General features: G+C 51.4%; 35 protein-coding genes. 23 read left to right on the forward strand and 12 right to left on the reverse strand.

All coding sequences use genetic code 11. The annotated features are described in order from the left end of the window. Positions 1 to 119: 119 nt before the first annotated feature. Positions 120 to 383, reverse strand: coding sequence for a hypothetical protein (locus ABCO64_RS09570; RefSeq protein WP_253457349.1), 264 nt, complete (start codon positions 381 to 383; stop codon positions 120 to 122). 288 nt (positions 384 to 671) lie between these two features. Here ABCO64_RS09570 and ABCO64_RS09575 point away from each other — a divergent pair, with 288 nt between their 5' ends. Beyond that, positions 672 to 1,157, forward strand: coding sequence for a GNAT family N-acetyltransferase (locus ABCO64_RS09575; protein WP_253457345.1), 486 nt, complete (start codon positions 672 to 674; stop codon positions 1,155 to 1,157). Further along, positions 1,141 to 2,061, forward strand: a complete 921-nt coding sequence (locus ABCO64_RS09580; RefSeq protein WP_253457342.1) for a DUF2156 domain-containing protein — start codon at positions 1,141 to 1,143, stop codon at positions 2,059 to 2,061. The genes ABCO64_RS09575 and ABCO64_RS09580 overlap by 17 nt, the downstream gene beginning before the upstream one ends. Before the next feature lie 140 nt (positions 2,062 to 2,201). On the opposite strand, the gene ABCO64_RS09585 is transcribed toward ABCO64_RS09580, so the two are convergent. The 5 genes from ABCO64_RS09585 to ABCO64_RS09605 all read right to left on the reverse strand — a co-directional run bounded on the left by ABCO64_RS09585 (position 2,202) and on the right by ABCO64_RS09605 (position 8,299). Further along, positions 2,202 to 3,326, reverse strand: a complete 1,125-nt coding sequence (locus tag ABCO64_RS09585; protein ID WP_253457338.1) for a hypothetical protein — start codon at positions 3,324 to 3,326, stop codon at positions 2,202 to 2,204. Positions 3,327 to 3,652: 326 nt separating this feature from the next. After that, positions 3,653 to 4,606 (reverse strand): methyltransferase domain-containing protein, encoded by a 954-nt coding sequence (locus tag ABCO64_RS09590; protein ID WP_253457333.1) that lies wholly within the window; start codon positions 4,604 to 4,606, stop codon positions 3,653 to 3,655. A 197-nt stretch (positions 4,607 to 4,803) separates the two neighbouring features. Then, entirely contained in the window at positions 4,804 to 5,937 is a 1,134-nt protein-coding gene (gene dnaJ, locus ABCO64_RS09595; protein WP_253457330.1) for a molecular chaperone DnaJ, read from the reverse strand. 5 nt (positions 5,938 to 5,942) lie between these two features. Next, complete coding sequence (dnaK, locus tag ABCO64_RS09600) at positions 5,943 to 7,772, reverse strand: molecular chaperone DnaK (protein ID WP_253457327.1); 1,830 nt, start codon at positions 7,770 to 7,772, stop codon at positions 5,943 to 5,945. A 14-nt stretch (positions 7,773 to 7,786) separates the two neighbouring features. Next, complete coding sequence (locus ABCO64_RS09605; RefSeq protein WP_253457325.1) at positions 7,787 to 8,299, reverse strand: nucleotide exchange factor GrpE; 513 nt, start codon at positions 8,297 to 8,299, stop codon at positions 7,787 to 7,789. A 364-nt stretch (positions 8,300 to 8,663) separates the two neighbouring features. Between ABCO64_RS09605 and purH the strand changes: the two genes are divergently transcribed. The 3 genes from purH (at position 8,664) to ABCO64_RS09620 (ending at position 12,298) form a co-directional block, all read left to right on the forward strand. Next, a complete protein-coding gene (purH, locus tag ABCO64_RS09610) occupies positions 8,664 to 10,148 on the forward strand; it encodes a bifunctional phosphoribosylaminoimidazolecarboxamide formyltransferase/IMP cyclohydrolase (protein WP_253457322.1) in 1,485 nt (494 codons plus the stop codon). A gap of 312 nt (positions 10,149 to 10,460) precedes the next feature. Continuing rightward, the gene (locus ABCO64_RS09615; RefSeq protein WP_253457319.1) at positions 10,461 to 11,105 is read left to right on the forward strand and encodes a DUF4013 domain-containing protein; all 645 of its coding nucleotides are present in this window, start codon (positions 10,461 to 10,463) and stop codon (positions 11,103 to 11,105) included. Positions 11,106 to 11,452: 347 nt separating this feature from the next. Further along, on the forward strand, positions 11,453 to 12,298 hold the full coding sequence (locus ABCO64_RS09620; protein ID WP_253457316.1) for a tetratricopeptide repeat protein: 846 nt from the start codon (positions 11,453 to 11,455) through the stop codon (positions 12,296 to 12,298). Positions 12,299 to 12,361: 63 nt separating this feature from the next. Here the strand turns inward: ABCO64_RS09620 and ABCO64_RS09625 are convergent, their stop codons facing one another. After that, complete coding sequence (locus ABCO64_RS09625) at positions 12,362 to 13,150, reverse strand: class I SAM-dependent methyltransferase (protein ID WP_253457313.1); 789 nt, start codon at positions 13,148 to 13,150, stop codon at positions 12,362 to 12,364. Between the two features lie 261 nt (positions 13,151 to 13,411). Here ABCO64_RS09625 and ABCO64_RS09630 point away from each other — a divergent pair, with 261 nt between their 5' ends. From ABCO64_RS09630 to ABCO64_RS09655, 6 genes are all read left to right on the forward strand, one after another. Next, entirely contained in the window at positions 13,412 to 14,893 is a 1,482-nt protein-coding gene (locus tag ABCO64_RS09630) for a 2-isopropylmalate synthase (RefSeq protein ID WP_292616486.1), read from the forward strand. Position 14,894: 1 nt separating this feature from the next. Then, positions 14,895 to 16,568, forward strand: a complete 1,674-nt coding sequence (ilvB, locus tag ABCO64_RS09635) for a biosynthetic-type acetolactate synthase large subunit (RefSeq protein ID WP_253457308.1) — start codon at positions 14,895 to 14,897, stop codon at positions 16,566 to 16,568. Then, positions 16,565 to 17,065, forward strand: a complete 501-nt coding sequence (gene ilvN / locus ABCO64_RS09640) for an acetolactate synthase small subunit (RefSeq protein WP_253457304.1) — start codon at positions 16,565 to 16,567, stop codon at positions 17,063 to 17,065. The genes ilvB and ilvN overlap by 4 nt, the downstream gene beginning before the upstream one ends. Positions 17,066 to 17,330: 265 nt before the next feature. Beyond that, complete coding sequence (locus tag ABCO64_RS09645) at positions 17,331 to 18,851, forward strand: sodium:solute symporter family protein (RefSeq protein ID WP_253457302.1); 1,521 nt, start codon at positions 17,331 to 17,333, stop codon at positions 18,849 to 18,851. Positions 18,852 to 19,018: 167 nt separating this feature from the next. Next, positions 19,019 to 20,836 carry a HAMP domain-containing sensor histidine kinase gene (locus ABCO64_RS09650; protein ID WP_343089333.1) on the forward strand — a complete coding sequence of 606 codons (1,818 nt, stop codon included), beginning with the start codon at positions 19,019 to 19,021 and terminating at the stop codon, positions 20,834 to 20,836. A gap of 139 nt (positions 20,837 to 20,975) precedes the next feature. Beyond that, positions 20,976 to 22,847, forward strand: a complete 1,872-nt coding sequence (locus ABCO64_RS09655; RefSeq protein WP_343089334.1) for a sensor histidine kinase — start codon at positions 20,976 to 20,978, stop codon at positions 22,845 to 22,847. On the opposite strand, the gene ABCO64_RS09660 is transcribed toward ABCO64_RS09655, so the two are convergent. Further along, complete coding sequence (locus ABCO64_RS09660; protein ID WP_253457293.1) at positions 22,844 to 24,268, reverse strand: aldehyde dehydrogenase family protein; 1,425 nt, start codon at positions 24,266 to 24,268, stop codon at positions 22,844 to 22,846. The two genes, ABCO64_RS09655 and ABCO64_RS09660, sit on opposite strands and share 4 nt — an antisense overlap. A gap of 291 nt (positions 24,269 to 24,559) precedes the next feature. Here ABCO64_RS09660 and ABCO64_RS09665 point away from each other — a divergent pair, with 291 nt between their 5' ends. From ABCO64_RS09665 to ABCO64_RS09685, 5 genes are all read left to right on the forward strand, one after another. Next, a complete protein-coding gene (locus tag ABCO64_RS09665; protein ID WP_253457290.1) occupies positions 24,560 to 24,910 on the forward strand; it encodes a DUF3796 domain-containing protein in 351 nt (116 codons plus the stop codon). A gap of 2 nt (positions 24,911 to 24,912) precedes the next feature. After that, entirely contained in the window at positions 24,913 to 25,119 is a 207-nt protein-coding gene (locus ABCO64_RS09670; protein ID WP_256472469.1) for a helix-turn-helix transcriptional regulator, read from the forward strand. Between the two features lie 69 nt (positions 25,120 to 25,188). Next, complete coding sequence (locus ABCO64_RS09675) at positions 25,189 to 26,733, forward strand: MBL fold metallo-hydrolase (RefSeq protein ID WP_253457287.1); 1,545 nt, start codon at positions 25,189 to 25,191, stop codon at positions 26,731 to 26,733. A 32-nt stretch (positions 26,734 to 26,765) separates the two neighbouring features. Further along, on the forward strand, positions 26,766 to 26,975 hold the full coding sequence (locus ABCO64_RS09680; protein WP_253457284.1) for a DUF5683 domain-containing protein: 210 nt from the start codon (positions 26,766 to 26,768) through the stop codon (positions 26,973 to 26,975). Between the two features lies 1 nt (position 26,976). Further along, positions 26,977 to 27,300, forward strand: coding sequence for a DUF3784 domain-containing protein (locus ABCO64_RS09685; RefSeq protein ID WP_253457282.1), 324 nt, complete (start codon positions 26,977 to 26,979; stop codon positions 27,298 to 27,300). Positions 27,301 to 27,302: 2 nt separating this feature from the next. Here the strand turns inward: ABCO64_RS09685 and ABCO64_RS09690 are convergent, their stop codons facing one another. Continuing rightward, positions 27,303 to 28,967: an AMP-binding protein gene (locus ABCO64_RS09690; RefSeq protein WP_253457279.1), complete on the reverse strand. Its 1,665-nt coding sequence runs from the start codon at positions 28,965 to 28,967 to the stop codon at positions 27,303 to 27,305. 47 nt (positions 28,968 to 29,014) lie between these two features. Beyond that, on the reverse strand, positions 29,015 to 30,409 hold the full coding sequence (gene ftsA, locus ABCO64_RS09695; protein WP_425463701.1) for a coenzyme F390 synthetase: 1,395 nt from the start codon (positions 30,407 to 30,409) through the stop codon (positions 29,015 to 29,017). Between the two features lie 108 nt (positions 30,410 to 30,517). On the opposite strand from ftsA, the gene mutS reads away from it, so the two are divergent. From mutS to ABCO64_RS09720, 5 genes are read left to right on the forward strand one after another with little or no spacing between them, the layout of a single operon-like run. After that, entirely contained in the window at positions 30,518 to 33,151 is a 2,634-nt protein-coding gene (mutS, locus tag ABCO64_RS09700) for a DNA mismatch repair protein MutS (RefSeq protein ID WP_253457276.1), read from the forward strand. Then, the gene (mutL, locus tag ABCO64_RS09705) at positions 33,144 to 34,910 is read left to right on the forward strand and encodes a DNA mismatch repair endonuclease MutL (RefSeq protein ID WP_253457273.1); all 1,767 of its coding nucleotides are present in this window, start codon (positions 33,144 to 33,146) and stop codon (positions 34,908 to 34,910) included. Before mutS ends, mutL begins: the two co-directional genes overlap by 8 nt. 52 nt (positions 34,911 to 34,962) lie before the next feature. Then, on the forward strand, positions 34,963 to 36,276 hold the full coding sequence (locus tag ABCO64_RS09710) for a protoporphyrinogen/coproporphyrinogen oxidase (protein ID WP_253457270.1): 1,314 nt from the start codon (positions 34,963 to 34,965) through the stop codon (positions 36,274 to 36,276). Then, positions 36,273 to 37,253 (forward strand): glycosyltransferase family 4 protein, encoded by a 981-nt coding sequence (locus tag ABCO64_RS09715; protein ID WP_253457267.1) that lies wholly within the window; start codon positions 36,273 to 36,275, stop codon positions 37,251 to 37,253. Before ABCO64_RS09710 ends, ABCO64_RS09715 begins: the two co-directional genes overlap by 4 nt. Continuing rightward, positions 37,250 to 37,948 (forward strand): glycosyltransferase family 2 protein, encoded by a 699-nt coding sequence (locus ABCO64_RS09720; RefSeq protein WP_253457264.1) that lies wholly within the window; start codon positions 37,250 to 37,252, stop codon positions 37,946 to 37,948. Before ABCO64_RS09715 ends, ABCO64_RS09720 begins: the two co-directional genes overlap by 4 nt. Here ABCO64_RS09720 and ABCO64_RS09725 read toward each other — a convergent pair. Further along, entirely contained in the window at positions 37,890 to 38,981 is a 1,092-nt protein-coding gene (locus ABCO64_RS09725) for a radical SAM protein (protein ID WP_253457262.1), read from the reverse strand. The two genes, ABCO64_RS09720 and ABCO64_RS09725, sit on opposite strands and share 59 nt — an antisense overlap. Positions 38,982 to 39,113: 132 nt before the next feature. Here ABCO64_RS09725 and ABCO64_RS09730 point away from each other — a divergent pair, with 132 nt between their 5' ends. Beyond that, on the forward strand, positions 39,114 to 40,190 hold the full coding sequence (locus tag ABCO64_RS09730; RefSeq protein WP_253457260.1) for a GHMP family kinase ATP-binding protein: 1,077 nt from the start codon (positions 39,114 to 39,116) through the stop codon (positions 40,188 to 40,190). A gap of 166 nt (positions 40,191 to 40,356) precedes the next feature. Here ABCO64_RS09730 and ABCO64_RS09735 read toward each other — a convergent pair whose 3' ends face one another. After that, a complete protein-coding gene (locus ABCO64_RS09735) occupies positions 40,357 to 41,976 on the reverse strand; it encodes a putative manganese-dependent inorganic diphosphatase (protein ID WP_253457258.1) in 1,620 nt (539 codons plus the stop codon). A 163-nt stretch (positions 41,977 to 42,139) separates the two neighbouring features. On the opposite strand from ABCO64_RS09735, the gene ABCO64_RS09740 reads away from it, so the two are divergent. Next, entirely contained in the window at positions 42,140 to 43,189 is a 1,050-nt protein-coding gene (locus ABCO64_RS09740; RefSeq protein WP_253457256.1) for a P-loop NTPase family protein, read from the forward strand. Positions 43,190 to 43,279: the final 90 nt, after the last annotated feature.

Consider the following 43,279-nt stretch of genomic DNA (forward strand, 5'->3'; position numbering starts at 1 on the left):
CCGGAAACCTCCGGGATATCATCACCGCGTTGCAGGACAATACTATACGCACGCCCGGGATATATAGGTTGTTGAAGCACCGGATACATCCCCGAAAAACCCTCCAAATCATATGGACATCATATGGATTCTTCGAGGGTTTTCTCCTGGTGGATGAGGGGAATGTATCCTTCTGTGGTCAAAAACCATACTGCAGCATGCTGCACACCCGGTCTCTGTGGGAATTGTAAAACCCTGCATCGCCTCATATAAGCGGCTGCTATGGGTTTTTTGGTGGAAAATGCGGCAAATTTACCGCCCTTTTCCTCCAGGGCAATCCCTTGCGACTCTAATAGATTATCACACCTCTCTAATAAATTCTTCTTTTTGATCAGCTCCGGCATGCAGATATCTCTCGTGCCGCGCCTTATTTCAGGGTTTCATGCAGGCCATATCATGGTGGCGCTCCCATTGATAGCGCCCCCTCTGCCATGACGCGCAGGCTGGTACTCAAACAGATGCCAGGTATGCTGAATCTCACCTGGATGAGTGCCAGATACAAAAAGAGAACAGGACTGCAACCATCATCCATCACCCATCATCCGGAAGAAGAATCATACATTATTTCGTGCAGGAGCATTCTATGCATGTGCAGGTGACAGTATAGAAACTGAGGTTTGGGGGTATGCCTGGTGAATAATGAAAAAGAGAGAGAGCAAGAGAGAGGACAGAAGGGGCGCTTCCAGCAGATATCTCTCTGTATCGTCCAGGAGTGGGATCCGGATGAGATCATTTCCCTCTATCAGGAAGGCGGCTGGTGGGACGACTCCTGGGATCGGTCAAAGATACCGGCAATGATCCGGGGAAGCCACCGGTTTATTGTTGCCGTGGATGAAATCACCGGTTCGGCTGTTGGAATGGGCAGGACAATATCTGATGGTGTATCTGATGCATACATCCAGGATGTGGTGGTCCGGAAAGAGTACAGGCGGTGCTATATCGGGGTGCAGATTATCCGGCTTCTGACCAGAATCTGCGAGGAGGAGGGGATACTATGGATAGGTCTCATATCTGAGCCTGGAACCCTGCATTTTTACAAAAAGATAGGCTTCCAACCGATGGAGCAATATATACCAATGATCTACAAGAAAGAGGACGACAATGCTCTCTCTCAATGACTTCCAACCGGTTTCACCTGAAAACAAGGATCTCATTGAACAGTACCTGAGATCATATCCCCAGGAGCATAGCGATAATACCATCATAAACATGCTCTGCTGGAACCACTATGCGCATTACCACTATGCTATTGCAGATGATGCGCTTGTCATTATGACCATAGTGGGGGGTGAGCGGACATTCAGGCTTCCAATTGGAGAGCAGAACGACTCGCTTCTCAGAAATCTCATAGCTCTCGCCGCAAAAGAGGGCGGGTCCATCCCGCTTCAGATACTTGATTCGGCAGGGTATGCGTGGCTCTTGCGCCTGTATCCGCACCTCCCGGTCATTGACGATCGGGATTTTGCAGATTATGTCTACCTTGCCTCGGATCTTGCCGATCTCAAGGGAAGGCAGTACCTGACGATCCGGGGAGAGATCAACAGGTTCAGGCGCTTACGGGACTATACAGTAGCTGAGATGTCAGGAGAATCAATGGATGAGATCCGCGAATTCCTGGAGAAATGGTGTGAGTGGAAGCATTGTGACGAGACGCCCATACTTGCTTATGAACGGGATGCTGTCTTTTATGCGATCGATCACTTCTCCCTGATCAATGCCTCCGGCATGGTCGTCAAAACCGAGGAGGGGATCGGGGCAATAGCAATCTATGGGGAACTCAATCCGGAGACGCTTGTCATCCATTTTGAGAAAGGCCTTCCCGGTTTTGAAGGCATCTACAAGGTGATCAATATGGAGACTGCAGCTGCCTGCCAATCGCGCTATACGTATATCAACAGGGAGTCTGATATGGGGGTGCCCGGTCTGCGTGAGGCAAAAACCCGGTACCATCCGCATCATATGGCGCCTGTCCGGTATGTACGGAAACAGGATCTGGATGATCTGGTTTTGAAAGGATTGTGATGATACACAACGGATACAATCATTTTCCTCCGTCTGTTTCCGTTCCATCTCCTTCCAATCCAAACTCTCTCTCTCTCTCCTGTTCCTTCCTCTGCAGCTCCCTTTCTCCTGCGTCTCCTGACGTATCTGCTTATCCCGACTTATCTGCATATCCCAAGGATTGAATGCATCGACTCAGCTGAAATGGATGGCTTTGCAGATTCGAGCCAGAGGTAAAATCCAACCCTGCCCGGAGTTATACGCTCATACTTGAACCCTCCCGACTTCTCAGGCACCATCTTATAGTAGACCCGCTTCTTCCTCGGCTTGAGATAAATAACCGGCGAGATTTCGGGGAGATCCATTGCAAGGACGGCTTTTGAGTAATCTCTGGCAAGATCGTGATACCCGAGGATGTCGCTTTTCACCCTGAGACCATATCTTGAGATCAACTCCTTCTGGGCTCCCTCGTGGAGTGCACCGAAGATGACCTTTTTGACGAGTGGCGAAACCTGGGGATCTGATCGTATCTCGTTTTGTGACGCACCTTTGTTTGCTGCAATGAGGAGGCGGGCAAGGGTTGAATCATGAAACTGCTTGTAATCAAATGGGCGGGTGCGGAGTGAGAGGGCGCTGATCAGCTTTGGATTATTTACTGCCGCCCTCGGAAGTGAAGCCAGGCGGAGCGGACGGAGCGAGGATTTGAGCTCTTCGCAGGAGAATGTTCCGACATAGGCATTCTCATCCTGTTTACAGAGCCGCCTGACAACCTGGGTGTTTTTGATGTCGACTGCTGAAAAGAGTGCAAAATCAACAGTCTCCTGCCTGAAAAGGTATCCGAAGAGTTTCTTTTTATACTGAATCTCAGCTTCCAGATCTTTTAGATCAGCCGGGGAGGTGACAATCTCTGCAAATGAAATTTTATTGTTTTTATCTATGAGCAGGAGATCAACCTCTGCCAGATCCTGCCCATTCCCTCTCACCCGGATATCTCCTTTCTCGGCATAATAAATACCATTCTGGCCGAGAGCTATCCGGATGGGGCGTCTGGGTGCATCAGCACCTTTCTTGACTATCTTTTTCAATGCGGGAGTTGAGGACGCTGTCTCAAGAAGCAGCTCATAGATGAGAGCCTCATACCAGTACCCCTCGACGGTTCGCATCTCCATGATATCATCTGAGAAGAGTTTGATGTTATCACCCTTCTTCAGGTGACGCAGCGCCCTGATCGCAAGTGCCCTGTTTGGTTCAAACGAAGCACAATTTGTTCTCAACCAGTCTAACACTGCCTCTCTCCCTCCTTTCTGGATTGGATCAATCCCGGGGGATAAATACGCCTCCTGTGCGCACCTGCCGGTAATACACCCGGAAACTCCGGTTTACGGGTACGAGTACCCTCTTTGTGCTCCCGGATTCTCCGGGGTAGCAGACAATTTGCTATCATATCTTCTGCCTGTTTATGGTTTAGTGGGCCCTGTTGCAGCACCTGATCCCGGCTGCGTCTGATCCGGTGTTTGCCAAAACCCCTTGTCACGTTTTCGTATCTGATTCACGCCTGTTTTTTTTCCCTTCCAGGCTATCCGGCTTCATTAAGGCTTTTCTCTTCACCATCTTATCCCAGAACGACGATCGATCGGGTCAGGCTTTTGTGGACACGCTGGGAGAATGAGTGAACTATCTCGAAAAATTCCTCTGCTATCGGAGAAATAGTTCTGTGGGTGACGAGCACCGCCCTCCTCCCGGGTTTGAGTATCCGCCGTATCTCTCTGAGTGATTCCGCATAAAGCCGGTCAAGGCTTGCCGCTTTGATTGAGGTTGACTGGCCATAGGGGAGATCCGCTGCAACCGCATCAACTGATCCATCTGCGAGAGGGAGTTGACAGGTATCTGCACGGAGACAGGCGACATGGGGCAGGTTTTCCCGGGTGCCATCAATCATCGCGGGATCAATATCAGATCCCACAACGCGTGCTCCAACCAGCTGACCTTCAAGGAGTATGCCTCCTGTCCCGCAGAAGGGATCATACAGAATCTCTTTCGGCTGTACGTGGGTGAGATTTACCATTGCACGTGCCATGAGGGGCATCATCACTCCCGGATGGAAGAACTTCCGCCGCATTGGATTCCGGTATGCATAGGATCCCCGGTTGATATGGTGAATGACCCTGCCAAGGTAGCAGGTATCATTTGAAAATATAGCCCTGAATTCTTCACCTGGTGCTTTCAGCGATACATCGCCGTTGATATAATCTCCCATTATCCGTTCGATGACTGGTCGGGATTCCGGTAGTATCGCAGGATGAATTCTTTTAATCCGGCATGCAAAGGGCTTCTCTGCAGTCAGGGAGAGGTCGCGGAGAAGGCTGGTTATCTCGTCCATCTCTGCCGGGCAGGACCCGAGGTACTCCATAACAACATGCGTCTGTGCAAGCCTGATAGTATCTCCGGGAACCTGGCAGTCTGCAATGGCAACCTGTGGAGCCGTTGCACAAACCCTGCCGACACACCCGATCTCAGCAGCCGGGAGATCCGGGTGTTCGCCGGAGAGCTCAAAGAGCAGTTTCATCCATATATCTGTTGGTTATGGCAGAAGAAATACCTGTGCAATGGATTCACCAGCTTTGTTCTGCAAAAACCACCCTGCCGGGATGGGGAGATGTCATTATGCATTCTTGCATGGAGTAGTACGGGAATCGTATATTCTGGCAAAATAAAAAAGAAGGTGATATCTTGCCTGGTATTGCTTGGGAAAGAAAGCGGCGTTTACCTGCCCATCACTTTTTCAAAGAAACCTTTCTTCCCGGTTGAAGCTTCAGCCCCGGATCCGTCTCTCTCTTCAAGCTCACGGATCTTCTCATACAGCTCCATGACCTCAGAACCTGGATCCTTTGGAGTGACGATGATGACCCGTACCAACAGATCGCCCGGACGACCCCGGCGACGTATTCCTTCACCTGGAATCCTGAGTGCTGTACCATACTGGATGCCTGGTGGGATTTTCAGGTTGACTCTGCGGTTATCAATCGTCTCGATCTCAACTTCTGATCCGAGAACCGCCTGTGCAGGTGATATCCTAACACCGGTCTCGAGCGTATCTCCTTTTCGATCGAACCGCGTATCGGACTCGACCATCACCTCGATATAGAGATCTCCGGTTGCGGCACCATAGTCTCCTGCCTCACCATATCCTTCCATACGGAGCCTCATCCCGGACTCGACACCGGCGGGGATGTGAATGGTGACTGTCCTCTGTACCTGGGTGTGTCCGCTGCCATTACAGGAGGTGCATGGCTGCTCGGGGATCCTGCCTTTTCCATTACATTCGGTACAGGTCGTCATCCTGACAAACTGGCCAAAAAGCGACTGGCTGACAGATCGCATCTGGCCACTCCCTCCACACCTGGAACAGACACTCTGGCGTTTGTTGGCGCTGCCTGTTCCATCACAGGAGGGGCATGCCTCTGCATGCATCACCTTGATGTCCCGGTCTGTGCCAAATACGGCATCACGAAGTGAGACAGAGATCCTCATCAGCAGATCTGCCCCACGCTGTGGGCCTGACCGGGATCCGCGTCCACCAAAGAATGTATCGAATATATCTCCAAAACCGGCAAAATCTGAAGAGAATCCGTATCCTCCGCTGCCAGAACCGCTGTAGCTTCCTTTTGAGGCATTCGTATATGCCTCATGGCCGAGCTGATCATACTGCCTGCGTTTATCTGCATCGGAGAGGATGCTGTATGCTTCATTGATCTTTTTGAAGCGTTCCTCAGCACCCTCGTCCTTGCAGACATCAGGATGATACTTCCGGGCAAGGTTGCGGTATGCTCTCTTTATCTCCTTCTCCGGTGCATTCTTTGGAACGCCGAGGATCTCATAGTAGCTCTCCGCAACCATTCAACTCACTCTTTTTTGACTTCGTAGTCTGCGTCGACGACGGTGTCGTCTTTTGCCGCTTCACCTTCAGCCCCGGCTGCCTCCTGTGCTTCCTGGCCGGCCTTCTCGTAGATCTTTGTTGTGACTTTGAAGACAGCTTCCTGGAGAGCGTCCATCTTCTCCTTGATTGCGACAGTGTCTTCGCCTTCAAGTGCGGTCCGAAGGGCTGCTGTCGCCTCCTCGATCGCGGTCTTGTCCTCGGCATCAAGCTTGTCTTCGCTCTCTTTGATCAGTTTTTCCGCGCTGTAGACAGCCATGTCGGCATTGTTCCTGATCTCGATCTCCTCACGCTTCTTTTTGTCTTCTTCCTCATGGAGCTGGGCGTCCTGCACCATCTTCTCGATCTCATCATCTGAGAGGTCTTTCTTTCCGGTGATGGTGATGGATTGCTCGTTACCAGAACCAAGATCCTTTGCTGATACATGGACGATGCCATTTGCATCAATATCGAATGTCACCTCGATCTGGGGAACTCCGCGTGGTGCGGGGGGGATGCCCGTGAGCTGGAACCGCCCGAGTGAGAAATTGTCTCGTGCAAACTGCCGTTCACCCTGGACAACATGGATCTCGACACTTGTCTGCCCGTCTGCTGCGGTTGAGAAGATCTGGCTCTTCCGGGTCGGGATGGTTGTGTTCCGCTCAATGAGGGGTGTTGCAATATTGCCGAGGGTCTCAATACCGAGCGTGAGCGGGGTCACATCCAGGAGAACAACATCCTTTGCTTCCCCTGAGAGGACTGCACCCTGGATTGCTGCTCCCAGTGCCACACATTCGTCGGGGTTGATTCCCTTATCAGGTTCTTTGCCTGTTACTTTTTTGACTGTCTCAACAACAAGCGGAACCCGTGTGGATCCGCCAACAAGCAGGACATGGTTGATATCCTTTGTCTCAAGACCTGCATCTTTCAGTGCATTCTTCACAGGGCCTACCGTTTTTTCAACCAGATCCCCAATCAGCTGCTCGAGCTTTGCACGGGTCAGATCCACGTCAAGGAACTTCGGTCCTGAGTCGGTTGTCGTGATGTAGGGGAGGTTGATATTGGTCTTCTGTAGTGACGAAAGCTCAATCTTTGCCCTCTCTGCTGCATCTTTTAAGCGCTGGAGTGCTACCGGATCTTTTCTGAGATCGATTCCTTCCTTCTGTTTGAAGTCATCAACCAGGAAATCGATGATCCGGTCGTCAAAGTCGTCTCCACCAAGCTTGTTGATACCATTGGTTGCCAGTACCTCAAAGACACCATCACCAAGTGTCAGGATCGAGACATCAAATGTACCTCCACCCAGATCATAGACAAGAACAGTCGATTCACCTTCCTTGTCAAGACCATATGCAAGCGAGCTTGCGGTCGGCTCGTTGATGATCCTCATCACTTCAAGGCCTGCAATCTTGCCGGCATCCTTTGTTGCCTGGCGCTGTGCATCATTGAAGTATGCGGGGACAGTGATGACGGCTTTTGTGATTTTTTCCCCGAGATAGGACTCAGCGTCTACTTTGAGCTTCTGAAGGATCATCGCTGAGATCTCCTGTGGAGAATATTTTTTATCGCCGATTGCGACTGTCTCTTCTGTTCCAATCTTTCGCTTGATCGAGGCGATGGTTCTTGTCGGGTTTGTCACAGCCTGACGCTTTGCAACACTTCCAACAAGGCGCTCTCCGTCTTTTGAGAATGCAACAACTGATGGCGTTGTTCGTGCACCCTCGGAGTTTGGGATCACCTTTGAGGTTCCACCTTCCATGATTGCCATGCAGGAGAACGTCGTTCCCAGATCAATGCCCAGAATCTTTTCACCACTCATAATTCCAACTCCGTTTATTCATTTCCTTTTGCTACTGCCACTTTGGCGCATCTGATTACTTTGTCATGCATACAATACCCGCGCACCACTTCATCAATGATCACACCATCTTCATGGTCTGAATTGACGTGCGCAATCGCTTCATGCTCATTTGGATCAAAGCGGGTGTGTAAGCACTCAATTGGGGTGATGCCGTTCCTCTCAAGGACTGAAAGGAAGAGCTTATGAATCTGAACCAGTCCCTCTCTCAGATCTCTGTCATCTGCCTTGAGGGCACGTTCAAGATTGTCCAGGATCTCCAGGACATCAAGTGCGAACCGTTCATTTGCGAACCTGATAAACTGCTCCTGTTCCCGTGCCATCCGCTTTTTATAATTGTCAAAGTCAGCGGCGAGCCGGAGGAACTTCTCATTGAGTTCGTCATATTCTGCCCGGGAGATCATGTGAGAAGGATCAATTGTCTCTTCCCTCTCGATCATCTCTTCGCTCATGGCCCCTTCCTGTCGCTTTTTTTCATCATCCTCCATAGAAGATCACATCAAATATGTTACTCACATTTTCGTGCTGCATCTAATATTGTAATGTAGTTCTATATATATTTGTCCCTAACCTTACGTAAATATATGTCCCATCACCTCCCTCTTCATACCGGTCTTTAAAATCCAATTATGCTGGTATTTTCTTTTTTTTTGAGTAATACGGATTGTTTGTGTGCAAACGACAATACCTGGCAAACACCCGGCTCTGGCGGGGCGCATGAGCACGTCGCAGAGTAGGGGAATAACCCTCAGCTTCGTCAAACGAGGCTTCAGCATGAATTAATTTTTCAGAGCACGCTCCCACTCCGGAATGGATGAAACTATTATTCTTGAGGATCAATCTGTGCATCATATGAAGACAGCTCTCCTCTCTGTCTGGGATAAGACAGGAATAATCGACTTTGCACGTTTTCTACACGAGCAAGGCATCGCTCTTTTGAGTTCCGGTGGTACGGCAAAGGCGCTCTCGGAAGCCTCCCTTCCCTATACCGAGGTTTCGCAGTATACCGGATCGCCTGAGATGATGGATGGACGGGTTAAAACGCTCCACCCGAAGATCCATGGCGGGCTCCTCGGCAGGCGTGGTACTGACGATGCGGTGATGGCAGAACATGGAATCGAAGGTATAGACATCCTCTGTGTCAATCTCTATCCATTTGAGAAGATGTCGGCAGAGAATCTTCCAATCGAGGATCTTGTCGAATTTATTGATATCGGTGGTCCTGCAATGATCCGGGCTGCAGCGAAGAATTACAGGGATGTCTGTGTGGTCTGTGACCCGGCTGACTATCCTGTCATAACCGAGGCTGTCACAGCAGGTACTATAACCACCACGCTCCGTCTCCGGCTTGCAAAGAAGGCATTTGCACGGACAGCTGCATATGATGCTGCGATCAGCAACCATCTCCACAGCCTGGACTCCGTTTTCCCCGATGTGCTGACGGTTCAGTACCAGGGAGGCAGGATCCTGCGGTATGGTGAGAATCCCCATCAGCAGGCAGCAGTCTATGGGACAACCGGTATTGCAGGTTCTATTCCCGTGCAGGGAAAACCGATGTCATACAATAATTACCTTGATCTCCATGCTGCTGTCGGCCTGCTCAGGGAGTTTGATGATGCCGCGTGTGTCACGGTGAAGCATAATAACCCCTGCGGGGTCGCCATCGGCTCAAATCTGCTTGAGGCATATATCAGATCACGTGATGTTGATCCGGTCTCTGCATATGGAGCAGTTGTTGCGATGAATCGGGGGGTTGACAGTGATGTTGCAGACGCGATCTGCAGTACCTTTGTTGAGGTCGTTGTTGCCCCCTCCTATACTCCGGAGGCACGGGAGATGATGAAAGCCAAGGAGAATATGCGGCTCCTGACGCTCCCTCCCCCCATACTCTCTGATGAAATCCGATCCATTGACGGGGGTGCCCTCCTGATGCGGACCCCTCCATACCGCGAACACTGGGAGGTGGTATCCGAGCGTGAGCCAACCGCAGCAGAGCTTGAGGCGATGCGGCTTGCCTGGCGGGTCTGCAAGCATACCAAGAGCAACACCATCATCTTTGCCAGCAATGAGGAGACCCTTGGGATTGGCGCAGGACAGATGAGCAGGGTGGATGCGGCAAAGATTGCAATCCAGAAAGCCGGTAAGCCCCTGGAGGGATCGGTTGTCGCCTCAGATGCCTTCCTCCCGTTCCCGGATACGCTTCTGGTGGCAGCAGACGCGGGTGCAACCGCGCTTATCCAGCCGGGTGGATCGATACGGGATGCAGAGGTGATAGAGGCTGCAAACCAGCGGAATATGGCCATGGTCTTCACCGGTGTGCGGTACTTCAGGCATTAAAGAATGAAGCCCTGATCCGGGGGTTGAGAAAATAACAATATTTTTATTTTTGAAGCACTCCTCTTAATATGTCTCATCCAATCTCTTTTTAAACCAAATGTATGCCGGTGAGCGGCATGTATCATCAATAATGATTGTTGAACTGGTGTATTTAATCATAGTAATTCATTTCAAACCAGTTGAACGGGTATTCAGGTAACTACGCTGATAAGCACATCCCAATCTGAAAAAAACCCGTAAATTTCTCTCAAATACAGGAAAAATTTATATAGAAAGGCGATAGTATTCTGATTACCACAGAGGTGGTTCTTTATGGAATACGGTCAAATGCTTGGTGACTCTTTTGAGTATACGAAGGAATGCCTGGTTGGCAAGTGGATGAAGTGGGTTCTCCTCATCATCTCTGCAATCATCTTCCCTCTCCTGTACGGCTATCTGGTACGAATCTTCAAAGGGACAAAACCCGCGCCTGAACTTGAGGACTGGGGGAGTCTCTTTATTGACGGTATCAAACTACTGATTGTCGGTATCATCTATGCACTTCCTGTCCTGATTGTAGCATTCCTCCTTATGGGTGGTACAATGTTTGCTGCTGCCATGGGAGGAGATATGGGAGCAGCTGTTGGTGCAATGGGTGCCCTGACAGGCATGCTTGTTGTGTTTATTCTTGCCTTTATAATCTGGCTTTTCGTCCCGATGGCATATATCCGGTTTGCCCGGACAGGCTCAATCGGTGAGGCATTCAACTTCAGCGCTATCCTGGGACATATCGGAAAGGTCGGCTGGATCAACTACATCATCGCGTTAATTATCCTTGGAGTCGTCATCGCACTCGTCCAGTTCGTCCTGGGTATCATCCCGATCATCGGCTGGTTTTTGATGATTGTCCTCATACCTGCGTTTGCTATCTTTGGAGCCCGGTATATCACGTTGATCTATGACAGTGTTCCTGCATAAGCAGGTTCACTCCTTTTTTTTATCGTATTGGGAATTACGACCATAGCAGCAGAAAGCCTACGAATTTGTCGTGGGATGCATGCTCCATTGTATTCCTGATGCTTTCTCCCGACTCTGCCATCTGCAGCAGGTGGAGGTGGTCTCCTGAAGGGAAATATACCTGTTATTCTTTTGGCAAAAGGGGATAGGAACGCCCATCTTAAGGCTTCTTTGAATAGAGGTTGCTAATAGGGTTAAATTTATGATGTACCGCCTATAATGGGATAATATCCGTGTCTGGTTGGTGTATGGTGGTGTCTGCTCTAAAAAGCCTCAAAATTCCGCTAAAAGTAAAAAAAGAATTTGAAATGGGGAATAATTTTTTTCTTCAGGGACATTTCCATGACGCACGTATCTACTATGATCGTGCGATCGCAGTTGATTCGGACTGCACGCCTGCATGGATTGCCCGTGGCCATACACTTGCTGCACTGAACCTGCTGGATGATGCGCTTGCATCCTTTGAAAAAGCGCTCGAACTTGATCCAAAAAATGCCGATGCATGGACAAACCATGGTGTCCTGGCAAGCAGACTTGGTCGCCTGGAAGAGGCCTTCGCATCCTATCAACAGGCGCTCACTCAGAACCCCCGTCATAGTGACGGATGGTACAACCACGGCATACTTTGTGAGGAGTGTGGCATGATCCGTGATGCACTCATGAGTTATGACTCAGCTCTTGCCGCCAATTCCAAAAACCCGCAGATCTGGTATAGCCGGGGAACAGCTTTTGCCAGGTGCGGACTCTTTGAGGAAGCCCTTGCCTCACTGGATAATGCCATTGCAATTGACCCGGCATATGCCTCCGCATGGAATAACCGGGGTATTGTTCTTGGACTGATGGGGCGTGATAATGAGGCAACCGCTGCTTTCAGGGAGTCAATCGCTCTTGATCCGGATCAAAGCGAGGTATGGAACAATCATGGTATACTGCTTGTGAAAACAGGGGACCGTGAAGGTGCAGCTTTTGCTTTTGAACATGCTCTTCGTCTCGATCCGGAGAATGCCGAAGCAGCAGAAAACCAGAGACTCTTACGCGATGCTCATAAAACGGGTGCTGTTACCGGACCCGATGATGACGCAGTCGTCATATGTGAACCAGCGGCAAAGAGGGATGTGGGTGTTTTTTCTCAATCAGGTCACCTGCACTCCTGAACTCAGAATACTTTTTTTGATCTGCCAGAGCTTTTGGTAAACCTGATCCCGGGTACACCTGATTCAGGCTTTTTGTGCCACCTGGATAACGAAATCAGGCTCGTAGGGATCGAATCTCTCCTGGAAATCACCAAAGGTTCTGATGTTGGAAAATCCTGATTTTTTCAGGTAACCGGTTAATACCTGCTGCCTGATTGGGTGCATGGTCAGGTGATACTTCTCATTCTCACTGAATTTGTACTGGAACTGGACCATGGTGTCATGGAGCTCAACAGGCTGGATCTCAACCTGGTTGCCACAATAGTAATACTGGTGTTTACTCGAATAGCCTTTATCAAGGATACGGTCATAATTTCTCTGGTCAACGACAAATATACCGCCTTTTTTCAGCACCTTGAAAACTTCCCTGATCGTTTTGAGGTAAAACTCCTTCTCAAAGAGATGAGTCAGGGCATTCCCAAGGCAGATAACCGCATCATACTGTTTGTGTATGCTGTGTGTCAGGGACAGCCAGTCGGCTTTTTGTATGGTGAGATCGACGTCGTGCTTTTCTGCATTCGCATACGTCTCTGCCAGCATCGCATCTGAACCATCCGCTGCATCAACATTGAAGCCTTCTTGTGCAAGGTGGATTGCATGGAAACCTGTACCGCATGCCATATCCAGCACATCACAAACCCCATACTCCCGTAAGAGGTTTTCAAAGAACCCGTCTTCACTTTCTTTCCGAACATCCCAGTTTACTATCTCATCCCATCTGTTGGACAGTCCACTGGCATATTCTTCTTTAAATTTTTCTTTGAGGTTTTCCCCCGAAAAATCGGTTTTTAAAATGTCTGTTGTGTCATTCATACTATCTACCATCCTCCATCTGATTCATTGATCAGATAGTATGTGACTCCGAAGGTTCACCTTGTTCAACCAAGTAATTTTCTCTACTACCTTTATATGTTATGAAATAATTCCTGAAATTGTACAAATACAAAATTAAAGGAAAAATTCTACTTTGAACAGTATGAGGCTATGTATGAAACCTCAGAACGCTGGCTTCCCTATCCTATACCTTAAATATTCTAACGTCCATATACGTACCGGTGCTTTCCACTATGAGGGATTGCTTTATTTGTTAATAGCCCACGCATTTTAGATACCACCTTGCGTGACGGGGAACAGACCCCCGGTGTATCGCTGAAACCCGATGATAAACTGAATGTCGCAACACTTCTTTCAGATATCGGCGTTCATGTCATCGAGGTAGGATCCGCAGCTGCATCTGAAGGAGAACGGGAATCTCTCCGCCTGATATCTGATGCCGGACTCACATCCGAGATCTGCACGTTTGTCAGGGGAGTGAAGCTTGACATCGACTATGCCGCAGACTATGGTGCTGATTCTGTCCACCTGGTCATACCGGTCTCTGATCTGCATATCGAGAAGAAGCTGCAGAAGGACAGGGACTATGTCCTGAAGATGGCCTGGGATTCTGTTGAATATGCAAAAGATCGCGGCCTGATCGTTGAACTCTCAGGAGAAGACGCCTCGCGTGCCGATCAGTCCTATCTCCACGGGCTCTATGCAGGCGGTATTGAACGGGGAGCAGATCGGATCTGTTTCTGTGACACCGTTGGTGTACTCACTCCTGAACGTGCAGGTGAGATCATACCGCCACTTGCAGAGCTCGCCCCACTCTCCATCCACTGCCACAATGATCTCGGGCTTGGCCTTGCCACCACACTCTCGGCACTGAAGTCGGGTGCATCATCTGCTCATGTGACCGTAAACGGCCTTGGGGAGAGAGCGGGGAATACCCCGCTTGAAGAGCTCGTCATGGCACTTGAGGTATTGTATGGAGTAAAGACGGGCATCCGATCTGAAGAGATCTACCATCTCTCAACAGTCGTCTCCCGTCTCACCCGCGTGCCACTGCCAACAAACAAGGCAATCGTTGGCGAGATGGCTTTCACCCACGAGAGCGGCATCCATGCCCATGGCATGCTCCGGGATACTGCAACATACGAGCCGATTACCCCGGAGCTTGTTGGACGAAGGCGTCGCATCCTGCTTGGCAAACATTCCGGTTCGGCATCGGTTGAGGCAGCACTTTCCGAGATGGGATACGTGACAGAGCCGCGTCAGCTGCAGGAGATCGTCTTGCGTGTCAAACAGCTCGGCGATGAAGGAAAACGGGTTACCGACTCGGATCTGCATGCGATTGCCGAAGCGGTGCTTGACATATCCTGTGAGCCTGTGATCAGGATGAAACAGTTTACAACGGTCTCTGGAAACAGTGTCATGCCGACGGCATCCGTCACCCTCACTGTACAGGGTGAGGATATTACCCAGGCGTCAACTGGTGCAGGTCCGGTGGATGCGGTCATCCTGGCACTCCGGAAGGCGGTACAGGATGTCGGTGACATCACGCTTGAGGAGTATCATGTCGATGCCATCTATGGCGGCACAGATGCACTTGTTGACGTCACTGTTAAGTTAAAGAAGGACGGAGAAATAATCACATCCCGCGGTGCCAGGACTGATATCATCATGGCATCTGTTGAAGCTATGATATCCGGAATGAACAGATTATTGAGGAGTTGAGATGAAAACCGGGGCAAAAATACTGGTTGAAGGGTTATTGAAGCAGGGAGTGACGACTATTTTTGGATACCCCGGTGGTGTCGTACTCCCCATCTACGATGAACTGTACGATTCCCCGCTGCAACATATCCTGGTGCGGCACGAACAGGCCGCAGCGCATGCAGCTGACGGGTATGCACGGGCTTCCGGCAAAACAGGGGTATGCCTTGCGACATCAGGGCCTGGCGCATGCAACCTGGTAACAGGTATAGCAACAGCCTACATGGACTCTGTCCCGATGGTGGCCTTAACCGGACAGGTACCAACTGCAATGCTCGGAAACGATGCCTTTCAGGAGTCTGACATCACCGGTATCACAATGCCGATCACCAAGCACAGTTACCTGGTGAAAAAGGCTGAAGATATCGATAGTACGCTCGGCGAGGCATTCCATATAGCCGGAACCGGACGGCAGGGCCCGGTCTTAATCGATCTTCCAAAGGATGTCGTCACAAATGTTGCGCCGGATCCTGGTCCGCAGGCCGCGATCTCTCTCCGGGGATATCATCCGACATTCAAAGGAAATCTCCGCCAGATCGAGAAGGCAATCGCACTGATCTCTGAAGCCGAGCGACCTGTCATCTATGCGGGAGGCGGTGTGATTGCTTCAGATGCATCAGCGGAGCTGATCCGGCTGGCCGAACAGACACTCATTCCGGTGACGACGACACTGATGGGTATCGGTGCGATCCCTGGGGATCATCCTCTCAACCTTGGCATGCTCGGGATGCATGGGACACGGTATGCAAATTATGCCGTGACCGAATGTGATCTCTTACTTGCTATTGGTGCACGTTTCGATGACCGGGTAACCGGCAGAATACAGTCGTTTGCCCCGAATGCAAGGATTATTCATATCGATATCGATCCCGCGGAGATCGGAAAGAACAAGCAGATCGATGTTCCGATCGTCGGGGATTCAAAGATGGTTCTCTCCTGCATACTCGATCGGATCTCTTCGCAAAAGGCCAGAACTGCCTGGAACGAGAAGATCGGGAACTGGAAGGCGCAGCATCCGCTCTCAATCCCCGATGACGGCCTGCTACGACCCCAGCTGGTCATCAAAACCCTCTCCGATCTGCTCAATGGTGAGGGTGTCATCGTCTCTGAGGTCGGCCAGAACCAGATGTGGACTGCCCAGCAGTTCTGCTTTAAACATCCCCGGACATGGATCACCTCAGGTGGTCTTGGCACAATGGGGTATGGTCTCCCTGCCGCAATGGGTGCCCATTTTGCCCGTCCTGACCTCCCGGTCTTTGATATCGCAGGAGACGGGAGCATCCAGATGAATATCCAGGAATTTGGAACGGTTGCCCAGTACGATATCCCGGTGAAGGTTGTCATCCTGAACAATATGTACCTTGGAATGGTCCGGCAGTGGCAGGAACTCTTCTATGATCGCCGCTATTCCTATACAGAACTGCCGTCTGTTGACTTCGTCGGTATCGCAAAAGCATATGGAATCGATGGCATGCGTGTTGATTCGGCAGATGGTGTCAGGGAGGCGCTTACCTCTGCTATTGATACTGATGGTCCGTTTGTCCTTGACTTCCGGATTCACCGGGAGGAGAATGTCTTCCCGATGGTGCCTGCCGGTGCTGCAATCAACGAGATGATCGGAGGGCAGAACAAATGAAGATCCATACACTCTCTGTTCTTGTTGAGAACAAATCTGGTGTCCTCTCCAGGGTTGCCGGCATGTTCTCACGCCGTGGGTTCAATATCGAGAGCCTGGCTGTCGGGACATGTGAGATGCCTGAGATGAGCAGGATCACAATCACCGTCAATGGGGACGATGTCCAGCTTGAACAGGTGAAGAAGCAGCTGAACAAGCTTATTGATGTCATCAAGGTCTCAGATATCACCTACCGTGAGCATGTCAGGCGCGAACTTGCCCTCATCAAGGTGGCGGCAAATCCCGGCAGCTCCCGTGCCGAGGTGATGCAGATCGCAGATATCTTCCGCGCCCAGATCATCGATGTGGGTTCAAAAACCCTTGTTCTCCAGGTTGTTGGCGATCCGGAAAAGATCGATGCGCTTGAGAAGCTCCTCAGGCAGTACGGGGTCAAAGAGCTTGTCAGAACAGGTACAGTTGCTGTTCTCCGTGGTATAAAGACCACTGCAGGCGAATAACAACTTCTTTTCATCTTTTCTGACCCTGCTTTGGGCAGGCCACGCCTCTGTATCACAGGATACAATTCTCTTCATTCAGGGATCTCCCTCTGCTGCATGTATCTGGGAGCGCGATCGAGCATGTTATATGTTAGCATGGTACACATTATCACTATATGCTATTTGGACTGCCTGAACAAACGGTAATCTCTGTTGCCGTGGTTATTCTGATTATCATCGTCCTGCTCGTCATCTGGGCGCTCCGTTTTCCGGAGGATGACTGATTATGGCTGACATGCTCACTGTCGGGATAATTACGCTCTACTTTCTCCTGCTGATCGGAATTGGTGCCTGGGCATCAAAGAAGATCATGAATACAGAAGATTATATTATCGCAGGGCGATCCCTTGGCTTCTGGGTTTTTACCATCCTGATGGTTGCGTCCATCTGCAGTGGCATGACGCTTCTTGGTGTTTCAGGCCTTGGTTTTGCAGCCGGATGGCCGACAATCTGGGAACAGATCTTTGTTCCGGCTGCAGCGGCGTTCTGCATCACGGTCTTTGGCATGAAACTCCATACTGTCGGCCGTGAAAATGGGTATATGACGCTCCAGGATTATTTTGCCCACAGGTTTGAGAGTACAACACACCTTCGAGGGCTGTCTGCACTTGCAGGTATTGTTGTCTCTATCATCTACCTGGTCGGCCAGTATACTGCTATCAGTATCGTCCTTGTCTGGCTCTTTGGCATCCCTCACTGGCAGGCATTAATCATTTCCGGGGTTATCATCACCGCATATACCGTCGTCGGCGGACTCTATGCAGTCTCGTGGACGACACTTATCCAGGGGGTGATATTAATCGCAGGTGTAGTACTTATTGCACCATTCTTAATAGCAAAGGCCGGAGGATTAACCCATATAAACACCGTCCTTGCCGGAATCGACCCAAACTTCGTCGAGCCGTATTTCCCCTCTCCTGTCTATGCAGGCTATGCTTTTGCAACGCCGGAGTTCCTCTTCTCGTTTGGTATTCTCCTGATGGTTGGACTTGCCTGCGCCCCGCATGTCATCAATAATGTCCTTGCCGCACGGGAGACCCGGTACTTCAAATGGGCTCCCCTTGTTGCATTTCTCATCTATCTCGTGGTGATGCTCCTTGTCAAGTTTGTCGGATTTGCTGTCCGCGTCCTTGTCGAGGAGGGGCATGTTGTCCTGCCCGATGTTGTCAACAGGGGTGATTTTGCCTTTATCGTCGGTGTTGAGTATGTGGCACCCAATGTCTTAATCTGGGCGTTCTTTGCTGTCATTGTGCTTGCTGCAGTGATGTCAACCACTGACAGGCTAATGCTCACAATCGGAACGATGTTCTCCTGGGATATCTTCAAAAATATAATTAAACGGGATGCGCCTGACAAAACCGTGCTCAGGGTTTCACGGATCTCTGTCTTCCTTGCAGCGGCCATCTCACTTATCCTTGCGATCAATCCGCCGGAGATGCTTGCCTGGCTGATCTGGATGGGTATCGGGGTGATGCTCTCAACATTTGCCGTCCCGATCCTTGCTGGCCTTTACTGGAGGGGAGCAACAACAAAAGGTGCCCTTGCAGCGATGGGTACAGGGCTTATCGGATCCGGGATATTTGGGTACTATCACCAGTTTGTCAGCACACTGCCGGTACATTTCAGCCTCTACTCGGTAACGCTTGCATTGATTGCGATGATTGCTGTGAGTCTCGTAACAACCAAAAACAGCCCACAGGTACTTGATGAAACAAATTCCGGGTGGTATATCTTCAGGAAAAAGTAAATCCGGGATCACCCTCAAGTGGAGGGGAATCGGAATACTTATTTTTCATCACACCATTCACACAACCATAACGTGAGCCGGGTGTTGTTATAAAGGACGATCGACTATCTCCCTCCATCTCTTTCCGATGGCTGCTCTTTGGACTGATATTGCTCATCATCCTTGCCATGACAGGGATGGTTCTCCATTTTAACTACTATCAGACCAAAACTCATCTGGAAGCCGACGTGCAAAAATTCCAGGAGAACACCGAATTCAGTCTTCTCCAGTCGATGAGTCTCGTGGATCACGGGCTCCTGCTCTTTGATCAGTCCCTTGATCATAAGCTCAGGGAGCCGATGGATCTCTTCCTCCTTGCATATGAAGAGAGTGGGGGAGATCCCGGCAGAATCGATCTTGAAGCCCTGAAAACCTCCTTTGGCGAGGGGTATGAACTCTACATCATCAATTCTGAAGGCGTTATCGAATATACCACCTATCCTCCGGATCTCCTCCTAGACTTCTCAGAAGTCCCGTGGTTCTTCGATCACTTAACAGATATCAGGGAAGGTGGCGTCTATGTCTCTGATCGGCTGACCTTTGATCTCGCAACCGGCATTGACAGAAAATTTGTCTATCATCCAACAGAGGATGAACGGTATGTCCTTGAGATCAGCTATAGGGATGACACAATCGATGAGATCCGCGCCAGTCTCCGGTATACGGATCTGGCAGCAGAGATTGTGGAGATGAATCCGTACCTGACAGGCGTTCGGATATTTGACATATTTGGAGACGAGGTGGGGAACTCTTCCTATGTACCTCTCGACTGGAGAAATGAGATTCTGGACGAGGTCCGGAGCGATGGAGAACCAATCCAGCTATCTTCTCCCGAGGGGAACATGTATTCACGCTACATCTATCCGGACTTTACCCCGCATGGCAGTCCGGCAATGATGAACCTGGTTGCAGAACTGACCTATACGACTGAACCAATAGAGCAGAAGCTCAATTACCTGTTCCGGACTCACCTCTTCTTTGGGGGGATTTTGGTGCTCATCTTTGGCCTCCTGGCATTTGTTGCGACCTCCAGGTTAACCCGCCCTATTGATCGCCTGATCAATGATACAGACAGAATCGCAGGTGGCGATCTCAATCACCAGATCGCTCCTTCACGCCTTCCGGAACTCAGGTCGCTCTCCCTCTCTCTCCAGCAGATGATCGACCGGTTGAAGGGCATGATGGAACAGCTTCAGGCATCAGAAGAGGAGCTGAAGGTGCAGAATGAAGAGCTTGAGCAGAGGGTCGAAGATCGGACGAGAGAACTGAGCGTGGCACTTGCGGAGCAGAAAAGGAACTCAGGAGCACTCCATATGGCCAACACGAAGCTCCATCTCCTGACGAGTGTCACCCGCCATGATATCCAGAACAAGCTCCTGGCGCTCCGCGGCTATATTGATATCGCCCTTGAATCAAATCCGGATCCCACAACGTCAACAATCCTGAAGGAAGCGGGTGAAACAGCCGCCGCTATTGGGGATCATATCGCCTTTACCGCTCTGTATGAAAAAATCGGTCTTGATGAGCCACAGTGGATTCCTCTGCAGGGGCTCCTGAAAGGGCTTGTAAAAGGGCCGGTTACACTGGTAAACGAATGTGCTGACTTCTCCATCTATGCTGACCCGATGGTGGAACTGGTCTTCTCAAACCTGATGGACAACACGCTCCGACATGCACACGAGGCAACCCGGGTTACTCTCAGCTGTAAGGAGACCGAATCCGGCCTTACCATTATCTGGGAGGATGACGGCCCGGGTGTCCGGGATGACTTGAAAGAGAAGATATTCGAGCGTGGCGTTGGTAACAATACCGGCTTTGGCCTGTTTTTAGCACGGGAGATCCTTGGGATCACCAACATCCCGATTCGGGAAACCGGCGTCGAGGGTGAGGGCGCACGGTTTGAGATACTGGTTCCAAACGACTCGTTCAGAATGAATGATAAGTGACGGCTGATCAGAAAAAGGCCGTCTCTCTCTCTCTCTCTCTCTCTCTCTCTCTCTTTTTCCTTACTATATAGATCAGAAAAGGAATACTTATGCTTCCCCGGAGCATGCTATCATATGAATTGAGTATGGTGGGTAAACGATGAAGATAGATACGCCATCCCCTTCACTTTCATTCCGATGGCTGCTCTTTGTTGTAATTCTTGTTCTCATCCTTGTTACCACCGGGGCAGTGCTGGCTGCCAATTACCAGTCATCAACAGCCACGCTTGAGGACAACCGCCAGACACTCCAGGAGAACACCGAATATACCCTTATCCAGTCAATGGAGCTTGTGGATCGCGGACTTCACCTCTTTGATCACTCCCTTGATTATAAGCTGAAAGAGCCGATGGACCGGTTTCTCATGGCATACGAGGAGAGCGGGGGCGATCCCGGAAAAATCGATCTCAAAGGGCTAAAAGCTGATCTGGGCGAAGAATATGAACTCTATATTATCAATGACGCAGGTGTTGTTGAGTACACGACATACCCTCCCGATCACCTCATGGATTTTTCCATATACCCGCAGTTTTTCAGCCGCCTGACATCTATCCGGGAAGGCAACATCTATGTCACCGACAGGATCACAACAGAGATACAGACCGGAGAACTCCGGAAATTTGTCTATCACCCGACACCAGATAATCGCTATATCCTTGAGATTGGTTATATGAGCGATGAGGTGAGAGATCTGCGCCTGGGTCTCCGGTATACGGAAATCAAACAGCCAGTCCTTGAGATGAACCCGTATCTCACCTCGATCCGTATCTATAATTTTCTTGGAGAGGAAGTTGGAAACTCGTCCTATGCCCCTCTGGACGCTCGCACCCGGATCATCACCAGTGTGCTTGAGACCGGGGAGACTGTTGTACATGAGGACCCAACAACCGGCTCATATACCCGTTTCATCTTTGTTGATCTCTCGGGCATCGGCAACCCCCCTGAGATGAACCTGGTTGCAGAACTTGCGTATACGAGAGAGCCGATCCAGAAGGAACTTGCTCATCTCCTTGCAACCCACCTTGGAATTGCAATAGTGGCGGTTCTTTTTGGCGGCATCCTGGCATACGGTGTTACAAACCGCCTGGCACGCCCGATACATCGCCTGGTTGATGATACAGACAGAATCGCAGGCGGTGACCTCGACCACCCGATCACCCCATCGCGCCTGCCGGAACTCAGGTCACTCTCCTTCTCTCTCCAGTCTATGGTTACGCATCTGAAGGAGATGATGCAGCGGCTTTCTGCATCTGAAGAGGCACTGAAAGCAAAGAACGAGGAGCTGGAGGATACCGTACTGGAGCGGACGAGTGAACTGAGCGACGCCCACGCACAGGCCAACTTCTACCTTGATATCATCACGCACGATATCCAGAACACAAACCATACCGCCCAGCTCGCTCTTGCTCTCCTTGAGGAAGAGGTTCGTGGGTCAACTGATGTTTATATTCCCCAGATCCGGGCGTCTCTTCAGAAGAGTGATGCGATCATCAGCCGTGTATCAACCCTGAGAGAGATCCAGGAGAGAGATGAAGCTCTTCAGCCGATCCATATTGCCCCTCTGCTCAGGAGCGAGGCAGATACCCACCCGGAGATTTCACTCTCGATGGATGACGAGGATCCCGTTGTGCTGGCTGATCCACTCATCTCACAGGCTTTTGCCAATCTCATCGACAATAGCCTCAAGTTCGGTGGCGATGGAGTTGCCATTTGGATCTCGGTTACCGGAAGAGACGACTGGGTCATGATCCAAATCGATGATACCGGCCCCGGGATCCCGGATAGTCATAAAAACGAGATCTTTGGCCGATATACGCGGGGCAGTTCATGGATCCGGGGGAAAGGGCTTGGCCTCTTTATTGTGAAGACCCTGATCGTGGACCGGTATGGGGGCTCCATCCGGGTGGAGGATCGCGTGCCCGGAGACTATACACAGGGGCTCTCGTTTATCATCACCCTGAAGAAGGGTTAGCGGGAGATGAGAATCGTCTTCTCCTCTGTGTAGGCATCGACAAACGAGCGGCCATTCTCCCTCCCGATCCCGCTCTCTTTCACCCCGCCAAACGGTACTTCCGGCGGGAGCTTCATATGCTGGTTGATCCAGACTATTCCCGCTTCAAGCTCATCTGCAGCAACCCGGGCTGATCTCATATCACGTGTCCAGATAGAGGCGCCGAGGCCATAACTGGTGTTATTGGCGATCTGCAACGCATCGTCGAGATCCGCTGCCCGGATCACCGGGATGACAGGCCCAAAGATCTCCTCACGAAGCACTTTTTCGTCTCCTCCACACCCAGTTGCAAGGACTGGCGGGTGGAAGAATCCTGCATCATGCAGCCCGTCAGGCAGTTTCCCCCAGGTTATCTGTGCCCCTTCGTCAGCCAGGAGGCTGACAGCATCCTCTACCCCTGCCAGTCCCTCTGCATTATTGAGTGGCCCTATCATCGATTGGGAACTGGTTGGATCTCCGGCAGCAACCCCCTGCACCCTCTCCTCAAGCCGGGCACAGAAGGCATCATAGACCTCGGGGAGGACGATCATGCGTTTTGGAGAGGTGCAGATCTGGCCGCAGTTGTACATGCGGAGCGCAAGTGCCGCATCTGCAACAGCAGCCGGTTCCACATCAGAACAGACGATCATCGGATCATTTCCGCCGAGTTCAAGGGTGAGCCGCTTCATCGATTCCGATGCGGCACGAGCCACCTGGTGGCCGGTTTCGATACCCCCGGTAAACGAGATCTTCGCAATGCCCCGGTGCCGTGCGAGGGGATCGCCGACTGCCTCCCCGCCACCGGTAATGATATTGAGCACCCCCGGTGGAAGACCCGATCGCTGCATCATCTCACCCAGTGCAAGGACAGCCATTGGTGCCTGGATGGACGGCTTCAGAACCAGCGTGTTCCCTGTCACGAGGGCGGCACCGATCTTCCATGAGGCGATTAAAATCGGCATATTCCATGGTATAATGGCGCCGCATACCCCAAGCGGCTTTCTCTGCACAATTCCGTCGCCATATCGCGGCATCTGATCTATATATCCGGCATTGACAAGTGATGCAGATCCCGCATAGTACTCAAACACCGCCGCAGCACCGAGAACCTCATCTTTTGCCTCGCGGAGTGGTTTTCCCTGTTCTGTTGTCAGGATCAGGGCGAGGCGGTCAGCCTCCCGCCTGATCTGCCCGGCTGAGCGGAAGAGGACAATACCCCTGTGGGTGGGGAGCAGGTCTGCCCATCCCCGGAATGCCTCCTCAGCTGCAGACACTGCCCTCTCCAGGTCCTCTTTCTTTCCGGCAGGCACTTCGCCGCATTCCGTCCCGTTTGCGGGATTATTGATCCGGATGCGCTCTTCTGAGACAGATTCGACATATGAATCGCCAATCATCATCTGCATATCGCACTCACAACTCCTCTCAGGTATATCTCTTGTACCAGACTACTATCAATTATATCCATCATCCATATGGTTGCTTCCAGTACAGATTGCAATTTTGACTGGAAGATGGCTTCCGTGTATCTCCCTGTTCACACCTGTGACATCTGCAGCAGAAACTCCCGGGAGATTAATTCCATCTCTCTTATCATGCCGGATGAGGTGGGTGATAAGAGAAATATTTATCTCTTTATGTGATGTATATATAACTTAGAGTTATGTAAAAGTAACTTTATGAGAGGTATTGATAGTATGAATCAGACCACGTTGAAAAAGAACCCTATACGACTGCTGGGTCTTCTTGGATTCCTGGGTCTACTGGGCCTGGTAACGGGAAATGCTGGATTTTATGGATATTTTGGCTTTTTCGCCTTCTTTGCAGCCATTGGTAAATCCGATGAACTGCTCCATATGAATCTTGCGCGGGCGGGATACAACGCCTTCATCGTCTCCATACTGGGAGTTTCAGCTGCAATGGCTATCCTTGCAATGACCCGGTCCCTGGAAATAGCGGCACTCTTCTTTGCCGGTATCTTCATCGCACAGATACTGACGTTTCTCTTCTCGTTTTATCTCTATGAATGGAAGGGAGATCCGGCGTGACCATGAAGATAAAAACACGGATGAAGGAGCTTCGTGCACGCCACAACCTGACCCAGGAGCAGCTCGCAGAGATGGTGGATGTCCGGAGGGAGACGATAGGCCATATCGAGAATGGAAAGTACAACCTCTCCCTTCTTCTTGCCTACCGGATCTCACGTGCACTGCAGAGTACAATCGAAGAGGTCTTTCTCTTCGATGAGGATGACTAGAGAACGAAACCTTCCAGGAATATTCCGCCGCCAGGCTCCGGGGCGTGCTCCTGGAGCGAAGGTTAAGGGATGATGACGCCCCAGATTACCTGGAGCATGGAGAGAAAGCATTCCTTCATTGCCAGGATGCCTGATGAGCCCGGTTCTCTGTTGAAAGCAGCTGGTATCATCAGGCAGCAGAATGGCAATATAAACCGCATACAGTTTGACCGGAGGATCGACAAGAATACGGTCTTCTTCGAGATGACGGCAACTGAAGGCCAGTATGAGCAGATCAGGCAGGAGCTTCTGGATATCGGCTATCTTCAATCCACAATCCCCCCGATCAACATCCTGCTCCTGCACATCTACCTCCCGATACCCCACCAGCCCGGTGCGCTCTATGATGTACTGACCACCATCGGGCAGGCAGGTGCCGATGTTGCGGAAATCGACTTTGACGACACCGGCAAAAACCCGGATCGCCTGACGCTCAGGCTCAATGTTGTTGACTCCCCGCGTGTCGGGGAGGTGATTGATGCCATCAAGAGCAGGTACCGGCTGGAGATCCTTGCGTACGATCAACTCGGAGAAGCCCTGGACGAGACCATATTCTACATCTGCTTTGCCCAGAAGATACGTCCCTTCATTGGTGAGGCAAATGATGAATTCCTCCTCTCGCTCCTTGGGGATCTCAATCATGTCGTTCAGGAGCTGACAAACAGGGGAGAGAACCCACGGGACGTCTTTGACAGCATCTACCGTATCGGGACATTCCTCTCCCGGACGACAGGTGATGGCTTCTATGCCGATTACCAGGAGCTGTCACTGCCAGGTGATGCCCACCTCGTCTGCATCCAGCCCCCGGGTGGTGGAAACGTCTTTCTCTTCTCTGCTGGTGCCAGGCGGATGATGGTAGATACCGGCTATGGGATCTATCATGAGGATCTCGATCATATGCTCCATCATATCGGGTTGCACGGCTTTGGAGACCTTTTTCGGATCGTCTGCACACACGCAGATGCTGATCACTGTGGGGGTGCAGGATTCTTCAGCATGGGAACTCATCTTCACGAGGGAACAGCGGCAATCATCGACTGTAATAACCGGGGATATGGATCCCAAAGCGAACACCTGATCCTCGAATCGGTGTATACAGAGATGATCAACCTCTTCTCGAACTGCACGCCTCCAAAAAACCGTCTTCTCTTCCCTTCAGAAATCCTCGGTTACCGCCGTATCTTCCCGATCATCGATACATTCCAAATCGGAGATCACCACGTTGAGGTGCTCGAAAGCCTCGGCGGCCATATCCATGGCCAGGTATTTCTGCTTGTACCCGATCTGGGTCTCCTCTTCACTGCTGACGCCCTGATGAATTTCAGGAGCCTGACTCCGGATCGTCAGGAATATAACTCTCTTGCGGATTTCCTTGTCACTTCAGTCAATGTCGACTCGGATCTTGCCCGGACTGAACGCCATGAACTGATGGCGCTTGCAGGGGAGATCGATAGTGCCATGATGGAGAAGGGAGGCAGGTGCCTCGTCTGCGGGGGCCATGGTGCAGTCTCGGTCATTCTGAATGGAAGCCTTGTCCCAGTCGGCTCAGTCATGCAGTACCGCCATCCTGGATAAGGCTTTTTTATTCTGGATGTGATGGTTATACCATGGCATCCCCTATTCTGGCAGTCATACTGTCATTTTTCATACCGGGGCTTGGACAATTCTATACGGGACAATTTCTCAAAGCAATTGCCCTCTTTATCCTGGCAGTGATCTTTGCACTTCTTTCGTCTGTGATCATCGGTATCCCCCTCTACATCATCGTCTGGGTCTACAGCATGTATGATGCATACGTGGTTGCTAAGGAGCATTGAGATGAACGGCGCACCTATCCTCATTCTGCTCATCACCGAGTTTATTGCGGTGGTCTTCATTGCTCTTGGCTACTTTATCAAGATCCGGAAGATGACAAACCTGATTGCGGGATTTGATCCCAAAAAATGCCGTGATCCCGATGGACTTATAGCCTGGGTTGGCAACAGTCTCCTTGCGCTTGGGATAGGAGCAGGACTGTTATTTGTGATAATGTGGCTCTTTCCACTCTATTCGGTGCTTCTTTTCCTTGTCTATATGGCAGGCGTCATCCCGGTTGCAGCCATTATCGTTGCAGTGGGTGCAAGAAAGTTTGATGCTGAGTAAAATCAGGTGGAGCTGAATTTCTCAAGCTCCATCTCCCGCAGTTCCTTTCTTTTAATCTTTCCTGATATCGTCTTTGGGAGATCGGGGACAAACTCAACTACCCGTGGATATTTGTATGGGGCTGTCACATGCTTCACATAGGTCTGAATTTCACGGACAAGCTTGTCTGAAGGCTCATACCCATCATTTAGAATCACAAATGCCTTGACAATAGTCCCCCGGATACGGTCAGGCACACCAATAACCGCAGACTCCTTGACACCCGGATGCTCAAGGAGTGCCGACTCCACCTCAAAAGGCCCAATCCGGTACCCTGAGCTCTTGATCACATCGTCATCACGGCCAACAAACCAGAAGTACCCGTCCTCATCCATCATTGCCTTGTCTCCGGTATAGTAAAATCCGTTGACAAAGACCTCGTCTGTTGCCTCCTGGTTCTCAAGGTATCCGCGGAAGAGTCCGATGGGGCGGGGTTCTGTTTTAATTGCTATTGTTCCGATCTCACCTGGTAAAACAGGCTTATAGTTCTCGTCATGGAGCTCGATATCCCATCCGGGTGCAGGCCTGCCAATTGACCCTGGTTTTGGCTCCATGCAGGGGAATGTGCCGATACAGAGGACCGTCTCGGTCTGGCCGTACCCCTCATAGATCGTCACGCCGGTTGCCTCTTTCCAGACCTTGATCACTTCCGGATTCAGGGCTTCACCTGCACTGACGCAATGGCGGAGTTCAGAGAGATCAAATGCATCAAGATCAGCCAGGATGAGCATCCTGAAGATCGTTGGTGGAGCACAGAAGGTGGTGATCTCGTACTTCTCGAGCAGGGGGATGATCTCGGTGGGGTTGAATTTTGTCCTGATATCGTAAACAAAATTACAGGCTCCGCAGATCCACGGGCCAAAGAACTTCCCCCAGGCAGACTTTGCCCAGCCGGTATCAGCAAGCGTGAAATGCAGATCATTCTCTCTCAGATCATACCAGTATTCTCCGGTGATACGGTGTCCAAGAGGATAGCTGTGGTCCTGAACCACCATCTTCGGCTCTCCCGTTGTTCCGGATGTGAAAAAGATCACCATCGGATCTGTTGCCTTTGTCTTCTTTGTCTGAGAGAACGGGGCAAGACGATGGGACGCGGGAGCAGGATAATTCAGTTCCACCGGGTAGCTGATCCAGTCTGGCAGCTCACCGTCAACAACAAACCGGAGATCAAGTGAGGGGCAGTCCTCGCATATCTCGTCCACCTTCCAGGCATTCTCCATGTCAGTAATGACCATCCTGAACTTTCCGAGATTGACCCTGTATTTGAGATCTTGTGGGGTCAGCATCGTCGGGCACGGGCAGAAGACGACACCAAGCTTGATTGCGGCAAGCGCAAATGTCCACCATTCCGGTACTCTCGGGAGCATTAAAAGGACCCTGTCCCCTTTGCCGACATCCCGCTTGATGAGCATATTGGCAATCTGGTTGGAGAGGTTCATCAGTTGGCGGAATGTGTAGAACAACTCATCTCCATTCTGGTTCACCCAGATCATCGCCAGTTTGTTCCTGTCTCTCTCCGCCATCGCATCGATTGCGTCAAAACCGAAGTTATAATACTCCGGAATATCGATGGAATAGCCTGCATAGCCCTTTTCATAATCGGGCAGGTTTGGTTCCTGCTGCAACATGAACCTGACTATTGGTTATGACTCCTCTTGAACCAGATGGTTTTGTATCACCGCCTGTCAACAACCCGTTTTGGCCGCCCCTGAACCTTATAGAGTTCAAGTTCACCAGGTCCTGTGAAGTGGAAGAGTATTTCAAGGGTGCCATTTATATAGAGCTCCCTGAGATCGGGCTTGAAGCGGAAGAATGCCTTCCTGAAGGTCTCCTGGATCAGCTCTGCATCAAGGTGTGCGGGATCCCTGCATTCGAGGCTTACCCGCAGGATCGTTGAATCTGTCTCGCGCCCTCCATAGAGGAACGCCTCGTATTCGCCAGTGAGGTACTCCATATTCTCCTCCTGGAAGACCCCGCGTTCGATATCCACCCGGTTAAATGAGTATTCTTCGATCCAGAAACGCTCTCCCTCCCGCTCAGGTGTCTTGATCCGAACCGATGTCCGTCCGCAGGCACACCGCTCACGCGAAACGACTGCGGTTGCATCCTCAGTATCGTAATTGATGAGGAGTGTTCCACACCGCTCCCCGACAGGCAGGAGTTTCGTCAGGATGATCCTGCCGTATTCACCATCCGGAACAAAGGAATCCATCCGGGGGTTGTAGAGATCCATGTGGATTAAGTCTTCGGGGACATGAAGGCCGGCTTTTGCAACACATTCCCCGCACACCGTCCCCTCAGTACTTCCGTAGGTATTGTACACCTCACAGTCCCAGAGGGTACCGAGATATCTCCTTGATGCCTCGGCAAAACTCTCCCCGCCGACAACAAGACGCTCTATACCGGACTCTTTTGGATCAATCCCCTCGTTCTGGAGTCTTCTCGCCAGCCTGATCAGCTTGAAGACAGATCCGATCACGACAGTCGGTTTATAATTTTTGATAACCCTGATAGGAAAGGTACATTTCCCTTCAGGAATAATCGTGCTTCCTGTCCGCCGGGCGGCAAGCGTCATCATCGTCGCACCGACATTCATCCCGTAACTGGCACAGACGACAATCCGGTCACCTTTTGATATCCCATAGGATCGGAATATCCGCGCGTACTTCTCCGAATACCTGAGCCAGTCCTGCCAGGTGAGAAAGAACGACTTTGGCACGCCTGAGGTCCCGCTCGTCTCATGAATAGTATATACCTCGTCCATTCTCGAGGAGAGGAACCGAAACCCGTCTGTTATCGGTGGCTGGTTATTCCGAATCGTGCTCCCTGAAATGATTGGGAGCGTGAGGAGGTCCTCATGCTCCCTGATATCAGCGACATTGATGCCATGATCCTTAAACCAGTTCCGATAGAATGGCGAATGATCGTGTGCGTACCTGATTGTATACCTGACACGCTCATCAATGATCCCATCGAGATCTCCGCGTGGCATCGTCTCGATCGTCTCCCTGAAGTACCCAACCTGGCCCATAGAGAAAAGCATGGCAGCAGATGCAATAACCTTTCCCATTCTGACCATGCTGTCTGCACCTCGCAGATGATATCCTCTGAGCGGAGATTTTGCCCATACCCGGATCGTTAACCTTTTTCATCACACAGATGCGATCTCTACACACGAATGGCAACGCGGAAACGGATTACTCCTGCAATGCAACAGGTGGAGGATCTGAAGAGCCAGTACCCGGGATGCATCCTCTTTGTCAGAATGGGTGATTTCTACGAGACTTTTTATGAGGATGCCGAGATCTGTGCACGTGAGCTTGATATTATACTGACATCCCGATCATCAGATTCATCCGGAAAACCCATTCCACTCGCCGGTGTGCCATACCACGCTGCCGAGAACTATATCTCCCGCCTTGTCAGGCGTGGCCACCGCGTTGCCATCTGCGAACAGATTGAGGATCCGAAGAAGGCAAAAGGAGTGGTGAAACGGGATGTTGTCCGGGTTGTCACACCCGGATGTGCAATCGATCCCTCCATGATCGATGCACCAGATTCCAGGTACCTGATGGCTCTGCTCCCGGATCGGAAAGGAGAGGTCTTTGGTGTGGCAATGCTTGAGATTACCACCGGAGAATTCTCGGTAAAAACCATCCCAAAACCCGATGGACTCGCGGAGATTACATCTCTTGTTGCATCCCTGCGTCCTGCGGAGTGCCTGGTTCCTGAACGAACCGACCCCGGAATCAAAAGCCTCCTTGAAAACTACCGGGTTCTTGTTACCGAGCGGCATCCCGGTGATTTTGACCCTGATGAAGCAAACACCAGGCTCTGCCGCCATTTTGGTGTGGCAACCCTTGAGGGGTTTGGTATCAGCACCATGCCGCTTGCAGTTGGTGCTGCAGGTTCTGCCTTCTCATATGCTGTTGAAACCCAGAAGAATGCGCTTCCCCACCTGAATGGGATTGTTGTCCTGCAGGAATCTGGTGGAATGGTGCTTGATGCTGCAACCCAGCGCAACCTTGAGATTATCCGCTCGCTCCGCGGCGACAGGTCAGGCACGCTCCTTGCTGTCCTTGACCGGACGAAGACACCGATGGGAAAGCGGCAGCTGGCTGCTGAACTTGTCCAGCCAAAGACAACCATCAGGGATATCAATGATCGGCTTGACCTGGTGGAATGGTTCCTGAACAACCCACTGGAGAGAGCAGCAATTCTCGAGCTTCTCTCAGCATGTGGAGATATAGAACGGATATCGGGCCGGATAGCCTATGGCAATGCCTCTCCCCGTGACCTGGTTGAGCTTGCTGCCTCCCTCTCTTCCCTCCAGGGAATTGCGCAAGTCCAAAAAAGTGATTCTCCTCCCCTGTTTCGGCATCTTGCATCTGATATTGCTAATTTTGCGGAACTGATTGAACTCATCGACACCGCAATTGCCGATGATCCGCCACTTGTAATCAAAAACGGCGGGGTCATAGCTGATGGCTATGACGAAGAACTCGACTTGCTCAGGAAAACAGCAGGATCCGGGAGAGACTGGATTCTCTCTCTCCAGGAATCCGAACGTGAAAGGACCGGGATAAAATCCTTAAAGATCGCTTACAACCAGGTCTTTGGCTATTATATCGAGGTGACAAAAGCCAATCTCGGCCGTGTCCCTCCCGACTATGAGAGAAAGCAGACGACTGCATCAGGAGAGCGGTTCACGCTTCCGATCCTCCGTGAATATGAAACCGGGATAGCCACTGCAGATGAAAAAGCGCTTGCACGCGAGGCCGGACTCTTTCTGGAGATCATCAATACAATCCGGCCGGCTGTCCCAACACTTCAGACGGGGGCGAGGGCAGCAGGCACAATCGATCTCATCCTCTCCTTTGCAGGTGCAGCTGATCGGGGTGGCTATACCCGCCCCTCTCTCAATGAGGGATCAGACATTACCATCAGGGGCGGCCGCCACCCGGTTGTGGAAGAGACCGTACCTGAGGGGTATGTGCCAAATGATACGGATCTCTCCTGTTCAGGGGATCAGATTCTCATCCTCACAGGCGCAAATATGGCTGGAAAATCGACCTATATGCGATCTGTTGCCCTCATCTGTATCATGGCACAGGTGGGATCGTTTGTCCCGGCAGATGCTGCAGAGATTGGCATTCTGGATCGGATCTTCACCAGAGTCGGCGCATCTGATGACCTTGCAGGAGGCCAGAGCACTTTCATGGTTGAAATGGTGGAGCTGGCACATATTCTCCGTCATGCAACCGACCAGAGCCTGGTCATCCTCGATGAGATCGGGAGGGGTACCAGCACGGTGGATGGCTATAGTATCGCACGGGCAGTTGTTGAGTTTCTCCACGGGAAGCGATCACGCGGCCCAAGAACCCTCTTTGCGACCCACTTCCACCGGCTTGTCGAGATAGAATCCGATCTGAAACGTGTCAGGAATTACCACTTTGCGGTCCGCGAGACTGAATCAGAGATTACATTTCTGAGGAAACTCATTCCCGGCGCAACAGACCGTAGCTATGGAATTCATGTCGCACGTCTTGCCGGCGTGCCTGAGAAGGTACTTGCAAGGGCAAAGACCATACTCCATGACACACTCCATGAGGAGGAACGAAGAGAATCAGTTGGGCCAAGGCGCCCCCGGTATACCCAGCTCCTCATCTCGGATATCGGGGAATCCAATGGAGCAGAAAACCCGCTCATTGATGAATTACGAGCCCTTGATATCGATTCGATGAGCCCGATTGAAGCACTGAATGCCCTCTCGGATCTCAAAAAAAGAGCAGGTGAACAGCCACGTGACTGAATCCATAATCCATCTCCTTGATGAAGAGACTGTCTCCCATATTGCCGCGGGTGAAGTGGTTGAGCGGCCTGCATCTGTTGTCAAAGAGCTTGTCGAGAATGCAATAGATGCAGGCGCACTCAGAATACGCATTGCAGTCAAAAGTGACGGCTCCGCAGTCCGGCAGATCACTGTCACCGATGACGGCTGCGGCATGTCACCGGAAGACGCGACAACAGCCTTTCGCCAGCATGCCACAAGCAAGATCCGGCAGGCAGACGATCTCTTTGCGATTACCACACTTGGGTTTCGGGGCGAAGCGCTTGCAAGCATTGCCGCAGTATCTGAGATCACCCTCACGACACGCCGGGCAGATGATATTGCCGGTACACGGGTTACACTCTCAGGCGGCATGATTACGGGCTCATCTGAATCTGGTGCACCGCCAGGGACAACTATTGAGATACAAAGCCTCTTCTTTAACACGCCTGCGCGCAGGAAGTTCCTCCGCACCGTCTCAACAGAACTTGCCCATATCTTCGATCATGTGGAACGGATAGCACTCGCACATCCGGGGATCGCATTCCACCTCCTTCACCAGGATAAGGAGAAGTTCCACACATCAGGCCGTGGTGATATACTGGAGACGATCCAGGATCTCTTTGGTGCAGAGCGTGCTCGAAACCTGATCAGTCTTGATCCGATTCAGGGACATATCCCGGTATCCGGGTATGTCGCCTATCCTCTTCCTGGTCAGAGAAGCAGGCGATCCCTGTATATTTCCGTCAATGGACGCCAGATAGTCTCACAGCCTCTTATCCGTGCAATCAGGGAAGGGTTTGGGGTTTCCCTCCAGAAAGGCGAATACCCGTTTGCTGTACTTGACGTGAGAATCGATTCCAATGAACTAGATGTGAATGTCCATCCAACCAAGCGGGAGGTACGGTTCTCATCTGAGCGTCAGGTTACAGATTCTGTCAGGGAAACGGTAAAACGGGCGATTCTCCAGACAGATGGACTATTTCCGGCTGCACCCGCACAGGGGAAATCCAGTGCATCCTCAGTATCAGGCAGACAGACCGAGACAGAATACCCGGTTTCACGGGTATCTGAAGGTGCGGCAATCTACGGCAGAACAGATCGGCAGCTGAGACAGACCGGGATCACCAGCATCCCTGCATCAAGTCCATCTTCTGAAGGTGATCCGTCTCTCCCCACAATCCTCGGGCAGCTCTATGGGACCTATATCCTGGCAGAGAGCGATACCGGGGATCTCCTGATCATCGATCAGCATGCTGCACATGAGAAGATCGTCTATGAGGCATTGCAGAAGAAAAAGGAGGGCCTGATCGAGTCACAGCAGCTTCTCATCCCGGTTACCGTCCGGCTCTCGAGACGAGACGGGGCAATCATCCATGATGCCGCCCGGGATCTTGGTCTTGCCGGGTTTGCCATAGAAGACTTCGGAGGAGATACCTGGGCAATACGGGCAGTTCCTGCAGGATGGAAGAACCTGGACGATCCCGATGAGATCCGTTCGCTTCTGCAGGAGATAATCGATGGTATCCAGGGACCGGCAACAGACCGGCAATCCCGTATCTGTACAACAATTGCATGCAGAACTGCCATAAAAGGAAACACGCTCCTCTCCCGGGAACAGATGGAGCGCCTGGTTGGGCAGCTCTACAGTCTTCCTCCGCCCTACACCTGTCCCCATGGGAGGCCGGCAATCATCAGGTATTCCAAAATTGATCTGGAACACCTCTTCCGGAGGAGATGATCTGGCACGCAAGACAGATCGATTATAATGATCTGTAGCCAAATGCTATACTGTGAGATGGGCTGTACTCGGTGCTGGCCTGACTGGCGCAACACTTGGCCGGCTTCTGCATGAAGCAGGGGAAGAGGTGGTCATCCTTGAAAAGGAACGTACAATCGGGGGTCTCTGCCGCTCGCATACAGAGAACGGGTTTACGTTTGATTGTGGCGGATCCCACATCATCTTTTCCAGGGACGCTGAAGTTCTCTCGTTTATGAACAACCTGCTTGGTGAGAACCTCGGGTTTCGGAACCGCAACACGAAAATTTTCTATAAAGGACTCTATATTAATTATCCATTTGAAAACGGGCTCTCTGCCCTCCCAAAAGACGATCTCTTCTTCTGTATCAATGAATTTATAAAGACCATTATAGCGGCTGAGAAAGGGGAGATCCCGGCTCCTGAGAACTTCAGGGACTGGATCCTCGGGACATTCGGCCGCGGTATTGCCGAATGCTACCTGATTCCATATAATGAGAAGATCTGGAACTATCCGACTGAAGAGATGTCGGCTCACTGGATGGAAGGGAGGGTGCCCCGTCCACCGGTTGAAGATGTCATCAAATCCGCAATCGGGATAGAGACCGAAGGGTATACCCACCAGTCAGTCTTCAGCTATCCTGCCATAGGCGGGATCGAGGCGCTGGTCTCTGCGATTGCGGATCCGTTACATGATCAGATAGTTCATGGTGCGGAGGTCAGCTCTCTTACCTATGAAAATGGCACCTGGATCATCGGGACTGCAGATGGAAGCTACACCGCCGATCAGGTCATCTCAACGATCCCGCTCCAGGCGCTCATTGCGAGCCTGCCGGGTGTCCCCTCCGACGTTTGGAATGCTGTTGACAGGCTGCAGTACAACTCACTGATCAGTGTCGGCATCGGTTTTCCAGGACCTGCCCCGCCACTCTCCTGGGTCTATATCCCGGATAAGGAGACCGGCACGTTTAACCGGATCTCGTTCCCCTCAAACTACAGTGATCATGTTGCACCAGAGGGCCACGCCTCAGTGCTTGCAGAGATTACGTATAATGAGGGTGATCCCATCTCCCTTCTCTCTGATGAGGAGATCCTAAACGAAACGGTTGCAAGCCTCAGGAAGATGGGTGTCATACCTCTGGATCAGCCGGTAACTCATACAACTGTTTTTCGAACAGAATATGCCTACGTGGTCTATGATCGTGCGTACCTGGAAAATATCCACATAGTACGGTCATACCTGGAGGGTCTTGGCATCCATCTCGTTGGCCGGTTCTCCCAGTTTGAGTACCTGAATATGGATGGCTGTATCAGGAGTGTCTTCTCATTTATGGAGCAACTTCGATGAAAGCAGACATTTTTGTCGAGGATATCTTCTTTTTTAAATATATCGGATGTTCGACGCTTGCAAGGACGCTTTACCGGCAGATCCAGAACCGCGATCACCTTGATGTCTCCTGGAATTCGTATAATGCTGACTTTGATGTTGTGCACTACCATAGCTTTGGCCCAATGGCACTGACACACAGATCCTACAGCAAGGGAGTCAAGATTCTGACAGCTCATTCAACACCACGTCTCAATGATGGCAACGTCGCCTTCTCAAACATCATCAATAACCAGTATCCAAAGATCTATGGGAAATTTGATCATATCATTGCAATCACTCCCCCAAGCCAGCGGGAGATCCAGGCGATGCTCCCGGATATGGAGACGACCCTTATTCCAAACGGGGTGAACAGGGATAAATTCAGGCCTGATGAGGAGAAACGCAGGCGTTTCAGGGAGTGTATCGGGGTGCCTGACGATGCGACGGTTGTCCTGACGGTTGCCCAGGAAACCCCGAGAAAAGGGATTTATGATTTTCTTCACCTGGCGCAGCATATGCCCGATGTTACGTTTGTATGGGTAGGCGGCTATCCCTACAGCGTCCTCTCCAAAGATTATGCACGAATAGAATACCAGAAGCGGAATCTGGGTAAAAACTGTATATTCACTGGTTTTGTCCCGGATATCACCGAGGCGTATGCGGGGGCGGATATCTTCTTTATGCCTTCATATGCCGAGATTATGCCGATGGTGCTCCTTGAGGCGCTCTCGTGCGGTGTTCCGGTTGTGGCACGTGATATCCCGGAGTTCCGGGAGGTCTTTGGTCCCGCATCACTTCTCTTCAGGGATATTCATGAAGCAGAATCCCTTCTGCGTGATGAGACGGCGCTTCAGCAGAAGAAAAAACTATCACGTTCCTTCACTGAACCTTTTGATATCGGTAGAATCGCTGATGAACATATACGGACATACAGGCGGCTTGCGGAGGAAGCATGATCTCGATAATCATTCCCACGTATAATGAAGAATCAAATATCGAACAGTGCCTGCAGAGCCTCTCAAACCAGTCACTCCCCCGGTCATCATACGAGATCATCGTCGTCGATGGCAACTCACATGACCGGACACGGGAGATTGCAGAAGCATATGCCGATCTCGTCTTCATCCAGACCTCGAAGAAAGTCGGTGGTGCACGAAACGACGGTGCAGAGCTATCAAAGGGGGATATCATCGCAACCACCGATGCAGACTGCATCATCCCTCACAACTGGCTTGCAAGGATAGAGGCAGGGTTCATCGATCCTAGGGTTGTCCAGCTCTATGGGCTGGTTGAGCCGATAGAGCCCGGGATACAGCATAAGATATCGCTTGGCCTTGCCAATACCTTCTCACGGCTTGGCTACTACTCAGGCACGCTCTACTATACCCTCGGCTGCAACACCGCATTCCGGCGGGAGGCGTTCTTTGAGGCAGGACAGTACCGTACAATCGATGCAGGGGACGACCTTGAGATCGCACGCCGGATGCGGCAGATCGGCTGCGTGAAGCTGGATAAAAACCTCAGGGTGCAGTTCTCGATGCGACGATACGTGCAGTTCGGCACCCTGAAGTCGCTCTATGAATGGGTGTATATCACCGCAAAAGGCGGGGATGATGAGACGTACCAGTACTCGAAGCGGGAGTATAAGTGAGGGAGGGGAGCCGCACCTGCACCCTCCCCCCGATCACCAGATACGCCCCTGCCCGCCTCATCACAACCCCAGCGTTTCTGAGCATCGTTTCTGTCACTGGCTCCCCGGCATCCCTCATGCTGATGACCCGCTCAGCTGCCTTCGGGCCGATCCCCGGCACCCTGATCAGCTCCTCCCGTGTGGCGGAGGATGGGTCGATCCGGATTGATCCGGCAGCGTTGATCTTTGGGTCTCCTGGCAGGAGATCTCCGTCCTCATTGAGACAGAGAGCAGTCTCATCCGGGGAGTAACCATAGTCCCGGATCAGCGCATCGGCTGCATACAGTCCTTTCAATCGTGCGGGATCAGCTGGTGCAGCACCGGCAAGCGGGGTATCGGGAAGGGGCGTAAACCCCGAATAGTAGATACCTGCAGGAGCAAATCTCCCATACTCCCGGTGCATGAAGGAGAGGATCTCGCTATCCGTCTCCTCCGCCGCCCCGACCACAATCTGGGTGGTGTGGCGGCCCGGGGCGGCTTCAGCCACCCAGGCATGCCGGCGCAGAAGGTCGGATTCAAAATTTTTCACACTCGCGATCAGAGAGAGCCGCTCCTGACTGACCGCCTCGAGATTGATGCTGATTCTGTCAGCAAGCCGTGCCGCCTCATTGATATCTGTCCTGAGAGCGCCCGGCACCACTTTGAGGTGCAGGTACCCGGCAAACCCTCCACGCCTCAGGAGTGTGGCGCACGCAAGCAGGTCATCCATGCTCTCCCCGCAGTCACGGGGGATGCCGGTTGAGAGGAAGAGCCCCTTCACCCGTTTTGTCTCATAGAGGCAGCAGATGAGGCTTGCAAGCTCATGCGGGCTAAACGATTCTGCCTTCTCCCTTTGGCAGATCCCGCAGTATGCACAGTCGAAACTGCATCTGCCATGCAGCAGCATCTTCAGGTACCCGCCTCTCACCATGGCAGCTTCATTCGCAGCGTCTGTTGCTGCCAGATCAAAACAGGATCGTGAGAGTGCCTGAAGCTTCCGGAGCTTTTCAGACATGGTACTATGGCATATACATTGCCAGATTATGAATCCCGGAGGCCGGAGGGTGAAAGTAAAGCAGTCGTCTGTTCCCAGAACAGATCAGAAAAGATATCATAGAGCATCCTGAACCGTTAAGAGATTAGTATCATGCCAACGATGAAGATTCGCGGGGGTGACCTTGACCTTGTCGAATACGAGTTCACGGCCTTCACGCCCGGGGAAGAGATCAGGACATGCGGGTTTGAAGGAACAGTTGCTGCCTCCCCACAGGATGGGACATTTACTGCTGTTGCCCCTGCAAGAATCCACCTGACCGTTTTTGATATGAACAGGTTTGCACCAGGCCATCCCGGTGGGGGGGGTCTTGGCTTTGCCCTCAGGCTCTACTGCCAGGCAGAGGTCTGCTGTGTGCCGGAACAAATTACTGTCAATCATCCGCGTGAGGCAATTATCCGCCATTTCCTGACAGCCTTCTCAAAAGCAGTCGGGTATACCGGAGGCTTCTCTGTTGTCGCAACCGATCACGGCAAGGAGCATGTGGGCCTTGGCTCAACGAGTACGCTGCTGACAGCTGTCGGCCATGCTGCCAATGCCGCCCTCGGAACTCCCCTGTCACCGGACCAGATCAGGATGCTCATTGGGAACAACTATGTCGAGGAGACCGACAGCGGCGATGTCGTCTTTGGATTTGAGACCGGGGTCGGGCCAGCCGTCTCGACTTATGGCGGCCTTGCTATCATGGGGGATTGCCTCACCCTTGTCTATCGCCATCCATTTGCAGCAGGCAGGCAGGTATACATCGTCATCCCGCCATCCGGGGTGTCGAGTGCGGGCGAACACGAGTTCTCTCTTCTCATGACCCGTGCAAGAACCCTTGACTACCGGGATCGCGAGCTGAAGGCATACATGATGCTGATGGATCTGATTCCGGCGGTTGAGCGGGGTGATCTCAGAACCATCGGCGATATCATGTGGGAGATCGAGTTCCGTGGATCCAAACGTGCAGAGGTTGAACACCACAGCTTCGCCCTCTACGAGTACATGAGCCGTCTCCGCGAAGCAGGGCTTGAGTTTGTGGCAATGAGCTCAGTTGGTCCTGCAATTGCGATCATCACCGACAGGACAGAACAGGAGATGCAGGAGCTGGTGAAGCCCCTCGGACTTGAAATTGCGGTAGCAACTGAGATTGACAACGAAGGTGTCCGGGTGATCCCCCCGGCGTGAGGTATGATGGAGGACAATTATTCGGATCTTGGCAATATGTTGACAATCTTCCCACTAACGACGTATGGCAGCACGCTTGCTTTGTATTTAAAGAAATGAAAGTCCTGGTTCTGGATGATTGTATCTTGCGGGATTGAAGAAGGGCTGTTGGGGGAGCCACAAGAGTCTATAATCCCCTGATAAGCTGTCCAAACTGCGGCAGGAAGTCCTTTTTTCGTGACATGACGCCTTCAAGACGAAGAGGTTGCTCCAGGTAGCCCAGACGCTGGAGTGTATGCTCGTCACCTGCAGCAAAGAGATCTGATCCATTCTCAAAGACACTTGTGATCAGCACCACAAAGATATCAACCTCCATCAGTTCCCTGAGGTTCTCGATCGTGGATCGGATCTCCTTGTCATGCTGTTTTGCAAACTCCGCTGATGGTGCCATCACCTGTGAGATTGCCACCTCCCGTGAGTAGAGGCTATAGCGCTTCAGATCCTTCTTTACCAGGTCCTCAATCGAGAAGCTTGCAAGCTCCATGCCTTCCCTGAAGAGAGAGATGGCAAAATCCACAGGATCAATCCCGGTCCTCTCTGCAAGCCATGCAGCCATCTCTTCATCCTTTTTTGTGGTTGTTGACATCTTCAGGCCAAGGGTGTCTGAGAGGATGCCTGCGAGGAGGATTCCGCCGATGGAATCAGGAAGATCCCGCCCGCTCTCCTGGTAGATAGAGGCGATGATCGTTGAGGTGGAGCCGACAGGCTCCATGACGAACCGAATCGGCTTTAATGTCGTCATCGCACCGAGCCGGTGGTGGTCGATGATCTCAAGTATCTCGGCATTCTCAATTCCATCGACTGCCTGGCTGTACTCATTGTGATCGACAAGGATGACAGATTTCTGAATATCATAGACGAATGTGTTCCTTGAGATCATGCCGAGGAGTCTGCCATCCTCATCAACAATACATGCCGTCCGGTACCTGGAGTTTGTCACGAGCTGCTTGACATAATCCAGACCATCGTCCTGGTGGATGATCGGAACATCGGTTGCCATCACTTCGCTTGCGGGAAGCGAGAGGTTGATCATCTTGGCAACACCGAATGCATCGAGTTTTGTTGAGAAGATGGAGACACCCTGGTCCTTTGCAGCAGTGATCACCCGTTCCCCGGCGGGAGCATTATCGGCGATTATTAAAAGCGCAATGCCAGCCTGGATGAGGGCAAGCTGTGAAGGCTCATTATCTCCGACGATGGCAATATCATCCTTTGTCAGGCGGGAGAGGGTAACATGCAGCGCATCAATTGAGATATAGACGTTTCCTTCGAGGAGATCGTGGTTCTGTACAATCACTTCTGCCTCGAGGATACGTGCCAGTGTTCCGATCTCGATTGGGAGAACAGAAAGGGGTTCAATGCGGGTACGGCGGACATAAGCCCGTGCCAGTCCGTGTTCTGAGACGAGACCGACAAATAATCCTTCATGATCTGTTATCGGTATATTTCTGACATCCTGTTCCTCCATCATATCGACAACATCGATCGTCGGGAGATCCATGGTTGCACTGTGAGTGTAGGTGAATGGAATATCGGCAACTGTCGGCTCCACTGATTCGATAAGAACCGGGGTTTCGACTCCGAAGTGTGAGAGGACAAATGCTGTCTCTGCACCGATCTCACCACAGCGTGCAGGTACATACCTGCCAAAATCCTGCTGGTTCAGGTATGCGGCATATCCAATGGCGCTGCATATACTGTCAGTATCCGGGTTTTTATGCCCTATCACATAGATGCTGTTTGTCATTGTCTCCCTTTCCTTTCTGCCCAAAACCACTTGACCTGGTTTTTATATAAGAAATCTGTAGATCTTTTCTCATTGACGGTGATATGTCTTGCCCTGATGGCAGATACGGAATCAGAGAGGAACCTTTAAATTCATATCTCCTGATAATCTGTCGTGTGATTGGATGATGGGCAACACCGCTGATTCGGCTCAGGCAACAAATAATAATTCATGTGCTGTTTTTCAGAATCAGTTTGCAGAGATACAGGACGCAATTGAATCATATCGCAGAGATAAGAGGGAAAATGTTGCCATCATCGGTCTTCCATATTCGGGAAAATCCACATTGATTTCGGCGATCCATGAAGCATATGCCAGCGACATCTTTCTTGTGGAATACGGATCACAGATAACCAGTAAACGCGGTCTCCTGGATTACCAGTCATCAAAGCCGATCTTTGTAATGGATGGCTGCCAGTACCTCTTCTCCCGGCAAATCGGAGGTTTTTCAGTTCTGGATGACTTCCTCGAAGAGGTTGTGACGTCCAACTCCCTCTTCATCACAACATGGAATCTCTATGCCTGGAACTATCTGCGGAGGGTACGGGAGGTTGAGCGGATCTTTCCGCGGATCATCACCATCCCTCCTCTCTCGGACACAGAGATGCGCGAGTGCATCCTGAAAGAATACACTGATGCCGAGCTTCAGTTTATCGGGGGTGTTGACATCGAACTCCCCTCATTTCTTGGGATCGAACGGCGCGAAGTCAGCCTGCCCCTCAAAAAAGAACCGGTTAGAGTGCCATTTCCCAGATTCAGTTTTGATACCCTGGTACTTCGAAAACGCAAAGCCGAAGAGACACTCTCTGATGAGGAACTGGTATTTCGGAAAATCACGCGGATGGCTGAAGGAAATCCGGGGATTGGAAAGGCTATCTGGAAGAAGAGCTTTGAGTATCCGACTGTGAACCTGAAGGATTATCAGCCTGTCAGGATCGTTGATCCTCTGGTGAGGAAGGATGCCTTTATCCTCGGAGTGATAGCCATGACTGGCTCCACCTCAAGGGAATATCTTGAGGAAGTGGCGGCTTCTGAGTATGATATCAACCCGACACTCTATCGTCTCCTCTCGCGTGGCATCATCATGGAACAGAACGGTGGCTACCAGATCTGCCCGGAGGCGGTTCTCGGGGTGCATGATCTCCTCAGAAAACTCAGGATCGTCTGGGAGTGAGCAGTATGATTGATCTTACCGTATCTGAGATTTATACCCTGAACTCCCGGAAAACGTAGTCACATGATTTCAAGTGCTTCAATAATGAGC

This window comes from Methanocalculus natronophilus, from assembly GCF_038751955.1.
Classification (GTDB): domain Archaea; phylum Halobacteriota; class Methanomicrobia; order Methanomicrobiales; family Methanocorpusculaceae; genus Methanocalculus; species Methanocalculus natronophilus.

Excerpts from the sequence above, each read along its gene's own strand:
- ABCO64_RS09735 (WP_253457258.1), bottom strand. The coding sequence starts at position 41,976 with ATGACAAACAGCATCTATGTGATAGGGCATAAAAACCCGGATACTGAC.
- ABCO64_RS09645 (WP_253457302.1), top strand. The coding sequence starts at position 17,331 with ATGGCTGACATGCTCACTGTCGGGATAATTACGCTCTACTTTCTCCTG.
- ftsA (WP_425463701.1), bottom strand. The coding sequence starts at position 30,409 with ATGGGAAAGGTTATTGCATCTGCTGCCATGCTTTTCTCTATGGGCCAG.
- ABCO64_RS09680 (WP_253457284.1), top strand. The coding sequence starts at position 26,766 with ATGGCATCCCCTATTCTGGCAGTCATACTGTCATTTTTCATACCGGGG.
- ABCO64_RS09655 (WP_343089334.1), top strand. The coding sequence starts at position 20,976 with ATGAAGATAGATACGCCATCCCCTTCACTTTCATTCCGATGGCTGCTC.
- dnaJ (WP_253457330.1), bottom strand. The coding sequence starts at position 5,937 with ATGGTTGCGGAGAGCTACTATGAGATCCTCGGCGTTCCAAAGAATGCA.
- ilvB (WP_253457308.1), top strand. The coding sequence starts at position 14,895 with ATGAAAACCGGGGCAAAAATACTGGTTGAAGGGTTATTGAAGCAGGGA.
- ABCO64_RS09720 (WP_253457264.1), top strand. The coding sequence starts at position 37,250 with ATGATCTCGATAATCATTCCCACGTATAATGAAGAATCAAATATCGAA.
- ABCO64_RS09590 (WP_253457333.1), bottom strand. The coding sequence starts at position 4,606 with ATGAAACTGCTCTTTGAGCTCTCCGGCGAACACCCGGATCTCCCGGCT.
- ABCO64_RS09725 (WP_253457262.1), bottom strand. The coding sequence starts at position 38,981 with ATGTCTGAAAAGCTCCGGAAGCTTCAGGCACTCTCACGATCCTGTTTT.
- ABCO64_RS09690 (WP_253457279.1), bottom strand. The coding sequence starts at position 28,967 with ATGTTGCAGCAGGAACCAAACCTGCCCGATTATGAAAAGGGCTATGCA.
- ABCO64_RS09615 (WP_253457319.1), top strand. The coding sequence starts at position 10,461 with ATGGAATACGGTCAAATGCTTGGTGACTCTTTTGAGTATACGAAGGAA.
- ABCO64_RS09650 (WP_343089333.1), top strand. The coding sequence starts at position 19,019 with ATGACAGGGATGGTTCTCCATTTTAACTACTATCAGACCAAAACTCAT.
- ABCO64_RS09620 (WP_253457316.1), top strand. The coding sequence starts at position 11,453 with ATGGGGAATAATTTTTTTCTTCAGGGACATTTCCATGACGCACGTATC.
- ABCO64_RS09570 (WP_253457349.1), bottom strand. The coding sequence starts at position 383 with ATGCCGGAGCTGATCAAAAAGAAGAATTTATTAGAGAGGTGTGATAAT.
- ABCO64_RS09730 (WP_253457260.1), top strand. The coding sequence starts at position 39,114 with ATGCCAACGATGAAGATTCGCGGGGGTGACCTTGACCTTGTCGAATAC.
- ABCO64_RS09605 (WP_253457325.1), bottom strand. The coding sequence starts at position 8,299 with ATGGAGGATGATGAAAAAAAGCGACAGGAAGGGGCCATGAGCGAAGAG.
- purH (WP_253457322.1), top strand. The coding sequence starts at position 8,664 with ATGAAGACAGCTCTCCTCTCTGTCTGGGATAAGACAGGAATAATCGAC.
- ABCO64_RS09670 (WP_256472469.1), top strand. The coding sequence starts at position 24,913 with ATGAAGATAAAAACACGGATGAAGGAGCTTCGTGCACGCCACAACCTG.
- ABCO64_RS09675 (WP_253457287.1), top strand. The coding sequence starts at position 25,189 with ATGATGACGCCCCAGATTACCTGGAGCATGGAGAGAAAGCATTCCTTC.
- mutS (WP_253457276.1), top strand. The coding sequence starts at position 30,518 with ATGGCAACGCGGAAACGGATTACTCCTGCAATGCAACAGGTGGAGGAT.
- dnaK (WP_253457327.1), bottom strand. The coding sequence starts at position 7,772 with ATGAGTGGTGAAAAGATTCTGGGCATTGATCTGGGAACGACGTTCTCC.
- ABCO64_RS09580 (WP_253457342.1), top strand. The coding sequence starts at position 1,141 with ATGCTCTCTCTCAATGACTTCCAACCGGTTTCACCTGAAAACAAGGAT.
- ilvN (WP_253457304.1), top strand. The coding sequence starts at position 16,565 with ATGAAGATCCATACACTCTCTGTTCTTGTTGAGAACAAATCTGGTGTC.
- ABCO64_RS09685 (WP_253457282.1), top strand. The coding sequence starts at position 26,977 with ATGAACGGCGCACCTATCCTCATTCTGCTCATCACCGAGTTTATTGCG.
- ABCO64_RS09665 (WP_253457290.1), top strand. The coding sequence starts at position 24,560 with ATGAATCAGACCACGTTGAAAAAGAACCCTATACGACTGCTGGGTCTT.
- ABCO64_RS09660 (WP_253457293.1), bottom strand. The coding sequence starts at position 24,268 with ATGCAGATGATGATTGGCGATTCATATGTCGAATCTGTCTCAGAAGAG.
- ABCO64_RS09740 (WP_253457256.1), top strand. The coding sequence starts at position 42,140 with ATGATGGGCAACACCGCTGATTCGGCTCAGGCAACAAATAATAATTCA.
- ABCO64_RS09715 (WP_253457267.1), top strand. The coding sequence starts at position 36,273 with ATGAAAGCAGACATTTTTGTCGAGGATATCTTCTTTTTTAAATATATC.
- ABCO64_RS09625 (WP_253457313.1), bottom strand. The coding sequence starts at position 13,150 with ATGAATGACACAACAGACATTTTAAAAACCGATTTTTCGGGGGAAAAC.